This window comes from Microcoleus sp. PH2017_24_DOB_U_A (genome assembly GCF_020738205.1).
Taxonomy (GTDB): Bacteria; Cyanobacteriota; Cyanobacteriia; order Cyanobacteriales; family Microcoleaceae; genus Microcoleus.
Genome location: NZ_JAEQCT010000029.1, coordinates 163,787 through 221,457 on the forward strand (window position 1 = coordinate 163,787; position 57,671 = coordinate 221,457).

Here is a 57,671-nt window from a genome sequence, read left to right on the forward strand (position 1 = left end):
CATCTATTGTGGAACGGGCTTCTAGCCCGTGCTCAGCAACAGGCAAGATGCCTGTTCCACAAGACAATTCATCTATTGTGGAACGGGCTTCTAGCCTGTTGCTGACATCTGTATCATTTCCCGTTAACAGCCAGCGGGGAACTGGTTGCTGGAAAAATCGCCAGTTGGGGTCAAATTTGCGCGATCGCGAACACACAATTTGCACCGGTTGTGGGGGCTTTCCTTGCAGTTTCCTTTGTTCTAGCAAATCGGGTGAAAAGACTCTCAGAGTGGTTCCATAGGCGCGTAAAGTGCCGTTTCCGAACAAAACTGCGTCACTGGCGGCGACTTGTTGTTCGAGGTGAGATTTGTCGTTAGCTGAACCGAATCGGGCGGCGGTGAGGGCGGTATCTGTAATTTTGCCATCGGCACTCATGGCGAGTATTACTGTTGTGTGAATCATTCGATTTGGGATTTAGGGTTCGGGATTTTAGAATACAAAAAACCCAGCGGTTGAAATCGCCGAGTGTTTCTACCTCATTTACCTAATTCCCGAATAAACGATCGATCGCAACTGAAACATTTGGAAAAGCGAGGGGATTAATATTACCGTGAGTCAGAGTTTCTCTGAATTGATAGCCAGCATCGGTAGGATCTCGAAACACGATTAATTCCATAGTTCGCAAATTGACAACCCAATACTCGGCAATCCCGGCGGCGGCGTAAATTTTGTTCTTAATTCCCAAGTCTTTAGTCAGAGTAGAATTGGAGTATTCTATCAGCCAAAAGATGTTTTCTGGATAGGGATGATGTTCTCGATAATTTTGTCCCAAACGTTGAATTATAGCGATATCTGGTTCGGGTTCGGAGTTGTTAAGTGGCAAGGTAATGGGCTTACCTTGTCGCACTTTAGCCCGATCGCCTAGCAAGTAAATTAGGTACTCTCCAGCCTCATCGCTACAGTAAGCATGAGATTCTCCTTCGGGAGCCATTTCGATTATTTCTCCACCGATTAGTTCAACTTTTCGCCCTTCCAGAATGCCGGCTGCAATGATGCGGTGGTAGTCTGCAACCGTCCATTTTACAGTTGTGACGCTCACGGCGATTACTCCTGTGTTTTTATTGTTATTTTACAGTCGATCGCACATTTCTCCCAAAAACCCGATCGCCCATCCACCCAAAAATGCGATCGCCCATCCACCCAAAAACCCGATCGCCCATCAATCCAAAAACCCGATCGCCCGTCAATCCAAAAACCCGATCGCCCATCCACAAAAAATGCGATCGCACATCCACAAAAAACCCGATCGCCCCATCAATCCATCAACCCAAAAACCCCGGCGGTTGAAACCGCGGCTACACAGACAAAACCCGCCTCCGCGGGTTGAAGATTTACCCGATGATTTTCCATCTCCGAATACCCTCTTCGTCCGCGGAGGCGGACATTGTTTGTGTAGACGCGGTTTCTAACCGCCGGGTAACTGTCAACTGTCAACTGTCAACTGTCAACTGTTTAACTCCCTCCAATCGCAGGAAATGCACCCGGCCCGATCGATCGCCCGCTACAACTGTCACTCCATCAGCGGCGATCGCACAACAATCAAACCTAGCATCTCCGCTGAAACTAGCAACCTCTTTGCCACTAAGCAAATCCCAGATTTTGAGGGTGTTATCGGATGAAGCGGAAACCGCTATGAGGCCGTCTGGTGCGATCGCGACTTCTTGTACCTCGTCAGTATGACCGGTGAGGGTAAAAAGTTCGGTGTCTGTCTCGATGTCCCAGATTTTGACGGTTTCATCCCTTGAAGCGGAAATCGCGGTTTTGCCAGAAAGTGCGATCGCAACTGCTTTTACCTCGTCAGTATGACCGATCAAAGTTGTGAGTTCGATGCCACTGAGTAAATCCCAGACTTTTAGGGTGTTATTCCTTGAACCAGAAATCGCTGTGAGACCGTCTGGTGCGATCGCAATTGGTATTACCCAGTTAGTATGGCCGGTGAGAATTCTCAGTTTTTTGCCACTAATCAAATCCCAGATTGTGAGGGTGTGATCCGTTGAAGCGGAAATCGCTGTCAGACCGTCGGCTGCAATCACGACTGCTAATACCCTGTTAGTGTGATAGGTGAGAGTTCTCAGTTCCCTGCCATTAGGAAAATCCCAGATTTTGAGAGTGTTATCCCCTGAAGCTGAAATTGCTATTTTGCCAGAGGGTGCAATTGCAACTGCTGTTACATAACCAGTATGACCAGTGAGAGTTCTCAGTTCCCTGCCACTAAGCAAATCCCAGATTTTGAGGGTGTTATCGCCTGAAGCGGAAATCGCTGTTTTGCCATCTGGCGCGATCCCAACTGCTGATACATAATCAGTATGACCCATAAGAGTTATGAGTTTCTTACCACTGTCGATGTCCCAGATTTTGAGAGTTTTATCCAATGAAGCCGAAATCGCTGTCAGCCCGTCGGCTGCGATCGCGACTGCTTTTACCTCGTCATTATGGCCGATGAGAGTTGTTAGTTTTCTACCACCGTGGATGTCCCAGATTTTGAGGGTGTTATCCCGTGAAGCAAAAATCGCTGTTTTGCCATCTGGCGCAATCGCGACTGCTAATACCCATAACGTATAGTCGGTGAGGGCTCTCAGTTGGATGCCAGTGTCGATATCCCAAATTTTGATGGTGTTATCGCCTGAAGCCGAAATCGCTTGTTTGCCGTCTGGTGCGATCGCGACTGCTGATACATAATTAGTATGACCGATAAGAGTTGTAAGTTCTCTACCACTTTCGATGTCCCAGATTTTGAGGGTGTTATCCTCTGAAGCGGAAATCGCTCGTTTGCCATCCGGTGCGATCGCGACTCCCCATACCGAGTCAGTATGACCGATGAGAGTCAAAAGTTCCCTTCCGCTGTCTGTGTCCCAGATTTTTAAGGTGTTATCGCATGAAGCTGAAATCACTGTTTTGCTATCTGGTGCGATCGTGACTGCTGATACCGAATCAGTATGACCGATCAAAGTTCTCAGTTCTCTTCCGCTGTCTGTGTCCCAGATTTTCAGGGTGTTATCCCATGAAGCGGAAATCGCTCGTTTGCCATCCGGTGCGATCGCAACTGCCGTTACTGGGTCAGTATGACCGATGAGAGTTCTTAGTTGCCTACCGCTGGCTGTGTCCCAGATTTTGAGCGTGTTATCCTCTGAAGCGGAAATCGCTGTTTTACCGTCTGGTGCGATCGCCACTGCCCATACTCCATCAGTATGACCGACAAGCGTCCGCAGCGCCCCTTCATTTGCCCGCTCTAAATTAGCCCTCAAAGGCCGCAGCCAAAGACTATTTTTCGACTGCTTGGCTTGTTCCAGCAACCCCTGAATATCAGTCATTTCAAAATCTAGCAACCTCCCCAATAATTGCCCTACTAATTCAGTTTTATCCCTATCCAAAACGTGCGCCGACTTCCGAATCGCCCCTTGAATCAACCGCAAAGTTTCCCCTTGCCCCTCCGACAACAAAACATCAGAAACCCTCGCCAAATCGTAATCCTCAATTAACGCTTGAACCCCGATCGCATCCAACTTCGCCTCAATAAAATCAAAATCCGTCAACAACTGATGCAGCCGTTCCCCTTGAACACTCTGGGCCAAATGCCCCGGCAGAGTTTCCAAAGCATAAAGCCGCTTTTTCGGCGACAGTTTCCCCAACCGTTCTTTAAACTTACTCATCGCCGTACAAATCCTCCCACAAATTATCAGAAATCGCCGTTTCAATATCCCGCAGCGACACCCCAGCTTTCTGCACTACATCTATACGATGCAGAAATCTTTGGAAACTCGCGTGATAGATACTGTAATCGGGAGGACTATCACCGCTACGCCGCAGAAACTGTTCCCAATCATCGAGAACTTCCTGCACATCCAAAGCATCTTCCTCAGCAAAATCCGCCAAAATATCGCAACAAACCGGCTTGCGAGTTTTCGTCAACAAATAAATCACCTTCAACTTCCGGCGGCGCAATTCCTTATCTTTAACCGCCATTTCCATCCGCGCCCAATGCTTGTCATAATATCCTTCCAACTCCCTCGGCAAATCTTGCAAATTCACATCGCTGTACTTGCCGCTATCGATATCATTCAGCACGTAGCGCAGGTACATAAAATTATTCTGGCTTTTTTCTGCCACCGCCGCCACAAACAGTTCGCGCTGCAAATTTTGACGGTTAATCCAACTCTGAATTGACGCGCTGTTCCCCGTGCGTTTGTCAATATAAACCTTGACATCTGCCAAACTTTCTGCACTGTACTGCATCAAATCAAAAACCTGATGATTTGGCAAAGGCAGAGTTTTCGGCTGCTTCGACACAATAAAATAAACATTATCCGGCAAAGCATCCGGCAAATACAAAACATTGCTACCGCGCCCCTGCAAACTGAGATCCACTTCATCCAGGGCATCGACGACAATAATCAACTTTTTGCCACCCAATTTAGCGCTGACTTCCCCCAACAATCGACTCAGAAAGTTACCATCTCTCGTCGCATTTTCCGGCAGTTGCGGGTAATTTAGTTGATAGCGTCGAATTAACTGAGTGCAGGCATTTTCGAGAAATTGTTCGGCGCGGGCAATGCCTTGAGATTGCGAGTTAAAATGGGCAACGCAGCGCCGCTTCAGCAGCAGCACTAACTTCGCCATAATTGAACTTTTACCGACACCCGGATCGGCTTCTAAAACAAAATAGCCTTTGCGATTGTTCTGCAAAAATTCCGCAATTGCTGCAAATACAAATCGCCGTCCGGTAAAGTCTTGAGTCCGATCGGCAATAATCGTTTCGCACTCGTAGGGAAGCGGCAATCTCGGCGCGGAAGTATCAACAAATCGTTCCAGTAAATTCTGAATCTGCGCCAAATCGTCGCGGATACCAATTTCGATCGCCTCCAACTTCACCATCACTTGACAAATCTGCTGCTGCGTCGCCACGGCTTCCAATTTTTGCAGAATCTCCCCATTTTGCAGCCCCAAATCTCTCAATTCCGTCAAAGCAATTTGGTGGAGATTCAACAGCATCGCCGCAAACTTTTCGCCTCCCTTCGCTGCATCCAGTTTCAGCACTTCGCGGTACGCTTTCGGGAATGTTGTGTACAGTTTGTTCGCCACAAATTCGACAATTTCCGCATCCAAGGATTTGCCCTCGGTGGCGGCGAATTCCCCCAGGAAAGTTGCCCAATCTGCTGGTGTCAATCCGGTAACGCGATCGAACTCCTCGGCATCGGCAGAAAAAATCCCAGTTAGCTGCTCTTCTGAAATCTGTAAACCCCTTGACAAATCGGCTGTACTCGTGTTAATATCCAGCCAGTATTTGGGAGTTTTCTGGGCTAATTTATCTAAATCCCTGGTCGAGAAATTTTTGCTAAGGGCTAGTGCGGTAAACTTAGGTGAGTTAGTAGCAACCTCTCTCAAAATATAGCCGATCGCCTCACCCGCAGCCTTAGTCAAATCATGATTGTCCAGAATATTGGGATTTTTTGCCAGTTTTTCCGTCATCCGATTTCCGAGGTCATTCGCCGCGATATTCCCCGCAATACTAGCTGCAATCGTTGCTAAAATAGAAATCCCCCCAACCGTTGGATTGGCAATCGCACCCAATGCTGCTGTCACACCCGGATTGGCGATCGCGCTGGCAATCATTGGCGCAACACCCATCACCGCACTGCATCCAATTACCCTAACTTTAGTATTAGCTAAATCTACTAACGACATAATTTAAATACTTCTCATACTTTGGAATAGTTTAGCGCGGCGAGATAATTAAATACAAGGTTAATTTACCGCCTTTAATATCAGCTATTCAGTCGTCTTTAGACGACTTTAGCTGTGAGACAGGGGTTTTCAACCCCTGGCGGCCCCAGCAACTAGCTGAGGGCCTCCGCCACCCCTGGCGGCCCCATTGGTCAACAACCAGGTCAAACGTAGTCACAGACTGCTGTTTACCCCCGAGGCCAGATCCCCCCTTAGCTTGCCCCCTACTCCCCCTTAAGAAGGGGGGGACAGGATTCCGATCAAAGTCCCCCTTCTTAAGGGGGATTTAGGGGGATCTGGCCTCAGCAACAAACGAGAGATACAAAAAAGGGTTCCAGGCTTAAGTTGACAACAAACTGGCCGCCCCGCTCTCCTATTTGTAAACTTTTTTGTCAACCCGATCGCACAGCTTGTATTTAACGGATAATGTCTGTTTATTTATTTTTGTCCCCCAGCGATCGCCCTCAAAACAACTTTACTTTTCTTTACAAACCAACAACCAAAAGACGGCGCCGAACACAATAATTTCGTTACAGACTTTAAATGCGACGCGCGATCGACTAAAGTAAAAAAAATGGCTTTATCCGTTTATTCATCGCAAAGGAAACAAAGCTCATGGTTCAACGCGGTTCGACAGTCCGGATTCTCCGCAAAGAATCCTTCTGGTATCAAGAAGTGGGCACCGTTGCTACGGTAGACCAAAGCGGCATTAAATACCCAGTTATCGTTCGCTTTAGCAGCGTCAATTATGCCGGCGTCAACACCAACAACTTCGCCCAAAGCGAATTAATCGAAGTGTCAGCACCCAAAGCCAAAGCCAAAGCACCAGCAGCACCAGCAGCACCAGCCGCAGGAAAGGCACCAGCAGCAAAAGCAGCAGCCAAACCAGCAGCACCAGCCGACGGCGCTCCTAAATAAGGCTAACCAAATAACTAGACTCAAGAGCGCTAATTGTGCCAGAACTGCCAGAAGTAGAAACTATTTGCCGGGGTTTGAACCAACTTACCCTCGATCGCGAAATATTGGGCGGAGACGTGCTGTTACATAGCTCGATCGCCCGCTCAATCTCTGCGACCGATTTTTTGACAAAACTCAAAGGAAAGTCGATCGCATCTTGGTACAGGCGCGGCAAATACCTCCTGGCAGAACTATCGCAATGGAGAGGGGGAGAGGGAGAGAGTGGGAGATCGGGAGAGGGGGAGAGGGGGAGAGTGGGAGAATTCTCACCTCAAACTTTCAGTTCTTCTCTTCAATCTTCTTCCTTCTCCCTTCTGCCCTCAAATGCTGGCTGGTTGGGCGTTCACCTGCGGATGACCGGACAATTGCTGTGGGTAAACCAATCCGAACCCCTACCAAAACACGCCCGAGTCCGCCTATTTTTTGCAGGAAACCAAGAATTACGCTTTGTAGACCAACGCACCTTCGGGCAAATGTGGTACGTCCCCGCAGAAACCGAGGTTTCCAGTACAGTCACCGGCCTCAAAGTCCTAGGCCCGGAACCGTTTTCCGACGAATTTACCACAGAATATTTAGCCCGCAAGCTGCACCGACGGGCGCGACCAATTAAAACAGCATTGCTAGACCAGTCACTGGTAGCGGGTTTGGGCAATATCTACGCTGACGAAACTTTGTTTTTGTCGGGAGTGATGCCGACAACTCTGTGCGCTGATTTGACAGAAGTGCAAATCGATCGCATTCATACAGCTATTATTCAAGTTTTACAGCAGGCGATCGCCTCCGGCGGCACCACTTTTAGCAATTTTCTCAACGTCCAAGGCGTCAACGGTAACTACGGTGGCGTCGCTTGGGTGTACAATCGCGCCGGTCAACCCTGTCGTACTTGCTCAATGCCGATCGAAAAGATAAAATTAGCAGGGCGATCGACTCATTACTGCCCCGCGTGTCAGAAATAACCAGGAAGGTACGTTCCTCGATCAAAGAGCGCTGAAGCGCAACTACGTACCTAATACGCAGGAGGGTACGATCATCGATCAAAGAGCGCTGAAGCGCAACTACGTACCTAATACGCCTACGTACCTAATACGCAGGAGGGTACGATCATCGATCAAAGAGCGCTGAAGCGCAACTACGTACCTAATACGCAGGAGGCACCATCACCTTTGTTTTTTACCAAAATATTTGCTCCAAACCCTCAATCTCAGTTCAAAAACCTGGTTTCTTGCTTCGAGTGCATCAGTTATATCTACTATTAAAGCCAAATCGGCATTAAAATTTGTATACTTTTATAAATGAAACAGAGCAAATTATGGCAATCAAAAAAGGTAGCATAGTCCGCGCAATTCGCGAGAAACTCGAAAACAGCCTAGAAGCCCAAGCCAGCGATCAGCGCTTTTCCTCCTATCTATTTGAAACAAAAGGCGAAGTTATGGATGTTCGCGGCGAGTACGCCTTCGTCAAATTTGGTAAAGTCCCCACCCCCAATATTTGGCTGCGCGTAGACCAACTCGAAGATTTTAAGTAAACTCACAGTTATAGACGTAACTCTTAGGTACGTTGTTGCGCTTGGGCGCTCTTTCATAGATCGAAGAGCGCCCAAGCGCAACAACGTACCCACTCAAAGGTAACGTAGAGTACATACAGTGCACTCGATCGCACTTAAGCTCATTCTTAAAATCTAAAAGTTAGCATCTAAAATCGCATGAATCCCCCATCAACCCGCGTATCAATTATTGGTGCAGGCAAAGTCGGTAGCACCTTAGCCCAACGAATTGCCGAGAAAAATCTAGCAGATGTAGTATTGTTAGATATCGTCGAAGGTTGGCCGCAGGGCGTTGCTTTGGACTTGATGCAAGCAAGGGGAGTCGAACGGCACGATCGCCAAATTGTCGGTACAAATGATTATATAGATACAGCCAACTCAAATATCATCGTCATTGCCGCCGGTATCCCCCGCAAACCCGGTATCAATCGCGAAGATTTAATTAAAATCAATGCTCAAATTGTCACAGAAGCTGCCAAACAGGCGATCGCCCATTCCCCCGAAGCAATCTTAATTGTAGTCACAAATCCCCTAGATATTATGACATATCTAGCCTGGGAAGCTTCCGGTTTGCCAAAACACCGAGTCATCGGTATGGGCGGCATTCTCGACTCCGCCCGCTTTCAAACTTTTATTGCCATGGAATTGGGCGTTTCCATTGCCCAAGTGTGCGCCACAGTCATCGGTTCCCACGGCGATTTGATGGTTCCCTTACCCCGCTATTCCACAGTCAACGGCATTCCCATCGCTCAACTGATGGATGCAGGGGCGATCGATCGCATCGTACAGCGGACTCGCCACGGTGGCGCCGAAATAGTAGGATTGATGAAGAATTCTAGCGCCTATTTTGCACCCGCATCTTCCGCCTGTTTGATGGTAGAATCAATTTTACTCAATCAGTCGCGACTCTTGCCTTGCTCAGTTTATTTGAACGGTCAATACGGCGTGCAAGATATATTTTTAGGTGCTCCCTGCCGCTTGGGATATCAGGGCATCGAACAGATACTGGAACTCGAACTTAGCGATGCAGAAAGAGCCGCTTTTCAGGATTCTGGTAAACTGGTTTTGCAAAGTATTGAGGAAGCCGAAACCATACTGAAGAATGCTGGTTAAGCAAGTCAGCAGAAAGTATCCGGCTTGTGCACCCGAAAAAATGTACAGCCTCAATATTTCGGGTGAGACAATTTCATCAATAAGACTTACGCAGTCTCGACTCAAAAAGCCCGGTTGATTATTTTTACCCCTCTTGATTTTCTCACTTAATTATTATGTTAAGAAACTAGGTTTCTGTCTCAGCCCCGATTTAACCTAAAATTCCTTGACTTTAGCCTAAAATGTGATATAGTTGAGTAATATATTGTATCAAAAATGTTAACCAACCCAACAAAAGCGCTCAAAAGGAAATAAAGTCTTAGAGCATCGGTTTTGTTGGTTTAATTTAAGCAGAGCCTACAACGAAAACCAACTGGTTGACCGGAAAACTCAGCTCGAATGAGGTGGATTTCAATAAGTTTAATAAATAGAAGCGATATCATAAAATAATTTGAAGGCCCGGCAAATCATCGAAATGATTCCATAGCTCCAAAATCTGGATTAAACCGAATTTAAAACAGATAAGTTGAGAATTCGAGAAAACCAGAGAAAACTCAAGAAAAGCCGATCGCCTAAATTCAAACAAATCTTCATAGAGGCACTCCCAACAGGATATTCGATCGCCAAACTTAGGACAATATCAATCGAGTTTGCGATAATCAGAAAAAGGTGATAATTGCAACCACAGGCGATCGGAAAAAAATGTCAAGATTAGTTCAGGACTCTGGGCGCGCTTGCGCCGTGAAACCGGGTTTCTGCTTTTCACTTTCGGAGATTCCCTGATTTAATTACCTTAAGATACCGGGTTGATGATTCAACAGTTGACAGTTGACAGTTGACAGTTGACAGTTTGAGAGCGACCTTTACCCTTAAGTCCGAGGATTGGAGTAATGAATAGTCTGATTTTAATTTCTCCTTATTTCTGGTAAAACTCTCAATTATTGACAATTTATGCACTCTTCCCATCACCGATCGCCCGTTTTTACAGTAAATATACCAAGTTAAGCTCCTGGTTCGACCTCCCAATCTAGAAAAAATACGGAAATGCAGCGCGAGTAGCTGCTAAGTGCTAGGAGAAGGAGGAGAATTTGCCCTCTGCTTTTAGATTTACAGCAACCGCGCCCATCAGGGTTAGGACGTTCTCGCATGGCACAAACCCTTGCGTTCGATTGTTTCTTCACTTCGCTCAACTGTCAACCCTTATCTAAGCCAGCGAAGCTTTCAACTGTCAACTCTTCTCTAAGCAAGCTGTCAACTGTCAACTATCAAACGATTTTGGATTTTGGATTGGGGATTTTGGATTGGGGATTGTCAACTGTCAACTGTCAACCCTTATCTAAAGCGGGCAAGCTGTCAACTGTCAACTGTCAACTGTCAACTGTCAACTGCTATACCAGGCTCAACTTGCCGAGCGCTATTGGGATGCTATGTACCTCGATACCAAACCGCAAAATAACTAAACAAATAACAATATGTTTCATGAATATTTGTATCAAGAAGTAACCGACTTGCGCCAAAAGCTAGCTCACCTAGAAAGAGAAATGCAGTCTCAAACCTGGTTCAAAAAGCTGCAAGCGCTGATGGGAGTGATTGGCAAAATTCGTCAATCCTTAGACTTAGAAACAATATTCAAAATTACAGCCACCGAAGTTCGGCAACTCCTAAATGCCGATCGAGTCGCCGTTTACCGGTTCATTCCCGAATCCGACTGGAACGACGGCGAAGTAGTATCAGAAGACGTACTTCCCCAATACAGCCCATCCCTGGGTGCAAAAGTTCACGATCACTGCTTCGGCGAACAATTTGCAGCCAACTACGCCAAAGGTTACGTTCAAGCTGTCAGCGACATCTACAAAGCCCGGTTGAGCCCCTGTCACCTCAGAATCCTCAAGCGATTTCAAATCCGAGCAAACTTAGTCGTACCCTTGCTACAAGGGCAACATTTGTGGGGATTGCTGTGCATTCACTCCTGCGGTCAACCCCGCGATTGGCAGGAAGACGAAATCGAATTTGCCAAACAAGTAGGCGACCATTTAGCCGTCGCAATTTCTCAGGCCGAATTGCACTCGCAAACCCAGAGGCAATTAGCAGAAATCGAATCGACGCAGCAGAAACTCCGCGACAGCGAGCAAAAATATCACCAAATTCTTGACTCGATCGCCGATATGGTATTGGTCAAAGGCCCAGAATCGAAAATCGTTTGGGCAAATCAAGCATTCCGCGACTATTACGGCATGACTGAAGAGGAACTTCAAGGCATTGTAGACGCACCTTTCTCCAATCCAGACAATACTCTCCAGTACATCAAAGATGACGCTTTCGTATTTGAAACCGGACAGACTCTGCAAATTGCCGAAGAACCGGTGACGCGCCACGACTCAGAAGTGCGACTGTTTAGCACAGTCAAAGCACCCATCCGCAACGAAGACGGCCAAATTACAATGACTGTCGGCGTCTCCCGGGACATGACGGAACGCAAAGCAGCAGAAGAAGCCGTCAAAGCCAGCGAAGCCAAATACCGTCGTTTGGTAGAAACCTCCCAAGACATGATTTGGTCGGTGAATGCCCAGGGGCGTTTCACCTTCGTCAACCCAGCAGTTAGATATATCTACGGTTACGAACCAGCAGAAATGCTCGATCGGCCTTTCTCGGACTTTGTGACACCAGAACAAAGCCGGAAAGATTTACAAGTTTTCCCCTGCTTGCTTGAGGGAGAATCAGCTTTTCAGCACGAAACCACCCACATCGCCAAAGACGGCAGCATCAAACATTTGATGTTCAATGCCATAGCCCTGTACGACGACAGCGGAAACGTCCTCGGCACCACCGGTACAGCCACCGACATTACCGATCGCAAACGGGCAGAATCCGCCTTGCAACACGCAAACGCCGAACTAGAGCGCAGAGTAGAAGCCCGTACCGCCGAACTGCAACAGACTTTTGCCGCCCTCAGTGTCAGCGAAGGCAAGTTCCGGACGATCGCAGCCACCATCCCCGGAGCTCTGTTTCAATTTTGCAGCCGCGATGGAGTGTGGAGAGTTGACTATATGAGCGATCGCATCGCAGATATAGCCGGCATCACCGCAGCAGAAATGATGGGAAACATCGCCTCTTTCATTTCCCACGTCCACCCCGAAGACCTCGAAAGCTTCATCGCTTCCATCAACGAAGCCGTTGAAAATACCTGCCTGTGGCACTACGAAGGGCGGTTAGTCAAGCCCGATGGCGAGATTCGCTGGTGGCAAGGCGACTCAATTCCCACCCGCAGCGAAACCGGCGAAATCGTATTTTCCGGTGTATTGCTCGACATCAACGATCGCAAAGTTGCCGAAACAGCCATCCGAGAAAGCCAGCGACAGCTACAAGAAGCCCAAAGACTAGCCCACGTCGGCAATTGGGAACTAGATACAACAACGGGAACCGTCACTTGGTCAGAGGAACTCTTCCGCATCCACGGACTCGAACCAGCGGCCACAGCACCCAGCCGAGAAGAGCAAATCGCTCTGATCCATCCAGAAGATTTAGAATTTTGGCATACAGAAGTACAGCGGGGAGTTGACTTCGGCATCCCCTTTGATTTTGACTTCCGCGTTTACCGCCCCGACGGTACCTTGCGACACCTCAACACCCTGGGCCGCGCCGAAATCGATGCCAGTGGCAAGGTGCTAAAATTGTTCGGCACGGCGATCGACATTACCGATCGCTTCCTTGCAGAAGAAGCCCTGAGACAAGCAGCAGCCGAGTTGGAAGACAGAGTGAGCGATCGCACTGCCGAACTTTCCCAAGCAGTCACTCAGTTAGAACAAGAAATTGGCGATCGAAAACTTGCAGAAGCAGCGGTGCAAGTTTCCGAACAAAACCTGCGAACAATCTTTAACAATGTCTACGATGCTATCTTCATTCACGATTTAGAAGGAAACATTCTCGATGTCAACAATCGAATGTTAGAAATGTACGGAGTGAGCCAGGAACAAGCAACAAAATTATCAATTATCAACGACTATTCAAGCGGCGATAATCCCATAGAACAAACGGCAGAACTTTGGGCTAGAGTATTAGCCGGCGAAACAGGTCGCATGGAATGGAAAGCGAGGCGTCCCAACGACGGTTCAACTTTTGATGCAGAAATTGCCCTGTCCAAAATCAATCTTAACGGCAATGTTAACATCATTGCCAACGTGCGAGATATTAGCGATCGAAAACAGGCAGAAGCAGAACTGCAACGCGCTCAACAATTTATGGAATCAGTCCTCAAAACCATACCCGTAGGAGTAGTTGCCAAGGAGGCCAAAGAGTTGCGATTTGTACTGTGGAACCCCGCAGCCGAAACTTTGCTCGGTTTCAGTGCAGCAGAAGTTATGGGCAAAAATGATTACGACTTTTTCCCCACAGAACAAGCTGATCTTTTCACCGCCAAAGACCGGGAAGTGCTCGACAGCGGGCAGATGGTAGAAATCGCCGAAGAAGATATTCAAACAGGCCAAGGAGAATCGCGGATATTTCACACCAAGAAAACAGCAATACTCGATGCTGATGGCACACCGCAATATCTATTAGCTGTCACCGAAGATATTACCGATCGCAAACTAGCAGAAATTGCCTTGAGGCGATCGTCCGCCCAACTCAAGCAGCAAGCCGATCGAGAAAAATTGCTCAACATTCTCACCGCTCAAATCCGCAATTCCCTCGACTTCGACAGCATCGTCACAGTCGCAGTTCAGGAAATTCGCGCTTTCCTGAAGATCGATCGCTGCAACTTTGCCTGGTATCGCGAAGACGGGGAGGAGCCTTTCTGGGAAATTATTAAAGAATCTCGCCACCCCCAACTTCCCGATTTAACAGGTCCCTATCGGGCTTCAGATTTTGGCCCCGTTGGAGAACAAATATTGCATATGGAAATAGTGCGGCTGGATGATGTCGAAACAGTCGCAGATCCTGCTTGGAAACAAACCATTCGAGGGATGGGCTACCAATCTGTATTAGCCATCCCCATGCAGGCACTTTCCGGGGTAATGAGCGCAATTACCTGCTGCAACAGCAATGTTGTGCGGCCCTGGAGCGATAGCGAAGTCGAATTGTTGCAAGCGATTACAGTTCAATTGGCGATCGCCCTCAACCAAGCCGATCTTTACGCCCAAACTCGCAATAAAGCTCGCGAATTAGAGCAAACCTTGCTGCAATTAACCAGCGCTCAATCGCAGTTAATTCAAAGCGAAAAAATGTCATCTCTCGGTCAACTCGTCGCAGGAGTTGCCCACGAAATTAACAATCCAGTTAACTTTATTTACGGCAATCTCAGCCATGCTAACGAATATACTCAAGACTTGCTGCACCTGATCGAACTTTACCAAAACTACTATCCCGATCCGGTGCCGGAAATTCAACAGGAAGTCGAAGCAATTGAACTAGAATTTCTAATGGATGACTTACCGAAACTGCTTTCGTCAATGAAAGTCGGTGCAGACAGAATTCAGCTCATCGTTGCATCTCTACGCACATTCTCCCGCATGGACGAAGCAGAAATGAAAGCCGTCAACATCCACGACGGTATAGATAGCACTCTGATGATTTTGCAGCACCGGGTCAAAGCAAAACCCAATTATCCCGAAATAGAGGTGATCAAAGAATACGGTCAATTGCCGTTAGTAGAATGTTATGCCGGACAGCTAAATCAAGTATTTATGAATATCTTGAGCAATGCTTTAGATGCTTTGGAAGAAAGAGATGCGCGGCTTTCTGTCGAGCAAATGCGGGAAAATCCCAGCTCGATCCGCATCTGGACTGAAATGCCAAAACCCGATCGAATATTAGTTCGGATTGCTGACAATGGCCCGGGCATGACAGAGACTGTCCGCAATCAACTTTTTAACCCATTTTTCACCACTAAACCTGTGGGGAAAGGCACTGGGATGGGCTTGTCAATTAGCTATCAAATTGTTACAGACAGACACAACGGCTCGTTGAAATGCACTTCTGCGCCGGGAGAGGGTGCCCAATTTGCGATCGAGATTCCGCTCAAAGCTAATCGCTAATCATAGGTACGTTGTTGCGCTTCAGCGCTCTCGATCTATGAAAGAGCGCTTAAGCGCAACAACATACCTAAAAGTTAATTTCTAGGTATCTCATTCCTAACCGCTTCTAACAACCTATCTAAATCTACTCATGAACAGCAAAACTAGAGTCAGTCCAAGTCTGCGGTGTAACTTCCTCAATGTAAAAAGTAGCGCATCACTGCTTGCTTACTGCTCGGCTTGGGCTCAACAGTAGGCTTGACCACAATTCCCCAGTTAGAGTTTGCGACTTTGAGGTAAAAATATTGAATTGTAGTTAATGATTCATTCGTGCCTGGTGTTTGTTCGGTTGTCACACCAACTAAGCCGGGAGCAACTCGCATGAATCAAGCGCAAATGAATTATACAGCTATTGTCACCAGTTTTCAAATTCTGGGTAAATGAGTAAATTTAGGTAGAAATAGACAGATTTCTTGAAACAGATGTTAACCCGACTTGATATTGCCCAGATTTATCAGCATTTCTGTCACTGCGCCACTGTCCAAAGGTTTAGAAAACAAATATCCCTGAGCTAATTCGCAGTCGAGTGCCCGAAGCTGGGCTAACTGTTCGGCTGTCTCCACACCTTCGGCGATCGCATTTAATCCCAAATTGTGAGCCAAAGTTACGATCGCCCGCACAATCTGCAAAGGCTGACCCCCGCCGTTGCCGTTTTCGATCGCCCCCAAGCGACTCACAAAAGATCGATCGATCTTCAGCGTATCCAGCGGAAAGCGGTGCAAGTAACTCAAAGACGAATAGCCCGTACCAAAATCGTCGATCGACAATCGAATATTTCTACCTTTTAATTGGGCGAGTACAATATTAGCCTTAGCCACATTTTCTACGATCGCGCTTTCAGTGATCTCCAATTTCAAACAACTCGGAGCGCAGCCAGTTTCTGCCAAAATTTCATCTATATGTTCAATTAAATTCGCCATTCCTAACTGCTTTGGAGAAAGATTGACGCTCATTGTTAATTGTGAAGGCTCGACAATTGGTAACTGGAAATTGGGAATTGGGAATCGCGAATTGGTAATCGCGAATTGGGAATCGGCAATCGGTAATTGGTAATCGGGGATTGGTAATTGGAGATTGGAAATTGGGAATTTTTTCCCTCTTCCCTCTTCCTTCTTCCCTCTTCCCTCTTCCCTCTTCCCCCTTCCCTCTTCCCTCTTCCTTCTTCCTTCTTCCTTCTTCCTTCTTCCTTCTTCCATCAACATTTCTTGCCAAACGCGCAATTGTCGGCAAGCTTCGCGCAGCACCCAGGCTCCCAGAGGCACGATCAAGCCTGTTTCTTCAGCTACAGGAATAAAAGTAGAAGGCGGTACTAAACCCCGAATCGGGTGCTGCCAGCGCACCAAAGCCTCAAAACCTTCGATCGCACCGCTGGCGAGGGAAAAAATTGGTTGGTAGTGGACAATAAAGTGCGAACATTCATCCTTACTTTTCCCTAATTCCTCCTTGCCAAAAATAGCTAATCGCAGGTCTGTTTCTAACTGCAAGAGGGAGATAGTTTGGTCGTGCATCGCCAAATTAAACACCTCGTGGCGGGCTTTACCCAAAGCTTTAGCACGGTACATAGCAATATCAGCATCGCGCAGGAATTCTTCGGGATGGCTGTATAAAGCACTCTGCTGGCCGTTCAACTCGTCACTTTCTACTATTCCTAAGTCACCTCGACTGAAAACAATCCCAATGCTAGCGGTGGTAAATACTTCATGCCCTTCGAGGTTAAACGGAATCTTCAGTTCTGTTTGTATCCTGTTAGCTGCTAGGGTGGCGTCGCTGAAGCTCTGAATGCGGTCTAGCAGAATGGTAAATTCGTCTCCCCCCAACCGGGCGACTGTATCGGAAACGCGCACGCAATCCTGAAGCCGCTGCCCTAGGGCAATTAGCAGTTTATCCCCAAGAATGTGTCCTAAAGAATCATTAACTATTTTGAAGCGGTCTAAATCTAGGAACAGGACGGCAAATTTGTAATCTGGGGAATGTTTGGAACGGCGGATCGCTTGTCCTAGCCTGTCGATGAACAAAAGGCGGTTAGGTAAACCCGTCAGCGAATCGTGAAAGGCGCCGTGCAGTAGTTGCTGTTCTACTCGCTTGCGCTCGGTGACATCTCTGATAATAATTTGGGCGGCGGCTGAGCCTTGATAAATAGCAGGGATGCCGGCAACTTCAACGTCTATGATTTCTCCGTCAAGCCGCATCAATTTTTCTTCGGCAAGCTCGATCGGCTGATTTTCTTCCTCGACTTGTCTCATCCGTTCTCTGGCTTTTTCGACATAGTTTGGATGAACGATATCCAATACCGGAAAGCCGATGAGCTCTGCCGGAGATCTGGCGCCGAGGAGTTTAGCGCCAGCGGCATTGATGTAGACGATTTTTCCTTGACTGTGAACGGCGATCGCTTCGGGAGATAGTTCTACTAAACGACGATAGCGTTCTTCACTTTCTTGGAGAGATACTATCAGCTCGCAGCGCTCTTGTTCGGCTCGCTGGCGTTCGATTTCCATTCTGTGAACTGCCAGAAATTTACCGATGCTTTGAGCCATCAGTTCTATGATTTCTCTGGCCTGCGATTCAAAATTTTTATGTCGGGCTTTTTGCGAACAAAAGCTCAAAGTACCATAAATTTTATCGTTGACAAATATCGGTGTGCCAATGTATGATTCTATGTTCAAATCTTGATAAACTTGATGGTCGCCAGTTTTCAGTATTTCTTTGATGTGAGAACACGCCATGGTTTTTTTGGATTTGATTACTGCTGCACAGTAAGTATCGCTAAGATTTAATTTTAAGCCTTTGTTAAAATATTTGATGTTGCTTTTGACGGAGCGAATCAGAAAAGATTGACTTTCAACTTGAGCAATAATACCAATAGAGAGTCCAAAAATTAAACAGCCTGCTGTCAGATAATCATCAACCAGTTCTTGAAAGTTTTGATAGTGATAAGTTGTAATCCGGTGCAAATGTTTGAGGTTGGCACTGAATGTGGCTAAATCTTGAGACTTTAAAAATAATTCTTCTTCCGAGCGCTGGCGGTCTGTAACATCGGTTTGAACTCCAATAAAGTGAGTTAAGTGTCGCCGAAAATTGTATACGGGAGCAATAGAAAGTTCGTTCCAAAAAGGTGTTCCATCTTTCCGAAAATTACGCAAAATCACTTGGCATTCTTTCCCTTCTCGAATGGCAGTTTGCAGCTCTTTTGCAGCGGGGCAATTGGTATCTTTTCCCTGTAAAAATCGGCAATTTTTACCAATTAATTCCTCTCTGCTATAACCGGTGATCCGCTCAAAACTGGGATTGACATAAATAATTGGATTATCTGCAACTGTGGCGTCGGCGATCGCAATGCCGTTGCTGGTACTCTCGATCGCCCGTTCCATCATTTGCAAGCGCTCTTGCGATCGAATGCGATCGATCGCCGCAGCTAACAGATTGGCGATCGCTTCTACAAAATAAACGTCATCCTGGTTAAAAACGCGCTCTTGCTTGCTGTGTACCCCCAAAATGCCCCAGACAGCCGACTCAGCAGTCTTCCCAGGTTCTGCTTGTCCCCAGTTCTTTTTCGCCTGTCCTCGATTTCCGGGAACGATCGCAGTGACGCCGCTGACAGCCTGGTGGTTGTGCAGCAGTGGCGACTCGCTAAAGCGGGTTTCTACTCGCAAATCTGCGACGATTATCGGTTCACCAACTAGCAATGTGTAACCTGCTTGCGATCGACTAGAAGCGGTAACAGTAGCGTTACCGACAAGTCCGGGCTGCCAGCCAATCCCCGCTCGCAACAGAAAAGCATGGCCAGAAGGCAACAGTTCCAAAAACTGGCAATACTCGACATCTAGGGTTTGGGCAATTAACACCGCAGCTTTGTCCATCAGTGCGGACAAGTCTGTTTCGGCTAGGGCCTGCTGTCCCAAGTAGGCGACGGCCGCTTGCTGGCGGGCCCGCAAGTGGATTGACGCCAGCAATTCCTGCTCTTTAGCGGCGGCTAGCTTGCGCTCGGTAATGTCGCAGAACACCGACAGCACAGTTTTTTCCGACAGTAATGTCAAATACCGCATGGATACAGTGGCCCAAAACAGGGTACCGTCAGCTTTTTTGAGGCGGACTTCTGTCTCGCGGACGTATCCGTTGCGAGCGAGATCCTCCAGTAGTTGCTGCCGTTCTGCGGGATTGTTGTAGAGGATGGAGGCTGGCTGGTGGTCGATCGACTGAAATGCTCTCAGGCCGAAAGCCTGACGGCATAAATCGTTGCTATAAAGAATTATGCCGTCAGGTAGACTGCTGACGATCATGGGCATCGGCATCGAATTGGCGATCGTCAGCAGCAATTCTTTGGTTTCTTGCAATTCTTCGTACAAGTCTGGCTTGGCGGCACAGCCCTGACAGTCTTCACCGTTTTCAGGGATAAAACTTTCCATTTTTCAATTGTTCCATTGAGCAGGTAACTTTTTTTACCAGAAAAAATTGGTTGAAAGCCGGAACACGAGTGAGGGAGAAATAAAAATCAGACTATTCATTACTCGAATCCTCGGACTTAAGGGTAGAGGTCGCTCTCCTTCGGTCAACTGTCAACTGTCAACTGTCAACTGTCAACTGTTGAAACTTGTGGTGACTGATGATTGCATATGTAGAGAACGATCGACAGTGCCCCACTACATTAATCTTAACCAAAACTCATGCAAGTCAGCTCCCCAAAACTGCTCGGATCGAGTTTTAGGTGGAATGCCAGTGGCGATCGCATCTGTCTCTGGTAAGAAAATGTAGAGTTTCTGAACTTGCGTTAAATTTTCATGTATGGCGGGGTAGCTTGCCAAATATGCAGCGCCAGCCCCTAATCTAAAAAGTAATGCCATCTGCAAACAACTACCCAAAACTATCCGAGGAGAGAGAGAAAATGCTTGAATCTTACCGCCTTCACGCTGCCGAAAGAGCCGCATTGGGAATTCCGCCGCTGCCGCTAGACGCCCAGCAAACGTCGGAACTCTGCGAATTGCTGAAAAATCCGCCACCGGGAGAAGAAGAAGCCTTAATCGAATTATTGCGCGATCGCGTACCCCCAGGCGTAGACAGCGCCGCCTACGTCAAAGCTGGTTTTTTAACCGGCATCGCCAAAGGTGAAATCCACAGCCCCCTAATTGCTCCCAAATGGGCAGTTTACCTGCTGGGGACAATGATGGGCGGTTACAACGTCCAATCTTTAATCGACTTGCTCAATCCTACTGCCGAAATCGCTATCCCCGCCACCGCAGCCCGGGCTCTGAGCAAAACGCTGTTAGTATTCGATGCCTTCCACGACATTCTCGCCCTGTCGGATACCAATCCCTACGCGAAGCAGGTAGTCGATTCCTGGGCTGATGCCGAGTGGTTTACCGGCCGCCCCGAACTAGCCCAAGCCATTACTGTTACAGTCTTCAAAGTGCCCGGAGAAACCAATACCGATGACTTGTCTCCCGCACCTCAGGCTACCACGCGGCCGGACATTCCCCTGCACGCTTTGGCGATGCTCGAAAGCAAGATGCCAGGGGCCTTAGAAACGATCGCCCAATTGAAAGAAAAAGGCCATCCCGTCGCCTACGTTGGCGATGTTGTCGGCACAGGTTCCTCGCGGAAATCGGCGATTAACTCCGTGTTGTGGCACATTGGTAACGATATTCCGTTTGTACCAAACAAGCGCAACGGCGGATATATTCTAGGAAGTGCGATCGCCCCGATTTTCTTCAATACCGCTGAAGATTCCGGCGCATTGCCGATCGAATGCGATGTCGCCAAAATGGAAACCGGCATGGTAATCACCATCCATCCCTACAAAGGCGAAATCACCAACGAAGCCGGAGAAATCATCTCCACCTTCACCCTCAAACCCGACACAATCCTCGACGAAGTTCGCGCCGGCGGTCGAATTCCCCTATTAATCGGACGCACCTTAACCGACAAAGTTCGCGAAGCTTTAGGACTAGAAATTAGCCCGATTTTCACCCGTCCAACTATTCCCGCCGATACCGGAAAAGGCTTCACCTTAGCTCAAAAGATGGTAGGAAAAGCTTGCGGTTTGTCCGGCGTTCGTCCCGGCACATCTTGCGAACCATTAATGACCACAGTCGGTTCCCAAGATACCACCGGCCCCATGACTCGGGACGAATTAAAAGAACTTGCTTGTCTGGGATTTAGCGCCGATTTGGTAATTCAAAGTTTTTGTCACACCGCTGCCTATCCGAAACCAGTGGATGTCAAAACTCACCACGAATTGCCCGATTTCATGGCACAGCGCGCGGGCATAGCTTTGCGTCCCGGAGACGGAATTATTCACTCTTGGCTGAACCGGATGTTATTGCCGGATACAGTGGGAACAGGCGGCGATTCTCACACTCGTTTTCCATTAGGGATTTCCTTTCCGGCGGGTTCGGGATTAGTAGCTTTTGCTGCTGCTTTGGGCGTGATGCCTTTGGATATGCCAGAATCAGTTCTAGTCCGGTTCAAAGGTGAATTACAACCGGGAGTAACGCTGCGAGATGTTGTGAATGCAATTCCCTACGTAGCAATTCAAAAAGGTTTGCTGACAGTCTCGAAACAGAATAAGAAAAACGTCTTTTCTGGGCGAATTATGGAGATTGAAGGTTTGCCCGATTTGAAGGTCGAGCAGGCTTTTGAATTGACCGATGCCTCGGCCGAGCGTTCTTGCGCCGGATGCACGATTAAATTGAGCGCTGAGACTGTTTCTGAGTACATTCGTTCTAATGTCGCGCTGCTCAAAAATATGGTGGCGCGGGGCTATGAAGATGCGCGGACGATGATGCGCCGGGTGGCCAAGATGGAGGAATGGCTGGCTAATCCTGTGTTGCTTGAGGCGGATGCTGATGCGGAGTATGTGGAAATCATCGAAATCGATCTCAATGAGATTACTGAACCGATTGTGGCTGCGCCGAATGACCCGGATAATGTGAAGCTGTTGAGTGAGGTTGCGGGCGATCGGGTAGACGAAGTATTTGTCGGTTCCTGCATGACAAATATCGGTCACTACCGCGCCACTGCGAAGGTGTTGGAAGGTGCAGGGGAAGTGAAAGCTCGCCTGTGGATTTGTCCGCCAACTCGGATGGACGAACAGCAACTGAAAGAAGAAGGTTATTACAGCATTTTTGGAGCGGCTGGAGCGCGCACAGAAATGCCGGGATGCAGTCTTTGTATGGGCAATCAAGCGCGGGTTAAAGATGCGACAACCGTGTTTTCAACTTCGACTCGTAATTTCAACAACCGCATGGGTAAAGACGCGCAAGTTTATCTCGGTTCTGCGGAATTAGCCGCAGTTTGTTCGCTGTTGGGTCGAATTCCCACAGTCGAAGAATACCAAGAGATTGTGGCGAAGAAAATCAATCCTTTTGCTGGTGATTTGTATCGATATTTAAATTTCGATCAGATTGCGGGCTTTGAGGATGAAGGGCGAGTGATTGCTTTGGAAGATATGCCTCGGATTGAGGATATTTTGGGGATTCCTGAGGGTGTTTTGAGCAAGTAATATCATCGCAGCTTACTGAGGGTGCATCTGGGTTTGGCAAATATGTGTGTAGGGGCGAAGCATGACCGCAGTCAATATGAGATTATAACTAATAACTTATATGCGGTCATGCTTCGCCCTCTTCAAAAATGAGATGCACCCGCTGACTTAGATGGTTATTTAGAACCGCAGATAAACGCAGATGTACGCAGATGAATTAATTATCTGCGTACATCTGTGTTCATCCGCTGATATCTGCGGTTCAAGCAAATCCCATAATTTGAATGAATCATCCTCCGCCTTTTGTTTACAATATTTACAATATAAGTAGAGGCGAATTCGATCGCCAATCTCTGGCTTCCCATCCAGGATATCGATCGACCCGCTGATTCATATAAATCCGAGAAAGGAGAAAAATGATTATGTCTGAACAAGCTTTAATCAGTGAAAGTCCAGCGACAGCAACTTCAGCGCCAGAACCTCGCATTGGCAACGAAATGGTAGAGTTTCTCAGTGTAATTCAGCAAACTCCGAGAGCATATTGGCCGAATTTGCTGAAAATGATGCGGTTATTTCTGGAAACCGTGACAGTTAAGCCCGGATTATCGGAACCCGCCCAGACACCTGAAAACGTAGATTTTACTAAAATGTCGAAGGAGGGGATCAGAAGAAATCAACCTATGAGCAAAATGCTGCTAGCGGGGCGAAAGGAAGGAAATGAGGATAACGAAAAACCAGAAATTATCGATCCCGTACAGCAACACGAAGCTCTGAGCAAGCTGTTACAATCTTGGCTAGATGATGGAGATGAAGAGGAACAAACAGAAACCGCTGAAGTTCTCCGCAAGGCACTAGAAGAAAACCCGGTGCATATATAGTCCATGAGCAAAATAGTATTGTTAGATTCTGGGCCTTTAGGAATTGTTACAAATCCCAAAGCCGCCTCTCCTTTATCTCAAGAGGGCAAACTTTGGCTGCAATCTTTGCCACTTAAAGGTTATATTGTAGTGCTCCCTGAAATTGCTGACTATGAGGTGAGGCGCGAATTAATTCGTGCAGGTAAGGTGGCAGGTATTAGACGACTTGATGAACTTAAATCGCAAATTCCCTACCGTCCTTTGACTACGGAGGTAATGCTTCTAGCGGCTCAGTTGTGGGCGGATGCACGAAAGAGAGGAAGGCCGACAGCAGAACCCAATGCACTTGACGGCGATGTGATTCTGGCTGCTCAAGCAATATTATTAGCAAATGAGGCAAATGAAGTGGTAATTGCTACCACAAATGTGGGGCATTTGTCTCAGTTTGTGGATGCTCGCGAATGGCGATCGATCTCGTAAAACTGGATTCTGAGAGAAAAACTTAAGCCAAAGCCCGATCGCACTTACGTTTTGATATACTTTCAACTACATATATTTTTACAGACACCGTTAGCGAGATCAACAGCATGGTGGAAACAGTGGACACAATCGAAAAAACGGACGATCGCACGCAAACCCGGTTTTGGGGTAAAGTTACAGTCATAGACGCGGGCGATCGCTACAAGATCAATCGCATCGAAGTCAAACCGGGGCACCACATCCGCACCCAAATGCACTATCACCGCAGCGAACACTGGGTTGTCGTCTCCGGTACCGCTAAAGTTATCTGCGATGACAAAGAGACCATTCTCATGCAGAAACAGTCAACCTACGTTCCCATGAATACCGCTCACCGCGTGGAAAACCCCGGCGTTATTCCCTTGGTGATGATTGAAATCCAAAATGGCGAATATCTGGGTGATGATGACATTATCCGTTTTCCCCAAGATGCCGCTGACGAAGATTGATCTCAAATCAAGTTAAATAACTCTCAGGTTTGTAGTGAGGACTTCAGTCCTCTCTCATCTCAGACTTAACGGAAAATTAAAATTACCAGAAAGAATTAGTTTAAAGCCCCAAGCCCGGGAGAAATTAAAATCAGGCTCTTCGTTACTCCAATCCTGTTCCTTCTTTTGTCAACAGTCAACGAAGAGGGCGGACACGGGGGCACCGCCCCTACAAACTGTCAAATGAATGAAGGAAATTAAAATTATAGGGGCAATTTCTGAAATTGCCCCTACAGGATTATATTAAGGTTGTTAAACACGATAGTCTGATATAGCAATTGGCGATCGTCCTACGGCAAAGCAGCGTTTTTCAAATCTACATTTGCCATATTGGCATCCTGTAAATTAGCGCCAGTCAAATCCGAACCGTTCAAGTTAGCACCGGTCAAATTAGCACCAGTCAAATTAGCATCCCGCAAGTTAACCCCCAGCACATCTATTCCCGACAAACTACCGCCCCGGAGGGTGATATTTCCCAGATTCGCGACAGACTGACGGGCATTTCTCAGGTTCGCCCCAGTCAAATTAGCACTTTCTAAATTAGCCCCGACCAAATTAGCACTGGTAAGGTTGGTATTTTTCAAACTGGCAATTACTAAACCAGCCAAACTCAGGTTAGCGCGAGTCAAATCAGCACCCTCCAAATTTGCCCCGTGCATTTTAGCCCCAATTAAGCTCGCACCTTGCAATTTAGCTTGTGTCAGATTTACTGCGTTTAATTTGGCTTCGTTCAAATTTGTACCGCTCAAATTTGCACCACTCAAATTTGCACCGTTCAAATTCGCACCGCTGAGATTCATGCCAGAAAGCTGCGCTCCTGTCAAGTCACATTTGCTGCAATTTTTAGTTTCTAATAGTTGCTTGACTTGTGATACGTTTTCTGCTTTGACTCCAGAAGCAAAACCGATCGCAATTAGCAGCCCTGTTGTTGTTAAAATTCCAAATTTCATATACTCACCCTCGGCGATATCTCTCTCTACTAATAATATCCAACATTTTTAGAGAGAGTGGGGTGATCGGTCTCTTCGATAAACTGTGACAATCATCACCCTGTTGTGCACAAAAGATGATAGAATTATGGACGTTTAAACTCCCAACAATTATTGTAAACAATTATTGCTTTTTCAGGAACCAAAAGGGAAAGGATTGCGTCGGTTCGAGACGGACACCCGTGATGCTGTTCTGAGCAAAAGTATAGTCCTTATCCTGCCAAAGAGGGATGAAAGGTACATCTTGACCTAGTATGTCCTGAATTTCGGCAAACAAAGCTTTGCGGGTTTGAGGGTTGGCTTCTTGGCGCTGCTTGGCGATCAGTTGATTTACCCGATCGCTATAATAAAACGAACCCTGCCCCTGACTGGCGCCCTTTTCACACCCGCGGGCCGCCGAACCCGTCGCACAATCCAAAAACGGCTGAATGTAATTGTCAGCGTCGAAAAAGTCAGCGTACCAATCCACTAACACCGCAGGATAAATCCCCTTCTCTATATTCTGAAACAAAGTCGGAGATTCAACGCTGTTAATTTCCACCTGCATTATCCCGTCCATTTTGAGTTGGGCTAAAGCTTTAATCGTACTCGCCACTAAACCTCGTTTTGTAGAACCGCTAGGATGCCAAATTTGAAAAATAAACGGATTGGCGGCCGAATATCCCGCTTTTTTTAGCAATTCCTTGGCTTTTGTCATGTTGGCGTCGCCGTACAGTTCTTTAAATACTGGCTTGTTAACGTCGAAGGTTGTGGGAATCAGGCTGTACAGAGGCTGGGCTTGTCCTCGGAGGACGCGATCGTTAATCAGGGGCCGATCCATCGCCGCAGCGATCGCCTGTCTCACCTCTAACTTATCCAGCGGTTTAGAATTGAGATTCAGCGTCATATAACTAACTGTACTGCTCTCCCCCGCGATTTCCTGCCATTTCCCTTTTTTTGCTCCCTCATCCAAGCTGCGAACTTGATCCGCATCCAGAGATAAATAAGCTACATCGATCGCACCAGTCCTAAAAGTATTGAACAAATTTGAAGAACTCGAAAGCAGCAAAATGTCAATACCTCTATTGACGGGTTTTTCTCCCCAATACTTATCAAAGGCGTCAAACTTCAGAGAATCGCTACCGTACTTCGCAAGTTTGTAGCGTCCAGTTCCCACAAAAGTATCCGGTTTAAATTTACCGTCCCCAATCTCATAAGCTTTCGGAGAAATCGGACAAAGACCGGCAAATGTCAGCAAAGAAGGAAACGCAGCAAAAGGCTTTTTGAGTTGAAAAGTTAATTCGTATTCGCCCGTCGCTTTCACCGATTCTACTGCATCGCCCAACAAGAAAGCCGGACGACCGCCATTTTTGATAAACCGCTGCAAGGAAAATTCCATTGCTGCGGCGTTAAACGGTGTGTCGTCGTGAAAAATCACGCCTTGACGCAAGGGAATTGTATATGTCAATCCGTCTTTGCTAACTTTTGGCATTGCTGTCGCCAAGTGGGGGATTAACTTTGTCGTTCCCGACTCGTAGGTGTAGAGAGTATCGCCCAAATTTCGCAGCAGTTGTCCTGAGATGGTTTCGTAAGCGTCGGCGGGGTCGATCGTCCGCAATTTCAAGGTTGTGCCAATTGTCACGCGATCGTTGTTGGGCGAATTGGGCGAATTGGGCGATCGACTGGCACTCTGTCCGCAGCTTGCAGTTAACAAGCAGCAGAGGCAGAACAAAGCTATAACTTTAATTACTGAAGGTTTTATAGATATTCTCGACTGCCACTTGTTAATTCCCATCGTCTTTTATTGACACTCCAAATTAGTAATTATATTATCAGGACTTACACACTTTTAAATGAGAAACCCGGTTTCTTGGTAGATGCAATGTCGCGAAACCTCTTAAACTGCCAACTGCCAACTGTCAACTGTCAACTGTCAACTGTCAACTGTCAAGGGAGCATCTCATTTTTGTAAAAAGCATTTTTTTATTATAGTGCGAGCGTCCCCGCTCGCGTATTGTACTCGCGAGCGGGGACAGCACTATATATAAATGCAAAACTGAGATGCTCCCGATGCAATGTCGCGAAACCTCTTAAACTGCCAACTGCCAACTGTCAACTGTCAACTGTCAACTGTCAACTGTCAACTGTCAACTGTCAACTGTCAACTGCCAACTGCCAACAGCCAACTGACTAAATTTCCCTGAGGAGCGATCGCCAATCCCGACAGCGTTTCAGGTAAATGCGAGCTACCCGATCGCTCGGATTTTTCCGCAAACACTCTTCAAACAATTTTCCTGCCAATCGGTACTCATGGCGATCGCAAAGTAACATTGCTTCAGTATATACCGCCAAATTTGCTAGCTTAGCCGAGAGAATTTCCGGCGGATCGGCATCGAAGACCTCATATATTGTGACATATTGTAATTTTCCTTTTACCTGTACTTTATCCACAATCCGAATATTATAATCAGCCGGATTTCGCAACCGTTCCAATGTCTGCTGAGAAATTAACATAGGAACGCCATAATCTTTCGTCAACCCTTCAATCCGAGATGCCAAATTAACAGCATCACTAATCACCGTGCTATCCATTCTGCTTGTGCCACCAACTGTCCCCAGCATCAAAGAACCAGAATTGATCCCAATCCCAATTTTAATCGGGATGTAGCCCACACTTAAACGGTATCTGTTGTAATCATTCAGGATATTTAGCATCGCAATACCAGCTTTCACTGCATCATCTGCACAGTCGCTAAACAAAGCCATAATCGCATCGCCGATATATTTGTCAATAAACCCGTGATTGCTAGTAATAGCAGGCTCCATGCGCGACAGGTAAGCATTTATAAAATTAAAATTTTCTTGAGGAGTCATAGTTTCGGAAAGCGTCGTGAAATCGCGGATGTCCGCAAACAGCACCGACATTTCCTGCTGCACTTGATCGCCTAAACTGACATCAATAATACTTTCATATCCCAACAAATTGAGAAATTGATGTGGCACAAATCGCCCGTAGGCATCAGTTAATTCCGATTCAGCATCCAGAGATTTTTCTAAGCTTTTATTGACTTCAAATAATTCCTTAATAAATGTTTGGCGGTCGGCTTCAGCTTGTTTGCGTTCCGTGACATCTTGAAAAACTGCGATCGCAAAAGCAACTTTGCCACCGTCAAAAATTGGCGTCCCCCAAGTCTCAAGGGGGATTTTCTTGTCTAGTCTATGAATTTCCAGATCGTCAGCAGTCGAACTTTCTCCCGTCAAAGCTCGGACGAGCGGCAAATTCTGTGAAGGGTAAATAATATCAGTTCCCGCGATATAAAATTTATAACTTTTTGACAAATCATCAACAGCATTTAACGGCAACACCCCTTGGCCTAGTAACTGCTGTCCGGCACGATTGACGTAGTAAGGTTTACCTTGAGCATCGAGCACCGCCACGCCTACGGGAATCGCTTCCAGAAATTGAGCTAGCTTGATTTCGCCTTCCCGCACCGCCTCCAATGCCCGATAGCGCAACTCAGATTCCACCGTATCGGAATGTTCAGCAGTATTTTCCAGCAAGATTTCCAGATCCGCTTTTTCCTCCTTCAAGTCTTCCACTTGCTGGCGCAATCTTTCTATCTCTAAAAGTAGCTGTTCTCTAGATGGTTGTTCTTCCAGCATAACCCGAGAATTTGCGCCTCGACTAACAGAAAATTGCTCAACAGTCCATACCCTAAAAGTCATCATATGTCTATAGTAATTCAAACTGCAAACTCGGCATTAGGCGCTGGAAATTCTTCACAGATTTACCTTGCCAAGCTATACGTTGAGAACCTTGTACCGCCATTTGCACCCGAGCTTTTTTGCGGACTTCGATAATAAACTTCGACAGCATATTTATGCCTGAACTGTTCAAAAATTCTAACTGTTGCAAATTGAGGGTAATTTTTGCCGGTGCCAAATCGGCTACCTCCTCCAGCAACTGCACTATCGGTGCGTACTCTTGGGGCCCGCTCAACCTTAGAGATCCTCTAAAACTCACGGTTGCCGTTGATGGATCGTAACAGATCCCGTAATCTTCTGTTTTAATTTCCATTGCCGCAAAAAAAAGTCCCTTAGATATTATCGATCGCCAGCGATACTTATACTCTTAATTGCACCATAGTTGTCACCGTAATTACTTCCGGGTCTTTTTGCACCGTCTGGAACTTCCAACCTATTTTGGTGGTATAATCGCTCAGCATGGTTAGCAGGCCCAATCCTGAATTAGTAGAATTTTCGTCAGCAGCATTTTTTTCCAACCGCTCAATGTACAGCTCGCTCGGATCGGACTCCAGCAACTGCTGAATGTAAGCCTGAAACTTCCCTACACCTTGCGGAGGGATGGTGTTAGCAACTGAGAAAATCAGTCCGTCGCTCCTTAATTGCAGTTTAATGTTGATCGGGTGTTCCGATGTCTCATCATTAAACTTCATCGCATTCTCTAATAACTCATTAGCAATATAGCTAACAGCACTTTTAATTTCAGCTTGTCTGTCAATTGTCGAGGGGTCATCCTCGTTTCCAGGGAAAAAAGTCGTCAAGTAGTCAGCCAGAAAATCCGCCGACAAACCGTTGTTCCGCCACCGCTGCTTGAGGGGGATCGAACTCGGGGAAAATCCAATTATTAAATATTCGTGGCTGGGAGTCGGCTCGATGAAATCGCCGAAAGTCTGAATCATATTAGTTGTTATTTGTTAGTTGTTATTTGTTAGTTGTTATTTGTTGGTTGACTGTTGTTATTGGTTATTGGTTATTGGCGAGTTGCTACCAATGCCCCATGCCCCATGCCCCATGCCCCATGCCCCATGCCCAATTCCCAATTCCCAATTCCCAATTCCCTATTTTTGTTTTAGAACCAGCAATGTGATGTCATCAAAAACTTTTTGTTCGCCGATGTGCGATCGCACGTCGTCAATTACAGCGTGCCTGATCTCTGTAGCCGTTTGCTGCCAATTAATCTGTATTACCTTAATTAACCTATCTAAACCATAAAGCACTTTATTCATATTTTTAGCCTCCGTAATCCCATCAGTGTACAGCACTACCACATCTCCTGAATGCAACTGGACAAGGGTTTGGGCCACAAAATCAGCAATATCTTCATCCAGCCCGATCGGGAAACCCAAATCGATTGTATCAAACCGCTCGGCAGAACCGTTACACCGCACGACAATCATTTCTTCGTGCTGGCCGCTCAACTTCAGCATTCCCTCGTGATAGTCTAGCAAAGCAAGGCTAGCGTTCTTATCCCATTTCATCCGCTGCATATTATCGTAAATTACAGTGTTAATAGCGGTTAAAAATCTTACCGGATCGGCTTCGTTGTAGGTGAGCAAAGTTCGCACTGCTGTTTGAAGCATAATCATTAAAACACCGCTCTCCAATCCGTGTCCCGTCACGTCGCCAATACCAATTTTTACTTTACCTTCGTGCTGGAGTACATCGTAATAGTCACCGCCTACTTCATCAGCAGGTTCCATAAATCCTGCAATATCTAAGCCAATAACTTCCTTCAATTCTCGGTCTTTCGGCAGCAGCATCTGCTGAATTTTGCGAGTGACATCTAGTTCGGCACTCATCCGCATATTTTCGGATTTTAGGCGATCGTTAAGAACAGTAATTTCTTGATTCGCACCAACCAAAGCCTCGGCAATCTTGTTAAATGCACCCACAACTTGCCCGAGTTCATCTTTGTTATCCAAAATAATTTTGTGGTCAATATTGCCACTTGCCATATTTTTTGACGCTTCCTCAAGCACAAATACAGTTTGCATGACTGCTAGGTAAAAAGATACAAATAAATAAACAACTATTGTTAAAATAATTAGAATAAAAACATAAATTAAGTGTTTTCTAGTAACTAAAGCATCTATACGTTTTTGCAGGAGAAAGTCTAATTCATTGACACTTTTGTCCCACAGTTCAAAACTCGAATTCAGAACTCGGTCGCTGCCATCGAGATAGGTATAATATTCGACTGTGGCTGTGGGATAAATTAGTTTATCTAGTTGCCCAGTTAGTTGCTCTACTACTGAGTTAAATTTTATCAAATCTTGGCTTAATTTCGGTCGCAGATTCCCGTGAGGATTGTTGCTAAATCCTACCTCCATATTGATTGCTAAATCCTGATTGAGTTCTCTCAATTTGCCCGCAAAAGTAATCAATTTCGCTCTTTCCTCAGGTGTGGCATCGGAACGCAGGCTACTTTTTTGAGAAAATAGCCTAATTTCTGACAATAATTTTTGCATTTCTGGAATTTTCAACAAAGTTGCATCCATCAAATAATAGGTATCTAAATCTGGGTCTAATATGAGATTGGAAGTATCGCCGACGTGAGCGCTCAATTTATTAATATCATATGCGATTTTTTGATATACAACATCGTAAGTTTCTAAACTCCACTGGCTCCGATGAAGTTTAAATTTTTGCCAATTTTGATAAATGGTATTAAATTGCTCGCGGGAAACTAAAGTTGTTCCTAACTGGCGGTCGGTATTTGCCAGGGATTGAAAGTCCGCGTCTATCTTAGCTTCAAAATTATCCCAGGACTCGTGCTGGCTTAAATTTGGATTTAAACCCTGATAATTTAACAGGTGAAATTTCGGTATGTATTCCCTCAACTGGCGCAGCGGACGCAGGTATTGATTGCCGTAGATTTCTTTTTGGGCAAAATCAACTCTGGTGTTAATTTCGGAAATCAGCAGGTACATCATCAAGACTAACGGCATCGCAAATAGAAAACCGATCAAGATGAATTTTTGAGGATAGCTGATCCGATTCATTAAATGGATTCCTAGGGATTTTCTGTTCATAATCGATATATTTCAACAAGATGTTACTAAAAAATTAGCGATCGCTACTAAGTTATTTTCGGGGACGATCGCTCTTGAAAACCTAAATCCTCTAATTAATCAGCGATAGCTTGCTTAATTTATCATGCGTTCCCGTCCTGTTGCTACAGATTGTACGGCATCCCTTGGCTCTCACTGGCTCAGTTCGCCTCCCCTTGTCTACAAAACCTTCAGAAGTTTGGGCACGATGAATAGTCATTTATACTGAGATGTTCCCCCAAAATCATTTTTGTTTCAGCAGATTTACCTAGCGATAAATTTTGCTCAATACTATACTAAAAGTAAAAATTAAGTAATAACTGGTAGTGCAAGTTTCCTGAAACAGAAGTGGCAGCAGGGAGTATAAGATACTTGCGCCGCACGACTCTGTTAAGTCGGTTCTGCACCAAGGAACAAACAGCACCAGCAGCAGTGTCTATATCGGTATCTGCATTTGAGTGCTCCGGAGCGATCGCGCAAGAGTGTAAAGTGAGGCAGAGGGCGTACTATGAAACCAATCTCCGAAAATAACTCTCAAAACAATCAAAACCGAGGTGAAAAGCAGCCTAATCCTTTAATCTTGGCTTTGGTGCTGACGGGAATTCTGGCATGGGAAATGTATCCGGCGCTAATCCACACCGCTGCGGCTAACGCGGGCGCCCTCAAACAGTCCCTCGTTCAGGTGGAAAACCAAGATGAGCAAACAGCGCAGCAATTTCCCGCTGTCGGGGATCAAAAAAAAATCAGCTATTCGGGATTGGTACTAAATAGTCTAATTTCCGAACCGGGCAATTTGGCTGAGGGTACGCGCCAAAATCCCCCGAACCAGTTGCCCGCAAACGTTGCAGCCGCAGTTCGCCAAGAGTTGTCGCGCTCGACTGGGATTGCTGCTGACAAGTTGAAAGTCACTGAATCGAGCCGGCAAAGTTGGCCGAATACTTGTTTGGGACTCGCGAAATCTGATGAAATTTGCGGCCAAATGATTGTTGAAGGTTGGCGGGTTGTGGTTTCTGATGGCGGCCAAACTTGGGTTTACCGCACCAATGCTAGGGGGAATGTGTTGCGCTTGGAAAAGAAAGTTAGTTAAGGGAATTTGACCCTGTGAAATGAACAATAAATTTCCTTTTGGAACAGGCAAGATGCCTGTTCCACAAAGACTAGATTTTATTGTGGTAGATTTCTTGTGGGGTGGGGACGCGAGCGGGTGCATCTGGTTTTTTGAAGAGGGCTCTCGCATGACCGCATATAAGTTATTAGTTATAATCTCCTATTTTATGCGGTCATGCTTCGCCCCTACGGATATATTCGCTTGCATTGAGATGCACCCACGCGAGCCATCCCCTAACATCAATTTGGGAGTTTTTTTCTTTCAATAATCCCGCCGCCTAAGAGCACATCTGAGTCATACCAAACTGCGGCTTGTCCGGGGGTAATGCTCAACTGCGGTTCGTCAAAAATTACCTTGACTCTTGTACCGCTTGCTTTTTCGTCTGCTTCGGATGATTCTACGGGAATAATTGTAGCGGGGACGGGTTGCGATCGATAGCGAATCTGCACGGAAGCCCGAATCGGAGCGATCGGCCCAGCGACAGAAACCCAATTTACTTTCTGGACATTGCAGTCAGATTCTACTGCCAACTGGCGATCGCCCACAATTACCCGATTAGCACCAGCATCAAGTTCAATCACATACAGCGGTTCCGGTGCGGCAATCCCCAGGCCCTTCCGCTGGCCGATAGTGTAGTGGTGCACGCCGTCGTGCTGTCCGAGTACGCGGCCGGACTTATCTACAATGTCACCCTTTTGCGGCGCAATGTACTTGTCGAGAAAAGCCCGCATCGAACCGTTACTTTCCACCAAACACAAATCCTGACTTTCCGGCTTATCAGCGGTTGTCAAGCCAAATTCCGCCGCAATTCTGCGAGTTTCAGTCTTGGTGATTTCCCCCAAAGGAAACTCCGTACCCGCCAGTAAATCCTGTGTTAAATCGTACAAGAAATAAGACTGATCTTTCGCAGGGTCGATCGCCCGCAGCAACTGATAGCGATCCGTAGCAGTATCATAGGTAATGCGAGCGTAGTGCCCCGTAGCAATCTTTTCAATACCCAGCTCTTCGCGAGCGTACTTGAGCATCGGCCCGAACTTCACAGTTTTATTGCACTGCGAACAAGGCAGAGGTGTAACTCCTGCACTGTAACCGTCCACCAAAAAATCGACAATACTTGCCTGAAAGACCTCGCGGCTGTCAACAATGTGATGGGGAACGCCCAAATCTTCGCAAATTTTAGCGGCATCGACCATTCCCTCAGAGCAGCATTGACCTTTGCCTTTCATCAACCACAGCGTTAAACCCACCACTTCATAGCCCTGATGGTGTAAAATTGCGGCTGCTGCGGAACTATCGACCCCGCCGGAGAGGCCTACGACAATCTTGTTCATGGTTCGGAAATAAATTGCTATTTTACTGTTTTACTGTTACGCAAGTTCGATCGAGCTAATTGATTATACCACAAAAATACTACAACCTGCTACTGCTGTTAGCTGAAATTTTAGCACTAATAAGTAAATCCACCTAATTAAGCCTCAAATCCCGATCGCTCAAAGGCTTGCTGTGTATTTTTTCTTCCTTCTTCCTTCTTCCTTCTTCCTTCTTCCTTCTTCCTTCTTCCTTCTTCTTATGACTATTCAAAAATTTGTTGTCACCGCCGACCAAATGCGGCAAATAGAAAACAGAATCTTTGCGGCTGGAATGCCCGTAGCAGCTTTAATGGAAAAAGTTGCACTCCTGATTTCTAGACGCATTCAGGTGCTTTTGAGGGAAGAGGGAAGTTCGGCAACGGATTTTGAAACGGATGAAACGGATGTAACGTATAGAAGGAAAAGCGGTGAAGGGCTAAAGATTGTTAATTCTCAATTCCCAGCTATTGGGGTGTTAGTTGGGCCGGGACATAACGGCGGCGATGCTTTGGTTGTGGCCCGCGAATTGCACTTTAAAGGATTCCCAGTAGTTATTTACTGCCCATTTTCTAAACTCAAAGAACTTACCAAAAGTCACGCTGATTATGCGCGTTCTTTAAATATTCCATTTGTTGAGAACATCGAACCGCTGAAAAACTGCGACTTTCTCGTAGATGGTTTATTTGGTTTTGGGTTAGAACGAGAAATCACTAACCCCACAGCCGCCGCGATTGATGAAATCAATAATTTAAACATCCCGATTTTTAGTATAGACATTCCGTCGGGAATCAATACAGATACTGGGGCTGTATTGGGTACGGCAATCCGGGCAAAACATACATTATGTTTGGGATTGTGGAAAATGGCTTTTCTACAAGACAAAGCTTTAGAATATATTGGTAAGTCAGAATTAATTGATTTTGATATTCCCGTTGCAGATATTGCAGCGATATTGGGCAATTTTCCAGCAATACAACGCATTACTAAAGCATCGGCAATTCAGCATTTACCATTACCCCGATCGCCAATTTCGCACAAATACACCAACGGTCACTTACTAATTATTGCAGGTTCGGCCCGTTACAGCGGAGCCGCAATTTTAGCCGCATTGGGAGCAAGAGCCAGCGGAGTCGGAATGCTGTCAATTGCCGTCCCTGAGTCGATTAAACCGATGTTGAGCAGTCATTTACCAGAGGCATTAGTTATAGGATGTCCCGAAACCCCAAACGGTGGCATTAAGGAGTTGCCGGTAGCAATTGATTTGGGTAGCTACGATGCGATCGCCACAGGGCCAGGTCTGACATTGGAAGCCGCGATCGCTGTAGAATCTGTACTGGAGTGCGATCGACCTCTGGTTTTAGATGCCGACGGTTTAAATATCCTCGGTCAACTCGGCACAGTTCCCATTTTGTCGGAACGCCGAGCAGTGACAATTATCACCCCTCACCCGGGCGAATTTAAGCGTTTGTTTCCCGAATTAGCCGGCCTCAGCGGCGATCGAATTGCCGCAACTCAAGCAGCGGCAGAGCTTTGCGGTGCAACAGTATTGCTCAAAGGAGCCAGAGTTTGCATAAGTTGGAAGGAGGATGACGGCGATTCCCTAGGGGATAGCTACGCTTCACGTACCCTTACCTATCTCAATCCCGAAAGCACCCCAGCCCTCGCCAGAGGCGGCAGCGGCGACGTTCTCACCGGCTTGTTAGGGGGATTGTTAGCAAGTGCGATCGCCCGTAAATCCCCCCCCCAAGAAGTGGCAGTAACAGCAGCGTGGTGGCACGCTCAAGCCGGAATCGCCGCAGCCAAAGAACGGACAGAATTAGGTGTAGATGCCTTTACTTTGACACAGTATTTAATTCCTACCTTGCGAGAATTACAGTGAGGGCGATCGGGCGATCGCTGTAATGCTCGCCCATTAGTGCGATCGTTCGGACTTCTGTCCTCGGATTTGGATAAGGACAGAAGTCATCACTACAAACCTCTTGATTTGGTTTGATCGTTCGGACTTCTGTCCTCGGATTNTCACTACAAACCTCTTGATTTGGTTTGATCGTTCGGACTTCTGTCCTCGGATTTGGATAAGGACAGAAGTCATCACTACAAACCTCTTGATTTGGTTTGTCACTCAAATGAGTGACACTCAAATGAGTGACACTCGAAAAAGTGACTGTGAAGCCATCAATCGCACCAGTTATACCTGAAATATCAAAGAGCACAACTTAAATATTGAAAGGAGCACATTATGTACACCGAAGAAAAAAGCACGAACAATGAAACAATGGCGATCGCCGCCGATACTACAGCTCAATCAAATTTTGCAGTTGGTCTAACAACAGGACTCAACAAACCCACTTTACAAATCGGTTCCACAGGTCAAGCAGTCAAAGAACTAGAAACTCTCCTAGCTCATTGGGGATATTATTTCGGCCCGATTGACGGTATCTTCGGCGTCCAAGTTCAAAAAGCAGTCAAAGGCTATCAACACCGCGTCTTCTTAATGGAAGATGGGATAGTCGGTTCTATAACTTGGCAAGCACTATACTCTGGTGCACCTGTGAATATGCCGACACTGATGAATGGCAGTTCTGGTAATGCTGTGAAAATTGTTCAAAATGTCCTGAAATTAAATGGATACTATTTCGGCTTTATTGACGGATTTTTTGGCCCGATGACAGATGTAGCAGTCCGCCATTTCCAACTCAGCAAGGGTTTAGTACAAGATGGAATTGTCGGCTACAGAACTTGGCACGCTCTTAGCAAGTTACCCCACTAAGTTGCGTTGGGTGCCCACAAACACCTTACCAGTTAGTTTGTAGTGAGGACTTCAGTCCTCATAAAAATCTGAGCACTTATATTCCTCACTACAAATACACTTAGCTAACTCAAATGAGTGACACTCAAAAAAGTGACTGTGCAGCCACAAATCTCACCAGTTATACCTGAAATATCAAAGACCACAACTTAAATCTTCAAAGGAATCACATTATGTACACCGAAGAAAGAACCACGAATAATGAAACTGTAGCTATCGTCGCCGATGCTACTCCTCAATCAAATGTTGCAGTTGCTGCAACCGCCGCACTGAACAAACCTACTTTACAAATAGGTTCCACAGGTCAAGCTGTCAAGGAACTACAACAGCTTCTCTATCATTGGGGATATTATTCTGGCCCGATGGACGGTATCTTCGGCGCCCAAGTTCAAAAAGCAGTCAAAGGCTATCAACACCGCGTCTTTTTAACTGAAGATGGGATGGTTGGTTCTATAACTTGGCAAGCACTGTATTCTGGTGCACCTGTGAATATGCCCATCTTGATGAATGGCAGTTCTGGTAATGCTGTGAAAATTGTTCAAAATGTCTTGAAAATCAATGGATACTATTTCGGTGCAATTGATGGATATTTTGGGACGATGACAGATGTCGCAGTGCGCCAGTTCCAAATCAGCAAGAATATACCACAAGATGGAATTGTCGGTGCTAAAACCTGGTACGGACTCAGCAAGTTACCCCACTAATCATCGGTTTAATTATTGATAGAATTTACGCAAAACCTCTATATGTAAAGTGTACAGTGTACTTTACATATAGAGGTTTTCGGACGGAAATTTATTATAAGAAACACAAGATTCAACTCCTCATTACAAAGACTTTTGACTTTGCAATTCCTCAGTAAACCGTATTGCTTTATATATATGAAAGAGCGCTGAAGCGCAACTACATACCAGGGTACGTAGTTGCGCTTCAGCGCTCTTTCTTTATAGATATATACGGTTAAATCTCGAACAATCTGACTTGCAAAAAATGCCTGTATTGCCTATAAAATCAGAAACAGTTCTGTGGAGTTTTTCCATGCCTCGATCTAATATTTTTCTCGCCTTCTTGTCAAGGAGGTTGAGCAATTACCAAAAAGAATTGGTTTAAAGCCCTTGCGCCCGATCGGGAGAAATTAAAATCAGACTATTCATTACTCTAATCCTCTTCCTTCTAGGTAGAGGTCGTTGTCATACCAATTTACTATGAAGCTGCATAGAACATAGACAAGCTGAAAACAAAGCCAGGTTTCGATTTTGTTACCCTGCGATTATATGCAACTTTATGTAAATTTGGTATCAACTGTCAACTGTCAACTGTCAACTGTCAACTGTCAACTGAACATTAATCATCCCTCCCAGAACGCGGACGAATGCGATTCAACTGATTAATTGCCCAGCGAGCTGTTTCCTGAACTTCTGCATCTGGATCGTCCGTCGCGCGGTGCAACAAGTGACTGATTTGATTCACCAATTCGTAAATCCGTGTCAAGTCGCGAATCGCATTTTTCCGCACTTCCGGGTTTTCATTTTGCAATGAAATTGACCAGGCATTATTCATGGGTTTGAGCGTGCGAATGCCAATTTCTGAGAGACTTGCCAGAATTAAACTGTACTGCTTAGAGTCAGAATTTCCTAATAAATTCAGCAACGGCTCAACGGCTCTGGAATCTCCCTGCTGCCCGAGTTCCCAAATTGCTTTGCGCCTAGAGGCCGGATTGAGGTGCTGCAAATCTTCAATGAGTGTTTCAATAATATCAACTTTTTGTCTGACTTCCGTTTCGGGAAGGGAAATATCTTTCTTCCGATTCGCTAGTGCATCGGCTCGATTAGTTGTTTCTGGAATATTGAAACCTGAGTCGCTGTAGCCGTTGTTGCGATTTTCGTCTGTGGCGGTGTCGGAATTAATTCGATCGCCCTCTACCCCTGCATCCTCGGATTCTGATTGCCCAGATTCCACGATAAACGGTAAAGGCAGATCGGTGCTCTCGATCTTGTAGCCCTTGGGGAAATTGACAGGGTAGGGCAATGCTGGTAGCGGTTTGAGTCCCCCAGAAGAAACCTGTTGCTGTCCCATTTCGTGCCTGTTTCTCTGAGCATCGGGATTGGTGAATCGAGAGTTTCTTTGGTTTTGGCGATCGCCTCGAACCCGTCTTCGCTTAGAATTATTTGACTCGCCACTGCTAACTAATTTCAGCATGATCGCTACTGCCGCTGCCGTGACGACAACTGCTGCCAAACCCAACATTAACAACCCCCGCTGGCGTGACAAAATGACAATTATATTGGAGATTGGTTTCGGGATTTTGGAATTAGATTTTTGTTTTTTAGACGGCTTAGATTTGTTTTTATCGGGCGCTGGAGAGGATTGTGGAGGATTGGAGTCCTGGCTGGAGTCCGGGGGAGAGTCTGCTTGAGCAATTTCTTGGGAAACAACCTGGTAGGAAGCAATGACAATCTGTTGCCTTCCCTCCGCACTGGGAATGAAGGCAGCGCCCAGAGAGGCAATGCAAGTGAACAAACATAAAGTGGAGCGGTAGTGCGCCATAAGACTCAATTGGGTTTTTGAGAGGCAACGCCGCATGACGAGCTTTAGTGTAACCATGAGTTAGCTCGATCCTAGCTGCTATGCGCCCAACTAACCTACAAATATCACGCCCGATCGCGAAAAATCATGGTTTGAGGTGGCAGCGAGCCGGATCTCAATCACGCAATTGCGTCAATAACGGCGGCGGCAGATAGGGGCATCTTGGAAAGTTGATTGTCAGCGAAGCATCAGCTACGTGCTGTGCAGACGCTGCGATGCCCGCGATTGTTGCTCGCTGCGGAGGCGCGTGCCATCACCTGTGAGTTTAACTGTTTCGTCGCTGTTGCGCCGCTTTTGTCTTCACTGTAACAACGTTTTACTAATTTAAAGACCCACAGGTAGATTACTCCTGTGGGTCTTTAAATTGGATTTTAGATTTTAGATTTTGGCGATCGCCCTAAAGCCAGCTTGCAGTATTCGGCAAAATCTACATATTTCTGCTTGTACAAGCGGTAACGCTGCACAGTGTAAAGCATGATTCCTTGTCGCACGTAGTCGAGGAACGAGCGTTTGATGCGCTGCGTGAGGAGTGAAATATCGTTATGCGGTGCTTCGCCGAGAATTTCATTCTCGAAGTCCAGAAGCGGTTGAAATTCCGCTTCTGACGGCTCGCACCAATCGTCGGAGAAGTCAATGTACATATTTAAAATTCCGACTGGTTGTTGACCACTTCAATTTCATGCGATGACGCATCTTGTAGCAAGAATCTCTTGTCAAAAGTCAGTCTCTGTGCGATCGGGTCAATCCCCAGTTTTTCTAAGAAAAACCTCAAACTTTCGTAATGTTGAGTGGCCTTCTCAATGTCTCTGATAAGGGTTTTTAGCGTGTAAGCTTTATTTTCTATTTCGAGTTCTAGCGCGCGGGCATTTTTTGCTAGGCGAGTCTCGGCGTCAAGACTAAGTAGCAATTGATCGATCTGGTCTTTCAACTCTTTGTAACCATCAGAAAGGTCATCTACGTCGCTGCTGACTTCGATTCTTCCGTCTTTCTGAAGGTTTTGCCAGTTGTCCTTTTTGTAGACGGGGATAGAAATCTTGATAAAAGCCATTGTTTTTCACCTGTTAGTTGGAAGGAGGAGAAGAAGCGATCGCCCTCGCTCAAAAAGCGATCGCAGTATAAGCATGATGGAAAGAATATGGGTCAACCATTTAGAAGCTTGCATCACCTCCCGGAGGCGCTCGCCCGCTCAAAAATGTTGCGCTGCGGGCGAACTTTTTAATGCGGTTTGCCCGATCGCCCGCAACGACAGCCATCGGCGGAAAACTGGGGGGTTTTGGCAAAGGCCGGCGAGCGAAAATCCCTGTGTCGGGCGGTTCGTCAGTGTCGATCGGGCGATCGCACCAAACGTCAAATGTGGGGATGGAAAAGTCGCAAGTGTCAAAACTTTCGTTAGCGCAGCCCTCAGAGAGGATCAGCATCGAGGAAATTTCCAAAGTGATGGAACTCGTTTCGATTGTTTCGATTGTTTCAGGCTCGTACTCGTCCAAACAAGGGGCCCATTCAACCATTGATGCTAATTCGATTTGAATCGGCTCCGTGCATTGCGAATCGAGCTCCGTGCATTGCGAATCGAGCTCCGTGCATTGCGAATCGAGCTCCGTGCATTGCTCAAAAGATTCGTCCCCAAAGCGATCGCACCAAGCGTCGTAAGCAGCCCAAAAACTAAACATACAATCGTAATCGTCAGGGTCGGGCGGCTCCTCAATGCCTGAAAGCTCAAAGTCAAGCAAGCTCAGTTGTCCGTCAGCATCGACTTTGAAGTGAATCTGCTCAGGCTGCGGTGGCGCGTAGCGAGCGAGGAATCGGTCAGAGAGCGCGATGCCGACAGGAATTGCTTCGGAACTGGGGGAAGTTTCGGTTTGCTTTAAAGCACTTTGGGTTACTTTTGGCTCACTTTCAGCGGCGGGGGAATCAGGAATGATGAGCGCTGAAGCTTTGAATAATTCCAAAAGTTGATGAGCGATTGATTTTTTGCCGGTTTGCTTTAAAGCACTTTGGGTTACTTTTGGCTCAATTCGTCCCCTGTCGCCACTGCCTCGGTTCGGAGGGCGATCGTCGGTGAAACTTGCTACATAGGCGTCAATCTCGGCGACGTGAGCCTGCTGGAATTCCTCAACGTCGAAACTGACACCGGGGGAATTTTCCACTGTTTGTGCGATCGGCTCAGGGGCCGGCTTGGGATAAACGATGCGGCCGAATTTGGATTCGATCGGCTCGGTAGCTGGTTTGGCCGGTTCAAAAAAGAAGGAGTCATCACTGGTTTTGGTGAGCGTCGTTCCACCTGCCGTCAATTTATCGCCTACGGAAAGAACTCTGGCTCCACCTGCTTCAATCAGTTCATCAATGGCTAATTGAAGGCCTCTATAGGGTGCGGGTTCTTCGATCGGCTCGGTGGCTTGAACTTCGATCGGCTTGATAATCAATGAGCCAGGCTCGACAACTCGATAAGATCTAGCCGCAAAACTTCTACGCCCACTGAGATACTCATCAGCGGGACCCGGGAGAAAACCAACAAAGTGATCCTCAGCGTCCACTACCCAACAGATATCAAAGTTGAAACGTGTCTCCTGGGCTTGAATTTCGATCGCCTCCGCAACCGGTTCGATTTCGACACCGGGGGAATTTTCGACTGTTTGTGCGATCGGCTGAGCAGCCAATTCATCATCATCATCATCATCATCATAACCACCGTAAAGTCGGCGGTTATTTCCATGTAGCCAATATCTAAAATCGGGGTTGTTGTCATCATCCTCTCGTTCGACCCCATAAAGCTCGTAGTACGCCTCACGATCCTCATCAATCTCAGAAAGAGGGTCGAAATCGGCCGGATACAGGCTGAATTCGCTAGCTCTGTCACAGGGGGGAATTTCTCTCACCTGTGTGATCGCCTCCGCAACCGGTTCGACTTCGACACCGGGGGAAACTTCCAGCAGTTCCAGCAGCGGGGGCTGCACATCGGCAATGGCATCAATCCAGTTTTGGCGGCACCGTCTGTCGCCCGCTGGGAGCACGTTAAGCTGCCAGCCGATTTCCTTCAATTCCTTAAAAGTCTTCTGTTGTAACTGTTCCAGTGTGTACATAGGTTAGGGAAAGGGCGAGTATGCAGTCTCGCCCGGTTATTGCAGGGTATGCAGTGCAGTCTCATAACAGACTATGGATATTATCATAGAGTCTATGATGATATAATGTCAACATCTCATATAAGACTTTGTTAATTTAGTGGAAATGTTATGAGCCAAACCCATGGTCAAAAAAGCGAAACAGAGAGAATACGGGGAAGTGAAAGTGACGAAGGCGTTCGGCTTGACGCCTACGGGAGCCAAAATGTTGAACGAATTGGCGAAGGAATTAGGAATCAGTGCATCTCACCTGATCGAGAAGGTGGCGAGGAGGGAACTGGGGCTAGTGACGCCCTTGGGGGAATCCTTGACCAACTGATCGACGATGCACAAAAGCAGTTGGTCAAGAGTTTGGAGTGCATCGTTTGGTATCAGTCAGAAGCGAGGGAGTGCGAACAGAAGCTCAACAATCTAGTCAAGCTAAAAGAATTGCAGGCACGGCAGAAAGAAGAGCAACAGCAATTAGAACCAATTAACCATCAAGAGGAGTCAAGTCCTGAATAGCAAAAAAGCCAGTATCCGTGTGGGGTGCTGGCTTTTGCGTTCCTAACGACTAATGACCAACAACTAATAACTAATAACTCAAAAGGCGATCGCCAAACAATGAACAAATCCCAACTAATTGATGCTGTTGCAGACAAAACCTCAACCACCAAAAAGCAGGCAAACGCCATGCTGGACGCCATTCTAGGCACAATAGTTGACACCGTTGCCGACGGTGAGAAAGTAGTCTTAGTCGGATTTGGCAGTTTTGAGAGTCGTAGCAGAGTAGCCCGTGAAGGCCGCAATCCCAAGACTGGAGAAGCACTTAAAATCCCTGCTGCCGTAGTTCCGGTATTCATACCAGGCAAAAACTTTCGAGAGGCTGTAAATCAATGATTGACACAGAAGAAGCAAAAACCCTATTAGGTGGCCCGAAGCAAGAACTCCCACACAATCCCCAGACGCCAGAGGAAATACTCGTGGCGATGAAAGCCGCGAGCGCCAACTACTACCGCGAGGCGATCGCCACCAACTGCCACACATTTATCGAATTCACCGGCCTGATTAACGAGTACATCAAAATCTGCGAGCGGAACCTCAAGAAGGGAGTTGATTTTACCCAGACCAGCGCTCACACTGATGGGCCCAGACTGCACGTAGAGCAGTGGGAATGTGACCACATCAACGACAAACTCCGCTGCATATTTCCAAACCTGAGAATGGTGAAACTAGACGACCTGAAAAAACTAGACGATTCCGAGAAGACTGCTACAGATAAATGAGGCTTTCATGAAGCGGTCACTTATCTGTAGCAGTACAAAGTGAATTTGACATTTGACAGCTAGGCTACTGATGCTGATAACTGCCCTAACAAGTAGTAATAAGTGGGTTCGAGACCTGCAAGATTCTAAGGGTAAGACGTGACGCTGAGAACGAGAGCTAGCGTGACACTTCGGAGAGAACGAAGCGCTAAACGCTGAGCGTACCTGCTGGCGTGACAGCCGGGAGAGACCGGCAATTAAACAACAACAAGGACGTTAAACTCATGAATCCAGTATTTTTTCAACTCTTGCGGACAATGCTTGAAATCTCCCTAAGCCAAGGCAACCGCTTGGCAGTGCTGGAAGAGGAAGAGTCCAGGGAGTCGGCAGAAGAAGCTGCAACGATTCAGCAAGCCCAAGCCCTGCTGGAACAGCTAACTATGGGCGTTCCGACAATGCCACCGGGCTTCGCACCTAGCGACATCTAAGTTTTCTCGAAAATTAGCCGATCGCCCTTTTGGGCGATCGGCTTTCACATTAAATTTTGGATTTGGGAAATGGTAACTGCTCAACTTTCACTGTTCGCCACTTCCCCAGCGGTCGGAACTCTCTACAAAGCCGGTGACTGGGTGAAGCTGCGAAAGAAACCATCAGGCGCCGCCGCTTGGGTGAAGCGAGGCGAAGTATTCAGAATAGAGTCCGTCCATCCCGTTGATGGGAGCATGAGGTTTTGGAATCCGCACATAAACGAATGGGGTTTCTTGTACCCCGACGAAGTTAGTCTCGTTCCAGCCCCAAATGATTCTGTATCAGAGGCTATCACCCCTGTCGAAGTTGATACAGAATCAAATTCCCCAAATGATTCTGTATCAGAGGCGATCGCCCCTGTCGAAGTTGATACAGAATCAAATTCCCCAAATGACAGAATCAAATTCCCCAAATGATTCTGTATCAGGGTGCAAAGCTATATCCACCTACCGACCGCGTGGCACGGCCCGTAGTGGCGAATACTTCCGATTCTCCTACCGCGATGGTTCGCGTATGCGCCACATTCACATCCGCGGGGGAAATACGGATTCGCCGATCGCGCAGGCAAGAGTTGAAAAAGTGCGATCGCTCTTGGCTGCTGGAATTTCAGCAGTGGAAGTAGTGGGAATGCTTCGGAGGTAGCCCCTTTTTACGAACGGTACGTAATCAGTGCAGAAAATGGCCGGGATACGAGACTCGCCGACTGATCCGCAACATTAGTGATAAATAAATTGGCTCCGATTACGGCCCAGTCAAAGCGATGTCTTGTTGCTCCCAGGCCATTTAAATTATTTGCCTGCACAATCGCTCCGGACGTTGCCCGGACAATGACCTGCACGGATACAATTTTGGCAGGGTCGAGTCCATGGGCGATGTTTACGCCTAGTCCTTGCTCGGCTGCGGTAGTACCCTCAATCAGCCTTGTTTTTATTGCCACCCCGCCGTCAAGCATCAAACCATTTGCATTGCCAGCAGTCTTCGTTCCAATATTTCCATCATGGATTAGCGCTGCGTTCAGTCCGTCGGCGCTTTGAAGACGAAGCAATTCATTTCCGTAGCCAAAGTGATAGAGGCTTACGGCTGATATCCCTCCCTTGTGAAAGGCAAGAATGGGGTTGCTACCGTTATCGGTTCTCAGTTCGAGGTGGTTACTACCTCCAAAAAAGCTTGTGTAAGTGATTGGCGGATTATTCTTTAAAATCCGCTGCCCTCCAGCCAGACTGAGGAATCCAGCCACTATTCTTGCCCACAGGCTAGGGTGCGGGTCAGTTTTTGCCTCGTGCGCGGCAATCGCCTGGGCTACTTCGGCGTCCGTCGCGGTTGTTGCCGGAAGATCCGCATCAGTAATCGTTTTCCGGTTCAAATCAATCAGTTCGCCCATTGATTAGATTAGCGTCCCCTCGGAAACTTGAAGAGAGGCCGTGCCTGACGCGGTGATAACAGAGATAACGCCTGTGTATCTAGCAGAGATAAAGTCTTCTTTCCAAAGGAAGCCTGAAGGAATCGGCGTGGTGTAAAGAGCCGGAGTTACTACAGATCCTTCCCTGAGGAAAACGGTGGCTGGGCCTGCGTTGTAAATAGAATAATTTGCCCTGTTCGCGTTAGCAGCAAGAGCTACCCCCACGGTTGTCGTGGCCGACACAGTAGCGACAGCATTGGCGCCGCGCAAGTCTTCGGAAATATTGACTACTGAGTTTGAGTTGACGTTGATTAGCATAATTTAGTTAAAAATTGGCGATCGCATTTTTTCGCTGTTCTTCTGAGATTTCGATATACCGGCTCAACGATGCAAGGCTGGCGTGTCCAGAGAGGGATTTAATCAGCCCAGGGCTACAACCGAGGTTGTTTAGCCGAGTAATAAACCCGCGGCGTGCCGAATACAAGGAATATCCCTGATTCTCAAGCCCCGCTTTCTTCAAAGCCCGCCGGAAAGCTTTATCGATCGCCTGCCGACAAAGATGGTCATTTTTGTGAACGCGAGACGGAAATAAATAGCCACTTTCCAAGCATTCAAAATCCCTAAGAATTTGTTCCAACTTGGGATGACAGGGGATTTCTCTAGTTTTCTTATCCTTCCTAGTCGTCGCGCTATAGAGTATTTCCGAGCGCACGATACGCCGGGATGGATTTACATAAAATTGAGAGACCTGGCTTTTTAGAATGGCATCTGGTCTCTCACCAGTGTACCAAGCAATAGCTAAAAAGACCTTGTGAATTTCCGTAAATAAATGTTTGCTGATTAGTTCGTAACTGGCTTGATTCATGGGCGTAGCTTGCCCAAACCTAAATATTTTCACTTGTTGCTGTTTTCTTTGTACTGTTAGACAATTGACAACCTTTCAACACCCCTCTTTAGTGTATCCACTCAAAGCCTTGTTGGTAGGCGATCGCAAAATATTAAGAAGTTGCTCTTTTATCTAAAAGAGCAACTTCTTAAGAAAAAGTTCAAGTTCAATCAAGTGTCAAAAAGTTAATAAACTAGAAGCATATTTATGTTTCCCAAAAAATGGCAGTACATACAGCCGGTACCGGTGCCACAGTAACTGGCGTTTCTCAATCTGCCCCCACTGGGCCCGCCAGTAAAGAGCGATATGTTTACGGACTGCTGGCAAGGCTAGAACAAGAGGAAAACAATTTAACTAAAATTGCCGGTCGCACTGATTCCGTCACAATTAGCGTTAACTTGTCCACAAAAATAGCAACCGTATCGCTGGTGTTAAATACTCAGGCTGCTGCTGCTGTCACGGGGCAGTTTACTGCAACAGCAACCCATTACTTGACAGGTTCCACCTTCACCAGCGGAACTGGTGGCAGCAGCACGGCGCCGAACTTGTCTCAGGCAGTCATGCAGGGAATAGTAGATTTAAAGTTGTTAGAGCTAGACCCTGTTAAAAATCCAAATAACGCCAGTAACCTCCGTCGGTGTCAGCTTGTACTAGCCTCTTCAGGCGGTACTAATTCTACGTTTAGCGCCGATATAGATTTTCCTGTGGAAATTTTACAGTTGCCCGGTGGTGGTTCTGTAATCGAAGGAAAGGACTGGTTTCTGTGAGCGATAATTCACTTAGCGGGACGAGAACTTTCCGGCGCTCAATCACCAGCGCTGACGGCGCTAATATTATTGAAATTCTCAACTGCTCTGAAACTTTTGCCGGATACGCAGCATTAGAGTCTAGTTACTATATCGAAAAAAGTTTCTATTTAGAAACACTCAGTGGCGCTATTTATCTTCCTTCTTTAATTCAAGCTCCTTTTCCCGAGCTGTATCCTGAGATGAATTCGGCAGAAAAAATAGCCGAAATGCTGAAAATAGAAAAAGATTATCCCTTTATTGGATTGCGCTTTCATGCACGCAAAGGCACGGGAGCGTGGGCAACCTTGTCAACCGCCAGGTTGCAAAATAAGGGGCGCGAGACAACGATTCCATTTGTAATCCCGTACCTAACTATTAACCAACTCAAACTACTTAGCCCTGATGACAGATTGGGAATTTCAATAATCAATTACGGCTCTGGTGTATTAGGAGCGGGCGATTATATTAATTTAGAAGGTGACTTTAGGTTCAACGTCGATTTAATAGCCAAACCAGTAAATAAGATTGTCGGCACTGCGATTCCTTACGGAATTAATATCCCCTCAACAGCCCCTACTAGGTTTAGGTTGGCTAATGCAAACAGGGCGATTTTCTATGCCACGAATACGGGGAATGCTGATATTTGGATTGCTGGCAATTCGAGCGTCGCGGTAGGTTCGGGAATCTACCTAGCAGCTAATGGTGGTGGCAATCTAACCGAGGAAACGTTGACAGGGGAACTTTGGGCGATCGCCGAAGGCAGTCCATCTCGCATTTCAGGAATAGAGGCGAGCTATGTCTAGTGTCAGCTCCAAATCATCGCTTTCCCCCAGCGCCACCTCGGGGTCAAGTGCGATCGACCTCGGGAAGGATAGCGGCGTCAATATGGGGGAGAAAAGCCAAACCTCTGTAAGTACCGGAGGAATTGGAGTCACCCGCGAGGTAGCAAATATTGGGGGGGTTTCCGTGACTGGTGGAGTCAGTGTTGATGTCAGCCCGATTCGCCTAGATATCAGTGGCAATCCCGACTATGAAGATCCTTCAAAAAGCTCAATTTCAATAGGTGCCGGCGCAGAGGTTCCGGGCGGGGTTTTGGGTGTGAGCGGGGGAGTCACAATTAATACGAGCACGGGGCAAGTAAAGGGCGGAAGTATTGGTGGTGAGGTAGTTGGAATTGGAATTAATATTTCTAAGTCTTCTGAAGGTGTAGGGGTCGGAATTTCATTGCAAATTCCGTTTACTCCAATTAGCTTTGAACTTGGTTTTGAGTTTCCCGATAAGAAGGAACCAACACCAACACCAACACCAACACCAACACCAACACCAACACCAGTCCAAATTTCGCCAAATCTCCCATCAGATCTGTTGCCAGATAATCCCTCTCCTCCTAAATTTGCAGTAGGGTGCAAGGTGTGGCAAAAAAGGATTATTAGATATGGGTCTAACACTGGTAGCATATCAAATACAACATTTGAAATCCCGATCCCCGATGGAATCGACTGGCAAAACTACGATGAAACAGTATCTTCAGACAATTATTTTACTTATCAGGAACCTCCTTACCATGACTTTCTTGCGCCAGGCTATTTTTATCGCTTATACCTGAATCCCGGTGTTGGTAAATCAGGTTTTAGCACTAATTCTGGCAGGTGGCTCCAAGAGACACAAGCATTGTGGGATGGTCTACAAGTAATGATTATAACTTCACCGGTTTACTCCTATCGTCCTAATCGTTTTGGTCAAATAATACAAATATATAATCTGAAAGAATTTTGGAAAAAGTCCGATGGGGGGTGGGAACTTTCCATAGAAACAAATTGCTCGATTGATTCATTGTGCGTCCCCGAATCTCCCAAAATTGTCATACCTCCACCTAACCCACCACCTAGAAAACAAATGGATGAATGCTGTCGCGATTCCATCAAACTGCTGCGCCAAATTCACAAAAGATTGGGAGTTAACAAATTTCCCGGTGAGCTTCCCAGTACAATTATTCAAGAAGTCGAAAAAGGCCAACCAGCAACAGAGCCAGTTCAAGAGAAAATTGAGGACTTTGCCGACCTCTTGATGTGGATGTTCCAGCGGGATGACGAACGCTGGGGTCAATGGCAAATTCAAATCGACGTAAAAGATACCGATTTGACAAAAGAAGGTGACCAAGGCAAACAGATTAAATTCCCGAACTTGGCAGAGTCGATAGCCGAAATGGAAGGGCAACTACTGAGCCTGCAAGCCAACGTAGCAGCCCTTGTGGCTTTATCAACTCGCAATTTGTGCGAGTCTGGAATGGGTCGGCAAGAAGCAATCAAAGCTTACTTGGCAAGCATGGCAATCGCAAAATACATGAACTTCCCTTATGATGAATCGGACATTGAAATGCCATCAACGTTTACCCCAAAAGCCGAGTCAATTGATGAACTCATCAAAGAAAGCATAATCCACGTCAAAGGTATTGAGTACACAAACAAAGAAACGCAGCGAGATATTTTATTGGATTTATTGCAGTCAGCAGCAATTACTAGAGCGGTACATTGGCGGCAAGTCGATCCTAAAAAAGATATCAAATCACAAATTTTGGAATCAATTAAAGGTAGCGCTGACTTAAGTGACAAGCTAGAAAATCCTTTAGCAAAGGAGGACGATCCGAGTAAACCCAAGCATTCTAAAGATTGGGAAGACTTCCTCGATCAGGTAGAGGATGGATTTGGCTTTGAGACAGGAATCGAAGACGCGCAAACCCCCTACGGTCGATCCAGAGAGCGCAGACCGCGCATCAGACAGATTGGCGACAATATAGGTCAGGCAGGTAAACCAAATGGCTGATGCAATAAAAAAAATTGGTTTGGTTTTGCGCGACTTGGCTAGTCGCAAAATGCGGGAATCTTCGACTGGTGGCAATATTATCCGCACTTGGTCGGCAAGCGCCACAACAACTTCTCAAGATAAAGGATTCCTAGAATCTATTTGGGACGGTGCGACGCGATTCGTCGGTTTTTTAGTGTCAGGAGTTGTTCAATTAATTTCGTTTAGCTGGACTAAGCTGTGGAGTTGGATTGTCGGCGGCGTTCAATTTATTGCCAATTTCAATTGGAATATTAGCGACGAAAGTATCGACAAACAAATTGAGGGCTTGTGGAATGCTTTCGGTGGCGTCTTGGGCGGTGCGGTAGGGCGGGCGATCGGCTGGATAGGATGCGGTCTAGTTCCGGCTGCGGCCATTATGACTTTCAACGAAGCGCTGGCAACTCACTTGCTAAAAGAAGTTGGCGAGCAAGCTTTAGATGAGCTACTTGATGCCGCTAGTGAGGTAATTCAGGCTGGCTTTAGGATGGGGGTGCAAGCTTCATTCTTGTGGCTCTACAAAAACGTTAGGGCTGCATTAAAGAATCCAGCAAACCCCCTGGGAATTGCTCTTAGAGGCTTTTTTGGAAGCGAAAAAATAGATAAATGGGGAACGGGGGAAAGTTGGACAATTGCAAGTGCTATTGAGAATGCAATTGAATCTATCCCCAATACTTTTTTGAGGAATTTTGTTGAGGAAGCTTGGGAAGAAGGAACGGAGGCCTGTATAGAAGCCGGCTATGCCGTCGCGGGCGGCATTGATGCTTGGCTGGCAATGCAAAAAGTGGCAAACAATTCGGTGCTTGGTGTCGATCGCACCATAGAAATTACTCCAGATAGATCGGTTCCCGACGAACGCATTGTCTTGTCTGGCCCTGAAGCCGTGATGAGGCCGACTGTGGTCAACGTCTTAGCAACTCACCAAATGCTGGGCAATCGTGACGTGGGAGTTCTTATCAATGGAACTCCTGTTGACGACTACGTGCGGCCGAACTTTCAAGAACGCTATCTAATTATTGAATTCAAAGAAAAGCAGCAGCCGCCCTGGGTAATGCCGGACGGCAAACGAGCTCGCAAGCGACAGGTGACAATTCCCGACGTTAAGCGCGACTTGACTTGGGACAAAATTAAGCTAGCTGCCAAGCTGTACACTAACGGGCAAAAATTGGTGACGGCGCAACTCAACAACGGCCGCCAGATGCAGGTTTACGCCAATACCGAAAATGAGGGCTTGAACAAAATCGAAGAGTTGTTGGCGCTTTCCACTGCCGAAATTGTACCGAATGGCGTTCGCGACTCGGGCTACACAAGTCCAACCGCCCGACGCAGGGAACAGCCTTACATCGTTTACCCGTCAAAAGCCGTTTTGGTGTGGCGGCGACGCTCTGACGACTTGCAAGGTCGGGAAGATTTGTCCGATCGCGTTTGGGACGAGCAGAGGATCGAGATGGATTTGTGGCCTGAAAATGAACCCATCAATTTACCCGTTCTAGGGTAGCTCAATAAAAATTTACAATAACCGCTATTCATTTATAAAACATTTTGTACAACCCTAGGGTTGTACAAAATGTTTTGTAGCTGGAAGCCACAAGCCACAAGGGTTTTAGGCATTGACAGATTAACGCAAATAATTACAATGAAAATAACCCAGCAAATAACTGAAATTTCTCAAAAAACATGAACGACATTACTCTTGCGGAAATGATTGCAGCCATTGAAGATGAAACTTTAAAAGCCTGGTGGGAACAAATCGGCAATCTTCCAGAAGAATTTACAATGTGTGAATTTTTCATGAAATCGCTGCATGCGTGTTCAACTGCGGCTGCACTCAAGAATGAAAATCAAGAAGTGGGGCAGAAAATTCTCGGTTATCCGGCAGCAATTAATGGGGCTGTAGAAACCAGCAAAAACAATCATTTGTTTTTCCGAAGAACTGCTTCAATCACTTCGCTGGTAGTGATCGATCTTGATGGTTCTATTCCTTCAAACGGGTAAAGTAACTATTGGAAAAAAATCAAATCAACAACTAAAAAATAATCAATGACAAGACATAGCTTTCTAGTAAAATATCGCAGAAGTGGCGCTGGCGGAACAGGTACTGATGACTTTCGGACAACTTGCAGTTGCATTCCCCGCGTAGCAGATTTTCTTGACATCAAAAGCAGAAGTTACACTCCGAGCCCCGAAGATGTGACAGACAGAGCAGGTTACACAAGAAGCTATATCAAAGCAGACGGAAGCACGGGGGAAGTAACAGTTCCAGCAAGTAAAGCGGTTTACCTAGCTTTTGGCCGTCCTAACGCAAGAAAGGTTTCTTTAACCACTGGCTTGAAAACAACTAAGGGAAATAAACGAAAATTATCTTTTACGTTTCCCTCATTTTTGACAGTTGCCGAAATAGCTGATGTTTTGGGCGAACTGATTCCCGCTACCAAAATTGCAACTACTGCAACGGTAGGGGCTGGAGAAATTGAGCCTTTTTTCTCAATTAAAGGCGGAAGGACTTATCCTATTGCCTCTGCAACTGTTGCAGCAGCCTCAGCAAATCCAGATGTTGCTACCACAGAAACCGAACAAGCAACTACTGCAACTACAACAAAAAGCAAGAAGAAAAAACCTAAAACTACACCCTAACTAACAAGTATTTGTATGGCGGTACGGCGATATGTACGTACCGCCCGAGCAATTGGAATGATACAAAGACGATTTCAAAGGGGTCGAGGAATTTCTAATTGATTAGTAAATGAGTCTTGACAACCAGTCTAATTGGGAAGTTATTTACAGCGGTACGCATTCTGCTGCGGTAGGGCTAGAACAAGGTATTGGCAGGATTTTGATTCCGGGATCTTTTTCTCAGCACATCATTAGGGCTTATGCCAGTTCTTCGGTGGCAAAGCCCCGCTGGTGGCTGGGAGGAACTTTAACTCAAGTATTGAATAATGGTAGTGCTCAGGTTGACTTTGAAGGGTCACGCTGGCAAGTGCCTCTAAATAGAACTACGCTAATTTCACTTCCTGAACTCACTGGGGAATATCGGATCAAGTTTGAGCCTGCGCCGTGGCACAAGCAAATTCAGTTAACCCTTGAAATTTACAATAGCCCATGAATTTTACTTCTACTTTACTAACGATTGATTTGGCTGTAGTAAGCTGCATTCTTGGGTTGATGGTCTTAGTCTGGAAGTCTCTAACGGAAATCCAAAAAGGGGCGGTTGCTGTTGCTAAGCATCAGACAGAAATAGAGAAAACTCTAGAATTTCACGAAAAAAGACTGGATAGTGTTGAGCAGTGGATTGCAGGAAATTCTGGATTGAGAGAGCGTTAAGAATGCCAAGAATTACTGCCAGAGCTTTACTCGCAGTTCCAGATCCAACTTTAATAGAGTTGGTTGATGCGATAGCTAAATTGTCCGAGGACAAAGGTTATTTGCAGGGAAAACAGGGATTTACAGAGACGATCGGCGAAACAGACTATTTGATTGGTGCACTGCGCGATCGCATTATAGAAATTCAAAGCAAATGACACCACACAAGCTGATTTTTACAATGCAGTTAAAACCTGCCACTGAGCTTTTGTACGGCAACCTCAAACTTGTTTATCCGGACGGAAAGCCGATCGACTACCTTGCAACTTCCGGCTGCGCGGGCTGGCAACAGCCTGGGGACGAATGGGAGCGTGGCAAGGGGCCGATACCGCAAGGATTCGATTATGAAATTCCTACAAGGCCTTATTGGTCGGACACCCGCGGCATAGAGGGGCTGTTTTTCCACATCACCCCCGATCCGGTTGTCTCTCCCGGCGGGCGAACTCGATCAGAGTTAGGAATCCATTTCGATGCCAACGTTCCCGGCTCTGCTGGGTGCATTGTGCTGAGAAATCGATCGGGCTGGGAGAAATTTTGTCAGAGGATGGAGGCGATGGCGCGATCGGGGATAAAACAGATTCCGTTGAAGGTGGTCTACGCGTAAGTCATTACTGGGGATTCATCTTAACGGGTACTCGGACAAGGGGGATTTGTAGCGGCAAGGAGAAATCTGGTTTTTGAGTGTATTTCGGGCTGCGACACCGAATGTTTTCAGTATGTTTATTTGTACCTAGTTAGTTAAGTTCAGTCGATCGGCATTTAATCGTGTTTCGCAAATCTGATATAAGATCGAGCTAAATTTCTCGTGTGAGAGTAGAGGCATTTGTGAGCCAACAAGATATCTTAAATTTAGCAAAAGAAGGCGATGCCAGGGCGATCGCATTTCTGATCGGCCAAGCACTCCAAACCTTCGGCGTCACGGCTAAAGGCAGCTTGGAAAATAAAACCCTGCACCTCCTGCTGGAAGCAGAACAATTGCCCGCAGAAGAAGCCTGTCTCCGAGTCGCAATCAAAGGGTTGCAGCGACTGCAACCAAATAACATTTACGGATTAACAGTGTACGGGCGGCGCGAAGGCGAGCAATTGCCCGCTTGGACTCAGACGGTAGAATTAAAACAACGCTCCTCTTGTGCACCCGCAACCGCAGCCGCACCAGTGAGTGTAGCCACACCCGTAACCGTAACCGCACCAGTGAGTGTAGCCCCTGTCAAAATTCCTGTAGCTGTCGCCAGTGTACCCACTGCCCCAATTCCTGTAATTTTGCCCAAAATAGAAACACCTCAAAATATCACAACCCCACCCATTCAAATACCAGAAAAATCCCCCCGCAAATCCTATAGAATCCCAACTCCCAAAACCACAAACCAACGCCAACAAAAGCCATCACAGCCGCCAGATACAATCCCAACTCCCAAAGCCACAAACCAACGCCAACAACAGCCATCACCGCTACCAGATTTAGCCCGTCGTAAAACTAAAAAATCTTGGCTGTCAGTCGGTACTCTCAGCCTGATTTTCGTACCGATAGCAGGCTTTGTACTCGGTTCTCAATTCAATAAATCCTCAAGCACCGCTACAATTAACCATGTCATCTCAAAGCCTGCGGTACAAAAAGTAGGCGCGGCAAAGCCATCCCGCAAGGAATCTATCCTAGCGTCAGCATCCGCCGCCAAACCCGCATCGCAATCACCATCCCAGGCAGCAAAAATACCTGCAAATTTGCCCGCAACTGTCAGCATCAAAGCAGTTGGCGACATGATCCCCGGCACCAATTTCCCCTACAATAAACTCCCGGAAAATAAGGAGCGTTTATTTGAATCGGTAAAATCCTACCTACAAGGAGCCGATATTCTGTTTGGCAATTTTGAAAGCACGATGACCGATTATCCTTACAGTTCCAAAGGAGGCGGCGGAGGAATGCTGTTTGCCTTTAGGACGCCTCCGAGTTATGCCAAAATCTTCAAAGATGTTGGTTTTGACATCTTGAATATTGCCAACAATCACTCCTACGATTTTAACGAGCAGGGATTTAAGGACACGATCAAAAACATCGACAGCAACGGCATGAAGGCTGTTGGCAAAAGAGATCAAATTGTTTATCAAAATGTCAAGGGCGTCAATGTTGCTTTTATCGGTTTCAGCAACTACGGCGAAGTTCACAATTCCTTGCTGGAACTGAAAGCGGGGGCAGAAGTTGTCAAAAAAGCGAGGCAAAAGGCTGATATTGTAGTCATCTCAGTTCATGCTGGAGCTGAAGGAACCGGAGCTCAGAATGTGAACAATAGAAATGAGTTCTTTTACGGAGAAAACCGGGGAAATATGGTGTTGTTTTCGCGGACGATGATTGATGCGGGAGCAGATTTGATTTTGGGACACGGCCCCCACGTTACAAGAGCTTTGGAACTTTACAAAGGGAAATTGATCGCGTATTCCCTGGGCAATTTCATGGGTTATCGCACTTTGTCCACAGCCGGAGCACTGGGTCAATCTCTGATTTTGGATGTAAAAATGACTCCAAAAGGGGATTTTGTTTCTGGTAAGATTATCCCCATCGAACTTAGCAGCCAAGGTATTCCCTCAGTGGATGAAGATTTTCGGACTGTGGGGTTGATTCGCCGTTTGACAAAGAGCGATTTTCCTAATACTGGTTTGATGATTGATGACAAGGGACAAATTTTGAAGAAGAGTAAGTAATTATTGGGAATTGGGAATTGGGCATTGGCCAAACAGGTCATTGGGAATTAGTGAGTAGGGTGCGGATCCTTCACAAATTCCCAAAGAAGATAGACAATCTCATGGATCCGCACCACATAATATTCAGGTGCGGATCCTTCACAAATCTCTGCTGTTCTATCAAAAAATTCACAGCGACGCACCCTACAAAATGACTAATTACCAATCACCAATTACCAATTACTAATAACTAATAACTAATAACCAATAACCAATAACCAATAACTAATAACTACTCATAAACCATTGCTTTCAAAGCTTCTTTCATTTCCTGTGCTGTCGTCGTCGCCGTACCGAATTGACGCACGACAATGCTAGCGGCCAAATTGCCCAA

Annotated in this window: 53 protein-coding genes (1 of these 53 cut by a window edge); 31 read left to right on the forward strand and 22 right to left on the reverse strand. The window is 46.6% G+C overall.

The window, feature by feature from the left end:
* Both JGK07_RS07370 and JGK07_RS07375 read right to left on the reverse strand, forming a co-directional pair.
* The coding region (locus JGK07_RS07370) for a dihydrofolate reductase family protein (RefSeq protein ID WP_293242009.1) at positions 1 to 442 on the reverse strand (442 nt) is incomplete at its 3' end.
* 82 nt (positions 443 to 524) lie between these two features.
* Positions 525 to 1,079 (reverse strand): Uma2 family endonuclease, encoded by a 555-nt coding sequence (locus JGK07_RS07375; RefSeq protein ID WP_293185503.1) that lies wholly within the window; start codon positions 1,077 to 1,079, stop codon positions 525 to 527.
* 13 nt (positions 1,080 to 1,092) lie between these two features.
* Here JGK07_RS07375 and JGK07_RS07380 point away from each other — a divergent pair, with 13 nt between their 5' ends.
* Entirely contained in the window at positions 1,093 to 1,449 is a 357-nt protein-coding gene (locus JGK07_RS07380; protein WP_293242006.1) for a hypothetical protein, read from the forward strand.
* A 21-nt stretch (positions 1,450 to 1,470) separates the two neighbouring features.
* Here the strand turns inward: JGK07_RS07380 and JGK07_RS07385 are convergent, their stop codons facing one another.
* On the reverse strand, positions 1,471 to 3,690 hold the full coding sequence (locus JGK07_RS07385) for a hypothetical protein (RefSeq protein WP_293241995.1): 2,220 nt from the start codon (positions 3,688 to 3,690) through the stop codon (positions 1,471 to 1,473).
* Positions 3,683 to 5,722 carry an ATP-binding protein gene (locus tag JGK07_RS07390; RefSeq protein ID WP_293241992.1) on the reverse strand — a complete coding sequence of 680 codons (2,040 nt, stop codon included), beginning with the start codon at positions 5,720 to 5,722 and terminating at the stop codon, positions 3,683 to 3,685. Before JGK07_RS07390 ends, JGK07_RS07385 begins: the two co-directional genes overlap by 8 nt.
* A 654-nt stretch (positions 5,723 to 6,376) precedes the next feature.
* Here JGK07_RS07390 and JGK07_RS07395 point away from each other — a divergent pair.
* From JGK07_RS07395 to JGK07_RS07415, 5 genes are all read left to right on the forward strand, one after another.
* Entirely contained in the window at positions 6,377 to 6,679 is a 303-nt protein-coding gene (locus tag JGK07_RS07395; RefSeq protein ID WP_293185507.1) for a photosystem I reaction center subunit IV, read from the forward strand.
* Positions 6,680 to 6,714: 35 nt separating this feature from the next.
* Positions 6,715 to 7,674, forward strand: a complete 960-nt coding sequence (locus JGK07_RS07400; RefSeq protein ID WP_293185508.1) for a DNA-formamidopyrimidine glycosylase — start codon at positions 6,715 to 6,717, stop codon at positions 7,672 to 7,674.
* A 353-nt stretch (positions 7,675 to 8,027) separates the two neighbouring features.
* A complete protein-coding gene (locus tag JGK07_RS07405; RefSeq protein ID WP_293241989.1) occupies positions 8,028 to 8,243 on the forward strand; it encodes an NAD(P)H-quinone oxidoreductase subunit O in 216 nt (71 codons plus the stop codon).
* A 177-nt stretch (positions 8,244 to 8,420) separates the two neighbouring features.
* A complete protein-coding gene (gene mdh / locus JGK07_RS07410; protein WP_293185511.1) occupies positions 8,421 to 9,374 on the forward strand; it encodes a malate dehydrogenase in 954 nt (317 codons plus the stop codon).
* 1,451 nt (positions 9,375 to 10,825) lie between these two features.
* On the forward strand, positions 10,826 to 15,385 hold the full coding sequence (locus JGK07_RS07415; protein ID WP_293241986.1) for a PAS domain S-box protein: 4,560 nt from the start codon (positions 10,826 to 10,828) through the stop codon (positions 15,383 to 15,385).
* A gap of 176 nt (positions 15,386 to 15,561) precedes the next feature.
* Here the strand turns inward: JGK07_RS07415 and JGK07_RS07420 are convergent, their stop codons facing one another.
* The 3 genes from JGK07_RS07420 to JGK07_RS07430 all read right to left on the reverse strand — a co-directional run bounded on the left by JGK07_RS07420 (position 15,562) and on the right by JGK07_RS07430 (position 20,262).
* Positions 15,562 to 15,747 carry a hypothetical protein gene (locus JGK07_RS07420; protein ID WP_293185516.1) on the reverse strand — a complete coding sequence of 62 codons (186 nt, stop codon included), beginning with the start codon at positions 15,745 to 15,747 and terminating at the stop codon, positions 15,562 to 15,564.
* A gap of 102 nt (positions 15,748 to 15,849) precedes the next feature.
* The gene (locus JGK07_RS07425; RefSeq protein WP_293241983.1) at positions 15,850 to 19,827 is read right to left on the reverse strand and encodes an EAL domain-containing protein; all 3,978 of its coding nucleotides are present in this window, start codon (positions 19,825 to 19,827) and stop codon (positions 15,850 to 15,852) included.
* A gap of 234 nt (positions 19,828 to 20,061) precedes the next feature.
* The gene (locus JGK07_RS07430; protein WP_293185518.1) at positions 20,062 to 20,262 is read right to left on the reverse strand and encodes a hypothetical protein; all 201 of its coding nucleotides are present in this window, start codon (positions 20,260 to 20,262) and stop codon (positions 20,062 to 20,064) included.
* A 41-nt stretch (positions 20,263 to 20,303) separates the two neighbouring features.
* Between JGK07_RS07430 and acnB the strand changes: the two genes are divergently transcribed.
* The 4 genes from acnB (at position 20,304) to JGK07_RS07450 (ending at position 24,723) form a co-directional block, all read left to right on the forward strand.
* Positions 20,304 to 22,919 carry a bifunctional aconitate hydratase 2/2-methylisocitrate dehydratase gene (acnB, locus tag JGK07_RS07435; protein ID WP_293185519.1) on the forward strand — a complete coding sequence of 872 codons (2,616 nt, stop codon included), beginning with the start codon at positions 20,304 to 20,306 and terminating at the stop codon, positions 22,917 to 22,919.
* Positions 22,920 to 23,320: 401 nt separating this feature from the next.
* Complete coding sequence (locus JGK07_RS07440; protein ID WP_293205097.1) at positions 23,321 to 23,776, forward strand: hypothetical protein; 456 nt, start codon at positions 23,321 to 23,323, stop codon at positions 23,774 to 23,776.
* Positions 23,777 to 23,779: 3 nt separating this feature from the next.
* A complete protein-coding gene (locus JGK07_RS07445) occupies positions 23,780 to 24,235 on the forward strand; it encodes a nucleic acid-binding protein (protein ID WP_293205095.1) in 456 nt (151 codons plus the stop codon).
* 74 nt (positions 24,236 to 24,309) lie between these two features.
* On the forward strand, positions 24,310 to 24,723 hold the full coding sequence (locus JGK07_RS07450; RefSeq protein ID WP_293189273.1) for a cupin domain-containing protein: 414 nt from the start codon (positions 24,310 to 24,312) through the stop codon (positions 24,721 to 24,723).
* A gap of 329 nt (positions 24,724 to 25,052) precedes the next feature.
* Here the strand turns inward: JGK07_RS07450 and JGK07_RS07455 are convergent, their stop codons facing one another.
* The 6 genes from JGK07_RS07455 to JGK07_RS07480 all read right to left on the reverse strand — a co-directional run bounded on the left by JGK07_RS07455 (position 25,053) and on the right by JGK07_RS07480 (position 32,536).
* On the reverse strand, positions 25,053 to 25,712 hold the full coding sequence (locus JGK07_RS07455; protein ID WP_293185523.1) for a pentapeptide repeat-containing protein: 660 nt from the start codon (positions 25,710 to 25,712) through the stop codon (positions 25,053 to 25,055).
* Between the two features lie 163 nt (positions 25,713 to 25,875).
* Positions 25,876 to 27,525 carry an ABC transporter substrate-binding protein gene (locus JGK07_RS07460; protein WP_293224213.1) on the reverse strand — a complete coding sequence of 550 codons (1,650 nt, stop codon included), beginning with the start codon at positions 27,523 to 27,525 and terminating at the stop codon, positions 25,876 to 25,878.
* Between the two features lie 395 nt (positions 27,526 to 27,920).
* A complete protein-coding gene (locus JGK07_RS07465; RefSeq protein WP_293185525.1) occupies positions 27,921 to 29,393 on the reverse strand; it encodes an adenylate/guanylate cyclase domain-containing protein in 1,473 nt (490 codons plus the stop codon).
* 70 nt (positions 29,394 to 29,463) lie between these two features.
* Entirely contained in the window at positions 29,464 to 29,808 is a 345-nt protein-coding gene (locus tag JGK07_RS07470; RefSeq protein WP_293187071.1) for a hypothetical protein, read from the reverse strand.
* A gap of 46 nt (positions 29,809 to 29,854) precedes the next feature.
* A complete protein-coding gene (locus JGK07_RS07475) occupies positions 29,855 to 30,433 on the reverse strand; it encodes a DUF6272 family protein (RefSeq protein WP_293187070.1) in 579 nt (192 codons plus the stop codon).
* A 159-nt stretch (positions 30,434 to 30,592) separates the two neighbouring features.
* Positions 30,593 to 32,536, reverse strand: coding sequence for a PP2C family protein-serine/threonine phosphatase (locus JGK07_RS07480; RefSeq protein ID WP_293189261.1), 1,944 nt, complete (start codon positions 32,534 to 32,536; stop codon positions 30,593 to 30,595).
* A 556-nt stretch (positions 32,537 to 33,092) separates the two neighbouring features.
* On the opposite strand from JGK07_RS07480, the gene JGK07_RS07485 reads away from it, so the two are divergent.
* Positions 33,093 to 33,671, forward strand: a complete 579-nt coding sequence (locus tag JGK07_RS07485; protein ID WP_293187068.1) for a hypothetical protein — start codon at positions 33,093 to 33,095, stop codon at positions 33,669 to 33,671.
* A gap of 260 nt (positions 33,672 to 33,931) precedes the next feature.
* Here JGK07_RS07485 and mnmA read toward each other — a convergent pair whose 3' ends face one another.
* Positions 33,932 to 35,023, reverse strand: a complete 1,092-nt coding sequence (gene mnmA / locus JGK07_RS07490; RefSeq protein WP_293189263.1) for a tRNA 2-thiouridine(34) synthase MnmA — start codon at positions 35,021 to 35,023, stop codon at positions 33,932 to 33,934.
* A 238-nt stretch (positions 35,024 to 35,261) separates the two neighbouring features.
* Between mnmA and JGK07_RS07495 the strand changes: the two genes are divergently transcribed.
* The 3 genes from JGK07_RS07495 to JGK07_RS07505 all read left to right on the forward strand — a co-directional run bounded on the left by JGK07_RS07495 (position 35,262) and on the right by JGK07_RS07505 (position 38,554).
* Positions 35,262 to 36,920, forward strand: coding sequence for an NAD(P)H-hydrate dehydratase (locus JGK07_RS07495; protein WP_293187065.1), 1,659 nt, complete (start codon positions 35,262 to 35,264; stop codon positions 36,918 to 36,920).
* 360 nt (positions 36,921 to 37,280) lie between these two features.
* Entirely contained in the window at positions 37,281 to 37,811 is a 531-nt protein-coding gene (locus tag JGK07_RS07500) for a peptidoglycan-binding protein (RefSeq protein WP_293187064.1), read from the forward strand.
* 212 nt (positions 37,812 to 38,023) lie between these two features.
* A complete protein-coding gene (locus JGK07_RS07505; protein WP_293187063.1) occupies positions 38,024 to 38,554 on the forward strand; it encodes a peptidoglycan-binding protein in 531 nt (176 codons plus the stop codon).
* A 640-nt stretch (positions 38,555 to 39,194) separates the two neighbouring features.
* Here the strand turns inward: JGK07_RS07505 and JGK07_RS07510 are convergent.
* From JGK07_RS07510 to JGK07_RS07525, 4 genes are all read right to left on the reverse strand, one after another.
* Positions 39,195 to 40,397, reverse strand: coding sequence for a HEAT repeat domain-containing protein (locus JGK07_RS07510; RefSeq protein ID WP_293224217.1), 1,203 nt, complete (start codon positions 40,395 to 40,397; stop codon positions 39,195 to 39,197).
* Positions 40,398 to 40,807: 410 nt separating this feature from the next.
* Positions 40,808 to 41,077 (reverse strand): hypothetical protein, encoded by a 270-nt coding sequence (locus tag JGK07_RS07515; protein WP_293187061.1) that lies wholly within the window; start codon positions 41,075 to 41,077, stop codon positions 40,808 to 40,810.
* A 2-nt stretch (positions 41,078 to 41,079) separates the two neighbouring features.
* Entirely contained in the window at positions 41,080 to 41,484 is a 405-nt protein-coding gene (locus tag JGK07_RS07520; protein WP_293187060.1) for a hypothetical protein, read from the reverse strand.
* A gap of 100 nt (positions 41,485 to 41,584) precedes the next feature.
* Complete coding sequence (locus JGK07_RS07525) at positions 41,585 to 43,516, reverse strand: hypothetical protein (protein WP_293224219.1); 1,932 nt, start codon at positions 43,514 to 43,516, stop codon at positions 41,585 to 41,587.
* Positions 43,517 to 43,666: 150 nt separating this feature from the next.
* Here JGK07_RS07525 and JGK07_RS07530 point away from each other — a divergent pair, with 150 nt between their 5' ends.
* From JGK07_RS07530 to JGK07_RS07555, 6 genes are all read left to right on the forward strand, one after another.
* Positions 43,667 to 44,059, forward strand: a complete 393-nt coding sequence (locus JGK07_RS07530) for a hypothetical protein (RefSeq protein ID WP_293224221.1) — start codon at positions 43,667 to 43,669, stop codon at positions 44,057 to 44,059.
* Between the two features lie 99 nt (positions 44,060 to 44,158).
* Positions 44,159 to 44,434, forward strand: a complete 276-nt coding sequence (locus tag JGK07_RS07535; protein ID WP_293224223.1) for an HU family DNA-binding protein — start codon at positions 44,159 to 44,161, stop codon at positions 44,432 to 44,434.
* Positions 44,431 to 44,820: a hypothetical protein gene (locus JGK07_RS07540; protein ID WP_293205072.1), complete on the forward strand. Its 390-nt coding sequence runs from the start codon at positions 44,431 to 44,433 to the stop codon at positions 44,818 to 44,820. The genes JGK07_RS07535 and JGK07_RS07540 overlap by 4 nt, the downstream gene beginning before the upstream one ends.
* Positions 44,821 to 45,083: 263 nt before the next feature.
* The gene (locus JGK07_RS07545) at positions 45,084 to 45,287 is read left to right on the forward strand and encodes a hypothetical protein (protein ID WP_293205070.1); all 204 of its coding nucleotides are present in this window, start codon (positions 45,084 to 45,086) and stop codon (positions 45,285 to 45,287) included.
* A gap of 69 nt (positions 45,288 to 45,356) precedes the next feature.
* Positions 45,357 to 45,743 (forward strand): hypothetical protein, encoded by a 387-nt coding sequence (locus JGK07_RS07550; RefSeq protein ID WP_293290798.1) that lies wholly within the window; start codon positions 45,357 to 45,359, stop codon positions 45,741 to 45,743.
* Positions 45,718 to 45,969, forward strand: a complete 252-nt coding sequence (locus JGK07_RS07555; RefSeq protein WP_293290801.1) for a hypothetical protein — start codon at positions 45,718 to 45,720, stop codon at positions 45,967 to 45,969. Before JGK07_RS07550 ends, JGK07_RS07555 begins: the two co-directional genes overlap by 26 nt.
* 7 nt (positions 45,970 to 45,976) lie before the next feature.
* On the opposite strand, the gene JGK07_RS07560 is transcribed toward JGK07_RS07555, so the two are convergent.
* Genes JGK07_RS07560 through JGK07_RS07570 form a run of 3 tightly spaced genes read right to left on the reverse strand, consistent with a single transcriptional unit; the run spans position 45,977 to position 47,591 of the window.
* Positions 45,977 to 46,708, reverse strand: a complete 732-nt coding sequence (locus JGK07_RS07560; RefSeq protein WP_293224229.1) for a hypothetical protein — start codon at positions 46,706 to 46,708, stop codon at positions 45,977 to 45,979.
* 3 nt (positions 46,709 to 46,711) lie between these two features.
* A complete protein-coding gene (locus JGK07_RS07565) occupies positions 46,712 to 47,044 on the reverse strand; it encodes a hypothetical protein (protein ID WP_293187187.1) in 333 nt (110 codons plus the stop codon).
* Positions 47,045 to 47,051: 7 nt separating this feature from the next.
* Entirely contained in the window at positions 47,052 to 47,591 is a 540-nt protein-coding gene (locus JGK07_RS07570; protein ID WP_293187186.1) for a site-specific integrase, read from the reverse strand.
* 242 nt (positions 47,592 to 47,833) lie between these two features.
* On the opposite strand from JGK07_RS07570, the gene JGK07_RS07575 reads away from it, so the two are divergent.
* From JGK07_RS07575 to JGK07_RS07625, 11 genes are all read left to right on the forward strand, one after another.
* Entirely contained in the window at positions 47,834 to 48,379 is a 546-nt protein-coding gene (locus JGK07_RS07575; protein ID WP_293224231.1) for a hypothetical protein, read from the forward strand.
* On the forward strand, positions 48,376 to 49,203 hold the full coding sequence (locus tag JGK07_RS07580) for a hypothetical protein (protein ID WP_293190388.1): 828 nt from the start codon (positions 48,376 to 48,378) through the stop codon (positions 49,201 to 49,203). The genes JGK07_RS07575 and JGK07_RS07580 overlap by 4 nt, the downstream gene beginning before the upstream one ends.
* Complete coding sequence (locus tag JGK07_RS07585) at positions 49,196 to 51,223, forward strand: hypothetical protein (protein WP_293224233.1); 2,028 nt, start codon at positions 49,196 to 49,198, stop codon at positions 51,221 to 51,223. The genes JGK07_RS07580 and JGK07_RS07585 overlap by 8 nt, the downstream gene beginning before the upstream one ends.
* Positions 51,216 to 52,739 (forward strand): hypothetical protein, encoded by a 1,524-nt coding sequence (locus JGK07_RS07590; RefSeq protein ID WP_293224235.1) that lies wholly within the window; start codon positions 51,216 to 51,218, stop codon positions 52,737 to 52,739. The genes JGK07_RS07585 and JGK07_RS07590 overlap by 8 nt, the downstream gene beginning before the upstream one ends.
* A 179-nt stretch (positions 52,740 to 52,918) precedes the next feature.
* Complete coding sequence (locus tag JGK07_RS07595) at positions 52,919 to 53,236, forward strand: hypothetical protein (RefSeq protein ID WP_293185063.1); 318 nt, start codon at positions 52,919 to 52,921, stop codon at positions 53,234 to 53,236.
* A gap of 45 nt (positions 53,237 to 53,281) precedes the next feature.
* Positions 53,282 to 53,875 carry a hypothetical protein gene (locus tag JGK07_RS07600; protein WP_293185061.1) on the forward strand — a complete coding sequence of 198 codons (594 nt, stop codon included), beginning with the start codon at positions 53,282 to 53,284 and terminating at the stop codon, positions 53,873 to 53,875.
* Positions 53,876 to 53,984: 109 nt separating this feature from the next.
* Positions 53,985 to 54,347: a hypothetical protein gene (locus tag JGK07_RS07605; protein WP_293185059.1), complete on the forward strand. Its 363-nt coding sequence runs from the start codon at positions 53,985 to 53,987 to the stop codon at positions 54,345 to 54,347.
* Positions 54,344 to 54,565: a hypothetical protein gene (locus JGK07_RS07610; RefSeq protein ID WP_293185057.1), complete on the forward strand. Its 222-nt coding sequence runs from the start codon at positions 54,344 to 54,346 to the stop codon at positions 54,563 to 54,565. The genes JGK07_RS07605 and JGK07_RS07610 overlap by 4 nt, the downstream gene beginning before the upstream one ends.
* A gap of 2 nt (positions 54,566 to 54,567) precedes the next feature.
* The gene (locus JGK07_RS07615; RefSeq protein ID WP_293185055.1) at positions 54,568 to 54,762 is read left to right on the forward strand and encodes a hypothetical protein; all 195 of its coding nucleotides are present in this window, start codon (positions 54,568 to 54,570) and stop codon (positions 54,760 to 54,762) included.
* Complete coding sequence (locus tag JGK07_RS07620) at positions 54,759 to 55,208, forward strand: hypothetical protein (protein WP_293224237.1); 450 nt, start codon at positions 54,759 to 54,761, stop codon at positions 55,206 to 55,208. Before JGK07_RS07615 ends, JGK07_RS07620 begins: the two co-directional genes overlap by 4 nt.
* A 221-nt stretch (positions 55,209 to 55,429) precedes the next feature.
* Positions 55,430 to 57,298 carry a CapA family protein gene (locus tag JGK07_RS07625; protein ID WP_293224239.1) on the forward strand — a complete coding sequence of 623 codons (1,869 nt, stop codon included), beginning with the start codon at positions 55,430 to 55,432 and terminating at the stop codon, positions 57,296 to 57,298.
* Positions 57,299 to 57,569: 271 nt separating this feature from the next.
* Here the strand turns inward: JGK07_RS07625 and JGK07_RS07630 are convergent, their stop codons facing one another.
* Positions 57,570 to 57,671, reverse strand: partial view of a PfkB family carbohydrate kinase gene (locus JGK07_RS07630; protein ID WP_293185051.1) — the 3' end only. 990 nt of this gene lie beyond the right edge of the window; 102 of the gene's 1,092 nt are visible here — the last part of the coding sequence; its start codon lies beyond the right edge, outside the window; its stop codon occupies positions 57,570 to 57,572.

What these genes read in the sequence shown, in the direction of transcription:
- JGK07_RS07385 (WP_293241995.1), bottom strand. Translation starts at nt 3,690, where the DNA reads ATGAGTAAGTTTAAAGAACGGTTGGGGAAACTGTCGCCGAAAAAGCGG.
- JGK07_RS07390 (WP_293241992.1), bottom strand. Translation starts at nt 5,722, where the DNA reads ATGTCGTTAGTAGATTTAGCTAATACTAAAGTTAGGGTAATTGGATGC.
- JGK07_RS07395 (WP_293185507.1), top strand. Translation starts at nt 6,377, where the DNA reads ATGGTTCAACGCGGTTCGACAGTCCGGATTCTCCGCAAAGAATCCTTC.
- JGK07_RS07405 (WP_293241989.1), top strand. Translation starts at nt 8,028, where the DNA reads ATGGCAATCAAAAAAGGTAGCATAGTCCGCGCAATTCGCGAGAAACTC.
- mdh (WP_293185511.1), top strand. Translation starts at nt 8,421, where the DNA reads ATGAATCCCCCATCAACCCGCGTATCAATTATTGGTGCAGGCAAAGTC.
- JGK07_RS07415 (WP_293241986.1), top strand. Translation starts at nt 10,826, where the DNA reads ATGTTTCATGAATATTTGTATCAAGAAGTAACCGACTTGCGCCAAAAG.
- JGK07_RS07420 (WP_293185516.1), bottom strand. Translation starts at nt 15,747, where the DNA reads ATGCGAGTTGCTCCCGGCTTAGTTGGTGTGACAACCGAACAAACACCA.
- JGK07_RS07425 (WP_293241983.1), bottom strand. Translation starts at nt 19,827, where the DNA reads ATGGAAAGTTTTATCCCTGAAAACGGTGAAGACTGTCAGGGCTGTGCC.
- JGK07_RS07430 (WP_293185518.1), bottom strand. Translation starts at nt 20,262, where the DNA reads ATGGCATTACTTTTTAGATTAGGGGCTGGCGCTGCATATTTGGCAAGC.
- acnB (WP_293185519.1), top strand. Translation starts at nt 20,304, where the DNA reads ATGCTTGAATCTTACCGCCTTCACGCTGCCGAAAGAGCCGCATTGGGA.
- JGK07_RS07440 (WP_293205097.1), top strand. Translation starts at nt 23,321, where the DNA reads ATGTCTGAACAAGCTTTAATCAGTGAAAGTCCAGCGACAGCAACTTCA.
- JGK07_RS07445 (WP_293205095.1), top strand. Translation starts at nt 23,780, where the DNA reads ATGAGCAAAATAGTATTGTTAGATTCTGGGCCTTTAGGAATTGTTACA.
- JGK07_RS07455 (WP_293185523.1), bottom strand. Translation starts at nt 25,712, where the DNA reads ATGAAATTTGGAATTTTAACAACAACAGGGCTGCTAATTGCGATCGGT.
- JGK07_RS07460 (WP_293224213.1), bottom strand. Translation starts at nt 27,525, where the DNA reads ATGGGAATTAACAAGTGGCAGTCGAGAATATCTATAAAACCTTCAGTA.
- JGK07_RS07465 (WP_293185525.1), bottom strand. Translation starts at nt 29,393, where the DNA reads ATGCTGGAAGAACAACCATCTAGAGAACAGCTACTTTTAGAGATAGAA.
- JGK07_RS07470 (WP_293187071.1), bottom strand. Translation starts at nt 29,808, where the DNA reads ATGGAAATTAAAACAGAAGATTACGGGATCTGTTACGATCCATCAACG.
- JGK07_RS07475 (WP_293187070.1), bottom strand. Translation starts at nt 30,433, where the DNA reads ATGATTCAGACTTTCGGCGATTTCATCGAGCCGACTCCCAGCCACGAA.
- JGK07_RS07480 (WP_293189261.1), bottom strand. Translation starts at nt 32,536, where the DNA reads ATGAATCGGATCAGCTATCCTCAAAAATTCATCTTGATCGGTTTTCTA.
- JGK07_RS07485 (WP_293187068.1), top strand. Translation starts at nt 33,093, where the DNA reads ATGAAACCAATCTCCGAAAATAACTCTCAAAACAATCAAAACCGAGGT.
- mnmA (WP_293189263.1), bottom strand. Translation starts at nt 35,023, where the DNA reads ATGAACAAGATTGTCGTAGGCCTCTCCGGCGGGGTCGATAGTTCCGCA.
- JGK07_RS07495 (WP_293187065.1), top strand. Translation starts at nt 35,262, where the DNA reads ATGACTATTCAAAAATTTGTTGTCACCGCCGACCAAATGCGGCAAATA.
- JGK07_RS07500 (WP_293187064.1), top strand. Translation starts at nt 37,281, where the DNA reads ATGTACACCGAAGAAAAAAGCACGAACAATGAAACAATGGCGATCGCC.
- JGK07_RS07505 (WP_293187063.1), top strand. Translation starts at nt 38,024, where the DNA reads ATGTACACCGAAGAAAGAACCACGAATAATGAAACTGTAGCTATCGTC.
- JGK07_RS07510 (WP_293224217.1), bottom strand. Translation starts at nt 40,397, where the DNA reads ATGGCGCACTACCGCTCCACTTTATGTTTGTTCACTTGCATTGCCTCT.
- JGK07_RS07515 (WP_293187061.1), bottom strand. Translation starts at nt 41,077, where the DNA reads ATGTACATTGACTTCTCCGACGATTGGTGCGAGCCGTCAGAAGCGGAA.
- JGK07_RS07520 (WP_293187060.1), bottom strand. Translation starts at nt 41,484, where the DNA reads ATGGCTTTTATCAAGATTTCTATCCCCGTCTACAAAAAGGACAACTGG.
- JGK07_RS07525 (WP_293224219.1), bottom strand. Translation starts at nt 43,516, where the DNA reads ATGTACACACTGGAACAGTTACAACAGAAGACTTTTAAGGAATTGAAG.
- JGK07_RS07530 (WP_293224221.1), top strand. Translation starts at nt 43,667, where the DNA reads ATGAGCCAAACCCATGGTCAAAAAAGCGAAACAGAGAGAATACGGGGA.
- JGK07_RS07535 (WP_293224223.1), top strand. Translation starts at nt 44,159, where the DNA reads ATGAACAAATCCCAACTAATTGATGCTGTTGCAGACAAAACCTCAACC.
- JGK07_RS07540 (WP_293205072.1), top strand. Translation starts at nt 44,431, where the DNA reads ATGATTGACACAGAAGAAGCAAAAACCCTATTAGGTGGCCCGAAGCAA.
- JGK07_RS07545 (WP_293205070.1), top strand. Translation starts at nt 45,084, where the DNA reads ATGAATCCAGTATTTTTTCAACTCTTGCGGACAATGCTTGAAATCTCC.
- JGK07_RS07550 (WP_293290798.1), top strand. Translation starts at nt 45,357, where the DNA reads ATGGTAACTGCTCAACTTTCACTGTTCGCCACTTCCCCAGCGGTCGGA.
- JGK07_RS07555 (WP_293290801.1), top strand. Translation starts at nt 45,718, where the DNA reads ATGACAGAATCAAATTCCCCAAATGATTCTGTATCAGGGTGCAAAGCT.
- JGK07_RS07560 (WP_293224229.1), bottom strand. Translation starts at nt 46,708, where the DNA reads ATGGGCGAACTGATTGATTTGAACCGGAAAACGATTACTGATGCGGAT.
- JGK07_RS07565 (WP_293187187.1), bottom strand. Translation starts at nt 47,044, where the DNA reads ATGCTAATCAACGTCAACTCAAACTCAGTAGTCAATATTTCCGAAGAC.
- JGK07_RS07570 (WP_293187186.1), bottom strand. Translation starts at nt 47,591, where the DNA reads ATGAATCAAGCCAGTTACGAACTAATCAGCAAACATTTATTTACGGAA.
- JGK07_RS07575 (WP_293224231.1), top strand. Translation starts at nt 47,834, where the DNA reads ATGGCAGTACATACAGCCGGTACCGGTGCCACAGTAACTGGCGTTTCT.
- JGK07_RS07585 (WP_293224233.1), top strand. Translation starts at nt 49,196, where the DNA reads ATGTCTAGTGTCAGCTCCAAATCATCGCTTTCCCCCAGCGCCACCTCG.
- JGK07_RS07590 (WP_293224235.1), top strand. Translation starts at nt 51,216, where the DNA reads ATGGCTGATGCAATAAAAAAAATTGGTTTGGTTTTGCGCGACTTGGCT.
- JGK07_RS07595 (WP_293185063.1), top strand. Translation starts at nt 52,919, where the DNA reads ATGAACGACATTACTCTTGCGGAAATGATTGCAGCCATTGAAGATGAA.
- JGK07_RS07600 (WP_293185061.1), top strand. Translation starts at nt 53,282, where the DNA reads ATGACAAGACATAGCTTTCTAGTAAAATATCGCAGAAGTGGCGCTGGC.
- JGK07_RS07605 (WP_293185059.1), top strand. Translation starts at nt 53,985, where the DNA reads ATGAGTCTTGACAACCAGTCTAATTGGGAAGTTATTTACAGCGGTACG.
- JGK07_RS07610 (WP_293185057.1), top strand. Translation starts at nt 54,344, where the DNA reads ATGAATTTTACTTCTACTTTACTAACGATTGATTTGGCTGTAGTAAGC.
- JGK07_RS07615 (WP_293185055.1), top strand. Translation starts at nt 54,568, where the DNA reads ATGCCAAGAATTACTGCCAGAGCTTTACTCGCAGTTCCAGATCCAACT.
- JGK07_RS07620 (WP_293224237.1), top strand. Translation starts at nt 54,759, where the DNA reads ATGACACCACACAAGCTGATTTTTACAATGCAGTTAAAACCTGCCACT.